The organism is Paenibacillus paludis (genome assembly GCF_042610515.1).
Lineage (GTDB): Bacteria > Bacillota > Bacilli > Paenibacillales > Paenibacillaceae > Paenibacillus_AQ.
Genome location: NZ_JBGJZP010000025.1, coordinates 1 through 57,671 on the forward strand (window position 1 = coordinate 1; position 57,671 = coordinate 57,671).

The following is a 57,671-nucleotide window of genomic DNA, read 5'->3' on the forward strand; positions in this document are numbered from 1 at the left end:
AACGGCGACCGGCACCGCCGGGACGGCCGCCGCTCTGGCCGCGCGGCATCCCGGTGCCGTCGCGGAGGCGATGGAAGGCCACGGGGTTGCCGTGGCCGCCCGGCACTTCGGGATCGCGGCGCTGGAGCTGCGCGCGATCTCGAACCCGGTCGGCCCGCGCGACCGGGCGGCGTGGAAAATCAATGAAGCCATGGATGCCCTCGCGGCCGCGGCTGCGATACTACTGGAGGTGCTGTAATGACAACCGAACTGAATATTGCCTTTTCCCCTTGCCCCAATGACACCTTTGTGTTCCATGCCTGGGCGCACGGGCTAGTAGAGAATGCACCCAAGCTGAATGTTACCTTTGCAGATATTGATATTACGAACGGTCTGGCTGCTGATGGCGCCGGGCCTGAGGTGCTCAAAATTTCCTATGCTGCCCTTCCCTGGGTGCTGGAGCGGTACAAGCTGCTGCCTTGCGGCGGCGCACTTGGCCGGGGCTGCGGCCCGCTGGTGCTGACCCGCAAAGGGCCGGGCGCGATCAAGCATCCCAAGGAGCTGTCGGGCCGCAGAATCGCCGTACCCAGCGAGCGCTCCACCGCCTATCTGCTGTTCCGGCTGTGGGCTGCGCAGCAGGTGCCGAGCGGCCCATCCGAAATCGTCGTCATGCCTTTCGATGAGATTATGCCTGCTGTGCGTGACGGGCAGATTGATGCCGGACTGGTGATTCACGAAGCCCGGTTCACTTATCCTTCCTACGGTCTCCACATGCTGACCGATCTTGGCAACTGGTGGGAAAGTGATACCGGACTGCCTATACCGCTTGGGGCAATTATCGCCCGCCGCGATCTGGACAGCGAAGCCATCTCCGGCTGGATACGCAGTTCACTGCAGTACGCCTGGGATCATCCTACAGCAAGCAGAGATTATGTCCTGGACCACGCCCAGGAGCTGTCTCCGGAAGTCGCCAAATCACATATTGATCTTTACGTGAACGAGTTCTCGATGAATCTCGGGGAGGACGGCTACGCAGCAATCTCTGCTCTGCTGAACCGCGCCGCGGCCGAGGGTCTCGTGCCCGCCGTTGCTCCTGAGCTGCTTCGTTAGAGCATCAAACAGATGACTTCGGAAGCTTTTAAATTTACAATGAAGCTAAAGATCAGTGATGGGAGAGGATTCAATGATTCCTGCAGGCAACAGCAAGCAAAACATCGACCGCTTCTTGGGATTTCAGGACGAATACGACCGTTACCGCCCGGAAGCCCCGCAATTGGTTACTGAATTGTTGACGAATTACTTGGGCAGCCGCCCTGCCCTCGTGGCCGACATAGGCTGCGGAACAGGACTGTCCACCTTTCTGTGGAGAGAGGGTGCCGGCTCTGTAGTCGGCATAGAACCTAACCCCGACATGCTGGCCAAAGCGCTTGACAAGCTTGCCCGGCAAGGACAGCAACAATCCCTGTCCTTTGTCCAAGGATACTCCAACCAGCTGCCCTTTGACTCTGGCAGTGTTGATATCATCACCTGCTCCCAGTCGTTCCACTGGATGGAGCCGGTAAGCACACTGCAGGAAATCTCCCGCTGCCTGCGCCAAGGCGGGGTGTTCGCCGCTTATGACTGCGATTGGCCGCTCGTATTACAGGCGGATATTGAAACCCGCTACAAACAGCTGATATCCGCCGCCGATGAACTACTTGATGTACTCCAGCCAGCCGCCGAACAGGCGCATAAATGGGATAAAGAGGGACATCTGGGCCGGATAGAGGCCAGCGGCTGCTTCTCCTTTGCGCGGGAAATTGTTTTTCATAATACAGAAGAATGTGATGCCGAACGTTATGTCGGGCTGGCACTCAGTCAAGGCGGCATTCAAACCGTTCTGAAGCTCGGTTCTTCCGCACTGGAGCAGCTTATTTCCGATTTCTCCGTAGCGGTAGAGCAGTATTTCCAGAGCCGGACCCTGCCGGTACACATCAGCTACCGGATGAGAGTCGGGATCAAATAATACGTGAAACGGCTATCTTTCACCGCCCCAACAAAAAAAAGCGCCCAAATACGGAAACTCCGCATTTGGGCGCTTTCTACTGGCTATGACTAACTGGCATGTTATGGTTACCACCAGCTTATTTCTTGTTCATCTTGAACTTCAGGAACAGCTCGTTGTAATGGGCGAGCATCCGCTTGCCGAGGTTGTCGTAAACCTCCAGCCGGTCGGTAATTTCAGCCGGCGGATAGAAGCGGGTATCTCCGGAAATATCCTCCGGCAGCAGCGCAAGCCCTGGAACGTTAGGTGTAGAATAACCGACATACTCTGCATTCTTCGCCGCCACATCGGGACGGAGCATGAAGTCGATGAACTTATGCGCCCCTTCCACATTGGCTGCCGTGCGCGGAATGACCATGTTGTCGAACCATTTGTTCGAACCTTCCTCCGGCACCACATAATCGAGCTTGTCGTTCTCATCCATAATTTCTGAGGCGTCGCCGGACCATACGATCCCGACGGCTGCCTCTTCGTTCGCCAGCAGCATTTTGACCTCGTCACCGACAATAGCCTTCACATTGGGAGACAGCTTGTTCAGCTTGGCCAGTGCCTCCTGCAGGTGATCCTCATTCCGGTCATTGACGGAATAATGCAGGCTGTTCAGCGCCATCCCCATGACCTCACGGGCCCCGTCAACCAGGAAGATATTATTGTTCAGCCTGCTGTCCCACAGGGAATCCCAGCTGCTGAAATCAATCCCCTCCGTCATTTCCGGGTTGTAGATAATGCCTACTGTCCCCCAGAAATACGGCACCGAATACAGATTCCCCGGATCGAAGGAAAGATCCATGAACTGCGGATCAATATTGGCCAGATTCGGAATCTTGCTGTGATCCAGCGGAAGCAGCAGCTTCTCTTCCCGCATCTTGGCGATAGCATAGTCTGAAGGCACAACAACATCAAAGGTTGTCCCGCCCTGCTCGACCTTGGTCAGCATCGCCTCATTGGAATCAAAGGTCTGGTAAATGACCGTAATCCCGGTTTCTTCCTCGAACTGCTTCAGCAGTTCAGGTTCGATATAATCGCCCCAGTTATAGATGGTCAGCGTATTGCCGCCCGTATAGCCCTCAGCCGAATTCAGCCTGGAAGCCAGGAACATCAGCCCAAATGCGACGATGAGAATCGCCAGAAAAGCATTCACCAGTTGTTTCATCTAGGCACCCCCACTTCAGCGGCCGGCTCTGCGATATGAACCGCCGGGCGTTGCTTCCGGCGGTTCAGGAAATAATAACCGACGACAAGCAAGATGGTGAAGAGGAAGATCAGCGTGGACAACGCGTTAATCGACAGGGATACACCTTGCCGCGCCCGGGAATAGATTTCCACCGAAAGCGTCGAATACCCGTTGCCTGTCACGAAAAATGTCACCGCGAAATCATCCAGTGAATAGGTAAGGGCCATAAAGAAGCCGCTGAAGATCCCGGGTTTAATAATCGGCAGAATCACCTTGGTCAGCACATCGCGGCGGCTGGCCCCGAGATCACGCGCAGCATCGGTCAGCGTCGGGCTCATGTCCTGCAGATGCGGCAGAATCATCAGCACGGCAATCGGCACGCTGAATGCGACATGCGAGAGCAGGACCGACACGAAGCCGAGCTTGATCCCGGCAATCGTGAACAGGATCAGGAAAGACGCGCCGATAATGACATCGGGACTGACAATCAGCACGTTGTTCAGTGAGAGCAGTGTATTCTTAGCCCTCCGGCTGCGGATGCGCTGGATGGCCAGCGCCCCGATGATCGCAATCAGCGTAGCAATCGCCGAAGACAGCAAGGCGATCACCAACGTGTTAATCATAATAATCATCAGCCGCGTATCCTGCACAACCTCACGATAATAATCCAGCGTGAAGCCTTCGAAGCCATGCATCGTCCCGCCGCTGTTGAAGGAATAGTACATTAGGTAGAAGATCGGTGCGTACAGCACGGCAAAGACCAGCACCAGGTACAGATTTGAAATCCCATTCTTATTACTTCTCATGCCGCACCCCTTTCCGCGAGCTGCCCGACAGAATCATGAACAGCGCCATGATAACAATCAGGAAGACGGCAACAGTAGAGCCCATGCCCCAGTCCTGAGTGACCAGAAAATGCTGCTCAATGGCGGTGCCCAGCGTAATGACCCGGTTGCCGGCGATAAGGCGGGTAATCATAAACAGCGACAGCGCCGGAATGAATACCGCCATGCAGCCGGAGCGCACCCCGGAGATGGTCAGCGGGAAAATGACCCGCCGGAATGTCGTCCACCCGGAGGCACCCAGATCACGGGCCGCATCTACAAGGGACAGGTTCAGCTCATCCAGAGCGCTGAAGATCGGCAGGATCATGAACGGGATAAAGATATATACCGAGACAAAGACAAAGCTGAAACCCGTAAAGAGGATTTGCTGCTCTCCGATGCCCAGCAGGTCAAAGACATTGTTGACCGGCCCGAAGGTCCCAAAGATACCGATAAAGGCATACGTCTTCAGCAGCAGATTAATCCATGTCGGCAGGATAATCAGCAGTAGCCACAGCTGCTTATGCTTCGTCCGGGTCAGCAGATACGCCGCCGGATAAGCCACCAGCAGCGAGAACAGCGTAATCAGGATCGCGTACCAGAAGGAGTTGAGCATCATTTTCATATATACCGGTGTAAAGAAGTTCACGTAGTTGTCCAGTGTAAGATGCCCGTCCAGATCAAACAGGGAGTAGTAGACAACCAGCAGCACCGGCGCTATGACGAACAGGGCGATCCATAAGTAATAAGGGATGAGGAAATACGACCGGCCCTTACTCTTCATGGCTCTCCACCTCGCCGTAAGCTTCCAGACGTCTGTCGAATTCTTCCTCCGTTTCCCCGAAACGCATAACATGAATCGCTTCCGGATCGAAATACAGCCCGATCTCGCTGCCGACCTCCGCCTTGCGCGTGGAATGGACCAGCCATTCGTGGCCGGACCCGTCGTAGCAGCTGATCTCGTAATGCACGCCGCGGAACAGCTGGGAATCCACGCGGACGCGCAGTTTGCCTTGTTCAACGGCAGCAATCTCCAGATCCTCCGGACGGATCACGATCTCCACCGCTTCATTCGGCTTCAGCCCCGCATCCACACATTCAAAGCGGTGGCCGTTAAATTCAACGATATAATCCTCAATCATCACACCGGGCACAATGTTCGACTCGCCGATGAAATCAGCCACGAAGCGGTTGATCGGCTCATCATAAATATCGTTAGGCGTTCCGCTCTGCTCAATACGTCCGCCGTTCATGACAAAAATCCAGTCGGACATGGCCAGCGCTTCCTCCTGGTCATGGGTAACGAAGATAAAGGTAATGCCCAGCCGCTGCTGCATTTCCCGCAGAATGTACTGCATTTCCGTGCGCAGCTTCAGATCAAGTGCCGAAAGAGGCTCATCGAGCAGCAGCACCTGCGGTTCATTGACGATGGCCCGGGCAATCGCTACACGCTGCCTCTGTCCGCCGGACATTTCATTAATGGCCCGCTGATCGTAGCCTACAAGGTTGACGAAGCGCAGCGCTTCCTGCACCTTTTGCGTAATGACCTCTTTCTTAAGCTTCTTGATCCGCAGTCCAAAGGCCACATTCTCAAATACGTTCAGGTGCGGAAACAAGGCATAGTCCTGAAATACCGTATTGACCTGCCGTTCGTTGGCGGGAATGTGGTTGATGATTTTGCCGTTCAAATAAATGGAACCTTCCGTTGGTTCAGCGAACCCGGCGATCAGACGCAGGATTGTCGTCTTTCCGCAGCCCGAGGGTCCCAGCAGTGTATAGAATTTGCCGCGTTCGATCTCGAAGCTGACTCCTTTTAACACGGCTTCTTCATCGTCGTATTGTTTGGTAACCTGGTCAAAAGAAATAATAGTGCCTTCCAGGGTAGTTATGGCTAACGACCTCCCTTACCTTATGTAGTACAACCTATTTTACCCGCTTCTCGCAGGGAACAATCTAAAGTGGCATGCTCAGCGCTGATAAGCGACAATTCCTCCCTTCCTTCGACACACTTCAATATATATAGCATATAGGATTAATGCAATATATGCGATAGCTTACAATGTTAAAATGCAGCGCAGAAACTTAACAAGTTCGTAAAAACTGTACCCGTTATTGTTGTTTTTGAGTGCTATAATGAAAATTGCTGAAAACCTAAAAATGTTCTCTTATTGATGTGAAAGAAGATGACTAACATGAACGAGGGGTTGCAGGACCGCCTTGAAAAATTCGGATTATCTCTATATATGATACGCGTTACGATTGCTGCTTCACTCTCCTGGCTTGCGGTTCACAGCCTGCACGGCGACAGTTATTTATACTTTGCACCGCTTGCCGCAATTCTTATCACCCAAGGAAGCGTCAAGGCTTCGCTGGAAAAAGGGATTTACCGTCTGATGGGCGTTGTGCTCGGTGGAATTGTCAGCCTGCTCGTGGGCCATTTCTTCGACGTGGGGGCACTGTCTATTCTGCTGATGCTGTTGATCGGCATCGGTGTGGCCACCGCATGCCGGATTAACATTCAAGCCGTTTCCCAGGTCGGTGTGACCTCCGTGCTGGCATTGACCTTTTATCAGGACCCTTATATCGTGTGGAGAGTCGCGGAGACCTTAATCGGCGTGCTGATTGCCTTAATAATAAATATGATTATCGTCCCCCCCGGGGGGTTCGTCAAGGTTAAACGCCTGGCACTGGAAGGGACCCTGCTGCTGGCCGATGCCTTGACCGGACTCGCCGCAGAGAGCAGCAGTTCCAAGCAGGCTCCGGAGAGGCTGGTGCGTTCCGGACAACTGCTGGCGAAGAGCGACAAGCAGCAGAAAGAGCTGCACTATACGTTATCCCATTATCAATGCCGCGGCGGATTGCGGTCATTGACACAGGCAACCTCGCATCTGCAGAAGGTTCACCGCTACGTCAAGGAGATCGCCGAGGAGATTTCCCTCCTGCCTGCACATTATGCCGCAGCTGACTGGATGACAGAGGTCGTAACGGCAACCGCAGACTGCATCGCCTTGTATGGAACCAAGACTTTGTCCGATGCCGAATGCACCCGTTCGCTCCCCGAAGCGCTGCGCCGTGCCCGGGATCTGCAGTTCGCCTGGTTCTCCGAGCTGCAGGGTCAATGCTCGCTGACAGCAGTCCGCGATCTCGGAGCCGTCTTCTCCCATCTTAACCGGGTGCTGGAGGAAATTGAACGGGCCGATTATGCAGCCACAGTTATACCGGCACCAGCCTCCGTCCGGTCCGGAAGCGCGCGCGCCGTACATCTTGTTAAAAGAGGGCTCTCCCACAAGCTATAAGCTTGGGAGCGTCCTTTTTTTTGCAGAAACGACCCTGTCCTTTGAGAAAAAGGCAGGGTCGTTTTTGCTTGTAATATCGCTTGGACTCAAAGCCGTCCCTTTTAAAGGGATACCAGAGAGATTTATTATTAATAAGTTGAAAAATTAATACTAAAGTACTAGAATTAAGCTTGTTTGTAGATTTATTTTGGCAACCAATCCAGTATTGAACATTCCCTGTCGATTTGAGTCGATTAAATGACCTCATGCTGAATGTATATCATTGATCTATTTTTTTAAAGGCAAACTTCCCGAAAGGGCAGGACGCAAAGCGATGGGCCTAAGAATGTGAGACTATCCATTCATGGTCGCCAGGCTGCCAATTGAGATGTGACTTGGGTACCGGTAGATTAAGACAATCTATCATAGTCCATGATGCTCTTTTCTGTACAGATGCCATTGATTATACGAAGAAGCGAGGTTAGAGTAATGCCACAGCATATCATCGAGAAATTCAGGCATGTATTTCATACCACAACGCCAATCGGGAACCCCGATCTTCCGGCTCTGCCCTCTGTGCAGGCTAAGCCGCTCCGTGGGGGAGATGAGGATAAGAACGGACGTATTATCGTACAGAACAACCAAATATTCATCACTCCTCCTCTGCCCGGCGGCAAACCCGCTGTCATTTCCTCCGTTCACCCTGTGGTGTTGAATATTAACCGGAAGACGGTGACAGATCCTACGGAAGTAACCCCCACAGACCGTATCACCTGGGAGATTTGCGAGAAGCCGCAGTATCAGATTACCGTATCCGAAGATAAACTGAAGGTCTACTTCACGCTCTACCGTGCAGAAAAGTACGCCTGGAAGCTCGCCAGCTCCCCGGCTGCAGCAGATGTCACGGTCCGGGCGGAACCAAATTGCGGCCTGCTGCTGTCCACCCTTACGGTGGACCAGATTATCGCCGGCTTCAAGAAAAGCTCCATTATGCGCGATCTCAATATCCCGGCTCTTTATGCAGAGCTGAACAACCCTACCTATCTCCCGGTCTGCATCGCAGAGGGTAAAGCCCCTATTCCCGGCAAGAATGCCCGGCTGGAGCTGTTATTTGCTGAGGACAGGGAATATGAATTCATTCGGACTGCCGATCCTGCAGATTTCCCGAACCATCCAAGGGTTCCCTTTGTCCAGGAGGGAGAGGTCATTGCCTGTAAGCTGCCTGCGGAAGAGGGAGTGCCCGGCATCGACGTGTATGGCGGAATTATTCCCTCCCCGCCGCCGCAAGACATTCAGCTGGTCACTAAAGAATGTACAACCCTGCTGGCGGACGGCGGGATCGTCTCCCTCCGCCAGGGAAGGCCCCGCTTAACGGGATGCGGTCTGAACCGCAAGGTTTTTGATTTCCCCCAGACATATCTTGTTCCCGGGGATACGGACCCCGAAGCCGCCAAAATGATGTTCCCGGGTGATGTGGTCGCCACTAATGATATCGGAAACCAAACCATCCTTGAGGCGTTGGGAAATGTATACATATACGGCGATGTTACGCATGCGACAATCACAGCTACAGGCAGCATTTTTGTCCAGGGCAAGGTTGTCAGCAGCCAATTGTACTCCGGTCATTATGGAGCGAGACATAACCGCCTCTGCATGTACTCCGCTCTCTTGATGGAGGAAATGACCAGTCTGAGAAAAGCGTCGCAGCAGTTGGCGAATACCGTCCAATCACGCCAGCAAACCGTAAAATACGGTCTGGTCGTTATGCTGCTGCTGGAAAGCAAATATGACCATCTCCCCGGCCTGATCAGTGATCTCCAGGATGTTATTGCCGGGATGAATCCCGATTATCCTATCGACACCGGGCAATTAAGACATATGCTGGAGGTATTCCTGCACCCGGGGCAGTTCACCGATTTCTTCACGGATGCTGTTCTAAGCACCTTTCTGAGGCTGTTGCAGGATTTGCATGACGCCATATCCGGGATGCAGGAGGAGAATACACAGATCGACATTGCCTCGTCACAGCATAGCATTATTAAATCCGGCGGAGATCTCCATGTTCATAAGGAGGGGATTCTGCACAGCCAGCTGTTCTCTTCCGGCGATGTCCGTTTCGTAATGAACGAAGCGGAGTGCACGGACTCCTCAGTCGAGGCGGCAGGCTCCATCAGCGCACAGACTGTAGGGAAGCAGTCCTCCGAGAAATCGGTGCTTACCGCCGGCAATAATATTACAGTCCGCAAAATCTGCAACAGCGAAGTGACGATTGGAGAATACACCGCCAAGATCGACGGGACAGATGAAGAACTTGTCTTCACTGCCCAAAGCCTGCGGTTAAGAAATCAGGCGCATTAGCCTTCCTCTGCCCCAAAATATCTGATCTATATAGATTGAACTTATAATTCTTCTATTTTGGGATTGGCCGTGACTCCAGAGAATGTTTGGACTTCCGGCCGCTGTTAGGTTTGGATTTCCTGAATTTAACCGCGAATCGCGGTAGAAATCCAAACCTAAAGGCGGACGCTATCGCTCCTCCAGTTCCAAAAATTCCCCTCCGCCACTTTTCCCTAAGTGTATATTCTCAAGTTCAATCTATCTAGCTGCTAATACCTAGCCCAATCAAGGTTCATACTGAGGTCTGTCCAGCTCAAAGGTCCGTCCAATTGCTGCATAAGACGCGCCGGCCAGACGGCTGACCGGCTTCAGCTTGCCGACATCAATTCGGCCGTTATGAATCAGCTCATCCTCTACATGAAAACCTAGCACTTCGCCGATAACCATATCGCAATGCCCGAGCTCCACAAGCTGCACCAGCCGGCATTCCATCGCAATCTTGCATTCCTGTACGCGCGGGACCTTGACGGCTTGTCCGGGTACCGCCGTCAGCCCGGCCAGCTCAAGTTCGCTGATTCCGCCGGGTGCATTGATTGAGGTATGGTTGACTGCAGCGATATTATCCTCATCGACGATATGGACCACAAATTCCTTATTCGCGGCTATATTGCGCGGCGTATGCTTCATTTCTCCGCCTGCTTTGCGGACACAGGAGAACATGACCATAGGCGGATCATCATTTACAATATTAAAAAAGCTGAACGGGGCGGCATTCACGATCCCCGCTTCATCCACCGAGGTTACAAAGGCAATCGGTCTGGGCACAATGCTGCCGATCAGCAGCTTATAATTATCATGCGCTGTTTGTCCATCCGTCTGAATATACATGATTATCCCCCTGTCTTAACTTGTCAGCCGCCGTGCGGCCCGGCCTATCTTAACATTCACCAGAATAATGCTGCATACGATCAGCAGCATACCCACTACCAGATTCAGCGTAATCCGCTCATTTAATAATACTACACTTGACCCGATCGAGATCAGCGGAATCAGGAAGGTGAATGAACCGACCTTGCTGGCCTCTCCTTCATTGATCAGCTTGAAATAAACCATCCACCCCAGCGCAATGACGAACACCGAAATGAACAATGTGTTCACGATAAAGGCGCTGTTCCACGTAATATCGGACCAGCTCTCCACAGCCGAACCGGCAGCCAGCAAAATGACGCCCCCGATTATGATCTGCATTGCCGTCATCCACAGCATATCTACCCGTACCGCATTTCGTTTCGTATACACCGTCGCCAAGGCCCAGCTTAGCGCGCTGGCCAGGGCAAGCCCTACGCCCAAGGCGGAGATACTTCCGGTAAATCCGCCAATGCTGAGCGCAGCTACCCCGAGAAAACCAAGCAGCAAGCCGAACATCTTCATTCCGTACATACGCTCACCCAGCCAGATCCAGGCAAAGATACCGAGCAGCACAGGCTGCAGAAAGACGATGGCCGAGAACAGCCCTGAGGGCATATACTGCAGGCCGATCGTCTGGAACCCGTAATAGAAAACGATGCTGAGAAAGGCCGAAGTCAGATAGACCGGCCATAGCTTGCTGAAATGAAGGGCCTTCCTTTTAGGAAGCGCAGCAACAATGAGGATCACCCCGGCAATAACCGTACGGATTCCGGCAAACAACAAGGGCGGAGCGTAGGCTAGAGCAATCTTGGACAGCGGCCAATTGATCCCCCAGACAATAACCAGAAATATAAGTAAAGCAATGTTTTTCTTCCGCTGCTGCATCTCATCACCCCTTGTTCTATTTTCATTCCAAATGATACAATAAGCACAGTCATAATTGAAATGAAATATATTCATGAGGGGCATACCAGATTCGATATGAACAACAATCAAATTCGTCTATTCGTCAAAATCGCCGAGAGCGGCAGCTTCACCAAAGCCGGGCTGGCACTGAACATGACCCAGCCTGCAGTCAGCCGGGCCATCTCTGCGCTAGAGTCTGAGCTTGCAGTGAAGCTGCTGCTGCGCGACCGGCGCAGCGGGCTGATGCTCACTGATATCGGTAAGCGTGTTCTGATTATTTTTCGGGAAATTCTAAATGGGTTTGACAAGGTTGAGCAGGAAATCTCCGCTGAGAAGGGCCTGGAGAAGGGGCTCATCCGCATCGGGGCCTTTCCGGTGGCGTCTGCTTATTTTGTCCCCAAAATCATCCGTTCCATTACCGAGAAATATCCCGAGATTGAGATTGTTCTCTATGAAGGTTCGGTTGCCGAGGTTAAGGAATGGCTGGAGACCCGCTTTATTGATGTCGGCTTCATTATTCCGCCGCAAGAAGAGTTTGCCACAATTCCGCTCTACCGGGAGAAACTGTACGCAGTGCTTCCTGGCGATCATCCGCTCCGTGAGAAGCATGTCATCTGTGTCAAGGATCTGGAAGACGAGCCGATGCTGATCTGCCGGGCAGGTTATGAGCCTCCGGTCGTTGATTTGTTCCTTCGGGGAGGCAGCAAGCTGAATGTGAAATACGAAGTGAACAGCTACATGACCGCACTCAATATGGTTAAGGAGGGGCTGGCTGTTGGTGTCATGTCCCAGCTGTCCCTGCTGTCTCCGCCGCCGAATGTGATCATAAAGGAGCTGGCCCCCGATGCTTACCGGGATATCCATCTCGCCGTCCATACACTGGAGGAGACCTCGATTGCCGTCCGCTTATTTATGGACACTGCACTGCAGCTGTTCTCCGGGGCAGAACTGTCTGTGCTTTGACGAAATACACCACTATGCTGAACAAGAGGAGTGAACCACTTGAAATATCACCGTTTGGGTAACAGCGGGCTGCAGGTCTCCGCACTGGGTCTGGGGACCAATTCCTTTGGCAAAAGAGCCGATCAGGAGACCTCCATAGATATCGTCCATGCCGCGCTCGATCAAGGCATTAACTTTATCGATACCGCCAATATTTATGCCGGCACCGAATCGGAACGGATCATCGGACTGGCGCTGGAGGGCAGACGTCAAAGTGCTGTTCTCGCTACCAAAGCAGGCCTTCCGAGACACGAAGGCCCTAACGGCAGCGGCTCTTCCCGCCATCACCTGATGCTGGAGCTGGAAGGCAGCCTGCGCCGGCTGAAGACCGATTATGTAGACTTATATCAGATCCATACCTTTGATCCCTATACACCGCTGGAGGAAACGCTGCGGACCCTTGATGATATGGTATCCGCGGGCAAAGTCCGCTATATCGGGGCCTCCAACTATGCGGCCTGGGAGTTAATGAAGGCACTGGGCATCAGCGAGGCGCGGAACCTGGTCAAGTATACCTCGATTCAGTGCAGCTACTCCCTGGCTGACCGGACGCCGGAGGCCGAGCTGGTTCCGCTCTGCCTGGATCAAGGACTCGGGATTATCCCCTACTTCCCGCTTGCCGGAGGTATTCTTACCGGCAAATATGCCGGTGACGGCGCACCGCCGGAAGGTTCCAGAGCCGAAACCGATCCGAACTTCGGCCGCTTCCTTACCCCCGGCCGGATTGCCGAAGAAACCGGCACCTCTATGGCTGCGCTGTCCCTGGCCTGGCTGATGAACAAACCGGCTGTATCCACGGTGATTGTCGGAGCCACCCGCGTGGAGCAGGTGCAGCAGAATCTGCAAAGCGTTGCCCTCCAGCCGGATGCTGAGCTCATGGACAAGCTGGATCAGGCCAGCGGCACCTTCCGCAGCGGCGAGCCGTTCGCGGTGTACCGCCTGCCATAGCAGTTATCCGTAAATAAACAGAATAGGGGTACTTCTCATAGCAATGAGAAGTACCCCTATTTTCATATGGCACAAATGGCCATCCAGTTATACAGCTGCGATAAATTTCTCCATATCTTCTTGTACGGTTGTAATGCCGCTGATACCGAAGGTATCGACCAGCACCTTGGCTACATTCGGCGACAGGAAGGCCGGGAGTGTAGGTCCGAGGTGAATATCCTTCACACCCAGATACAGCAGGGCCAAGAGTACAATTACTGCCTTCTGCTCATACCAGGCAATATTGTAGGAGATAGGCAGATCGTTAATATCCTCAAGTCCGAATACTTCCTTGAGCTTCAGGGCAATCACGACAAGCGAGTAGGAATCATTGCATTGGCCGGCATCCAGTACACGCGGAATCCCGCCGATGTCGCCAAGCGCAAGCTTATTATATTTGTACTTCGCACAGCCTGCCGTAAGAATCACGGTATCTCCCGGCAGTTCGGCAGCGAAATCGGTATAATAATTGCGGCTCTTCATCCGGCCGTCACAGCCGGCCATTACGAAGAACTGCTTGATGGCGCCGGTCTGAACGGCCTCAACCACCTGATCGGCTACGTTCATTACAGCCGCGTGGGCAAATCCGCCGACAATCTCGCCGGTTTCGATCTCTTCCGGAACCGCACAGCCTTTGGCCTGTTCAATGATAGCGGAGAAGTCCTTCGCTCCATTGGCATCCGCCGAAATATGCTGCACTCCCGGGAAACCGGTATTGCCCGTAGTATACAAACGGCCGATATAACTCTCCTTCGGCGGTACAATGCAGTTCGTCGTCATGAGAATCGGTCCGTTGAAGCTTTCAAATTCCTCCGCCTGTTTCCACCAGGCATTGCCGTAGTTGCCCACAAAATGACTGTATTTCTTAAAAGCCGGATAATAATGCGCCGGCAGCATCTCGCTGTGTGTATATACATCCACTCCGGTGCCATCGGTCTGCTTCAGCAGCGCTTCCATATCCTTCAGATCATGCCCGCTGATCAGAATCCCCGGATTCCGGCCTACACCGATATTCACCTTGGTGATTTCCGGGTTACCATAAGTCGTGGTATTGGCCCGGTCAAGCAATGCCATCACATCGACACCCAGCTTGCCGCACTCCATCACAAGTCCAGTCAGTTCATCCGCCGTGAGTGTATCATCCAGAGTCGCCACCAGACCTTTTTCCATAAAAGCATGTGCGCCTTCTTCGTAATAGCCCAGCACTGCGGCATGCTCCATATACGCCGCCATTCCCTTCAGCCCGTAGGTCAGCAGTTCACGCAGGGAACGGATATCCTCATTCTCTGTGGACAGAACTCCTACCGTCTCCGCCTTCGCCTGCAGTTCCTCATCGGTGCCTGCCGTCCAAAGAGCCGCATCATGCCCGGCATAAGGAACCTCTACTCCGGCTGCCTGCAATTTACCGCTCCACTGGCCGCGAAGGATCAACCCTTCTTTGATTCTGGCAATGAAAGCTTCAGGCATGAAATTAGCATTGGTTATTGTAGCGAACATACCCTCTATAATAAATTTCTCCGTGGTAGAGTCGGTCATTCCAAGCTCCCGGCCCCGGAGTGCAAAGATGGAAATACCCTTCAGCGTGTAGATCAGCAGATCCTGAAGATTTGCCACATCGCTAGTTTTCCCGCAGACTCCCTGAATCGTACAGCCCGATCCTTTAGCCGCTTCCTGACATTGAAAACAAAACATATTGCTCATTGCATGTTCACTCCTTTAATAGGTATAGGCTACCAATATAGGACTCCGTTCGCCCCGCCTTTACAGTTAAGGCTAATTGTAGTAGACTTTCGCCATACAATCGGTAACGGATGTTACCAGATGCTATAAATTTGGAGGAAATGCTATGAAACCGGAGCCCGCTGTACTGCAATCCTGCCTGCTGTTCCGCGGGAAAACCGTGAAGGAAATCGAAGCGGTGCTGCAAAAAATAACCTATACCGTAAGCAGCTTTCATAAGAATTCACTGATCTTGGCGGAAGGTGATACTGCGGACAAACTCGGCATTGTGCTGGAAGGACGGATTGAGGTTCAGAAAACCCATCCTACCGGCAGCAGTGTAACCATTGCCCATCTAAATCAGGGACAGACCATTGGCGAAGCGGTGTTGTTCCGCAGAGAAAATATAGTTCCGGCTACTGTTACAGCCACAGGCCCCTGCTCCGTCATGTTTATCGGCAAGCAGGAGCTGCTGCGGTTGTTCACCACAGACACGGACATGCTCACACGTTTCATTGAGAATCTGTCGGAGCGCCTGGTGCTTGTCAACCGGAAGATCGAAATATTGTCAGCCGGCCCTCTGCGGCGGCGGGTGATCAGCTTTTTGCTGGAGCAAGCCGCTCAGCAAGCCTCCGAGGTCATCCGGCTGCCCTTCAGCAGAAAAGAATGGGCGGAGCATTTAAATACGGCCCGCCCGTCACTATCCCGTGAAATGGGCTATCTGCGTGATATCGGCTGGATTCATTTCAAAGGCAGCAGCATTACGCTGCTGAATATGATGGCTATGAACGACTACATCCGCACCGTCCCTTCGGCTCCCGGCCAGGACAAGTAATTCCTGCCGGAAGCTATTCTCGGGGATACACGAACACATCTATATCTACACATCATATATTGGAGGGTTTACTTATGTCGGAGTTAACAGCCCAAAGCGTTGAACAGATGCTGGCCGGGCACAGTGAGTTGTTTCACAGCGGGGCTACGAAGGAGCTCTCCTTCCGGCTTCGCCAGCTGCAGAAGCTGAAAGATGCCATCCGCCGCAATGAGGCGAAAATTATCGCGGCCCTGCATCAGGATCTGCGCAAGAGCGAATTTGAAGCCTATGCGACGGAAATCGGCTTCACGCTGGACAGTATTGGATATATGATGAAGCATCTGAAGCGTTGGATGAAGCCGGTCAAGGTCAAATCCCCGCTGCATATATTTCCGGCCAAAAGCCGGATCCTCAGCGAGCCCTACGGAACCGTGCTCATTATCGGCCCCTTCAATTATCCGTTTCAGCTGCTGATCGAGCCGCTCATCGGGGCCATTGCTGCCGGCAACTGCGCCGTACTGAAGCCCTCCGAGAGCACTCCGGCCATTACCGCCGTGATTGAGGAAATGATCAGGGAAACCTTCGAACCGTCCTATATCCGTGTAATTCAGGGCGAGAAAGAAGCCACCAATCTGCTGATCCATGCCAAATTCGATTATATTTTCTTCACCGGAAGTGTCCCTGTCGGCAAAATAGTCATGGAAGCCGCGGCCAAAAATCTGGTGCCGGTAACACTGGAGCTGGGCGGTAAAAGTCCGGTCATTGTCGATAAGAGCGCCAATCTGGAGATAGCAGCCAAACGGATTGTCTGGGGTAAGCTCATCAATGTGGGCCAGACCTGTATTGCCCCGGATTATCTGCTCGTCCACAGCGATGTGGCATCCCAGCTGATCTCCTTAATGAAACGTTATATTCAGGAGTTCTACGGCCAGGATGCGCAGCAGAACCCGGATTACGGGCGGATTGTGAATGACCGCCAGCTGCGCAGAATTGCCGGAATGATTCAGCGGGACCAATCAAAGGTCATTATGGGCGGCACCGTCGTGCCGGAGGATCTGTACATAGAACCTACACTGCTCTATCCTGCGGATTGGAAGGATGCGGCTATGGAGGACGAGATTTTTGGGCCTGTACTTCCCATTATGGAATATACCCGGCTGGACGAAGCCATCCGCAGCATCAATGAGCGTCCCAAGCCGCTCGCTCTCTATCTGTTCACCGAAGACAAACAGGCTGAACAGGAGGTGCTGGCCAGAGTTTCATTCGGCGGAGGCTGCATCAATGATACGATTACCCATGTAGCCAGCACACATCTGCCATTTGGAGGAGTGGGAGGCTCCGGCATCGGCGGATATCACGGCAAGCATAGCTTTGATCTTTTTTCCCACAGCAAGAGCATTGTAAAAAGAGGGACAAAGCTTGACCTCGGGGTTGTCTATCCGCCATATGGCAATAAGGTCAAGCTGGCGCGGAGATTGCTGAAATAGAGTGCAGCGATTAGCAAAAGACAGCATAAAAGGATACCGCCCTGTTCGGGGCCCGGTATCCTTCGCTCCATTACCCCGCTCTTCTGCCCTCCACCCAACTGGCTACCTCTTTTTCCGGTATGGGTCTGCTGATGAAGTAGCCCTGGATCTTGTCACAGCTTGTACGCTCCAGAAAGGCCAGCTGCTCCCGGGTTTCCACCCCTTCTGCGGTCACCTTCAGTCCCATATCATGACCGATGGTTACGATGGATCGGGCCAGTGACATATTGTTCGGTGTATCAATGCTGTCAATAAACGACTTATCAATCTTCAGCGTAGTGATCGGCAGCTGCTTCAAATAGCTAAGCGAGGAATACCCTGTTCCGAAGTCATCCAGGGCAATGCCGATTCCCCGTTCTTTCAGCGATTCCAGCTTGGAACTGATCGCCTCGAAGGATTCCATGAAGATCGACTCGGTAATCTCCAGCTCCAAATATTCCGGCGGCAATCCGGTCTCCTTCAGAATCCCCAGCACCATATCGGTGAAATCATCCAGCATCAGCTGGATCACCGAAATATTCACCGAGATATGGTAGCCCTCATAACCTTCTGTATGCAGCTCTTTAATGAACCGGCAGGCCGCCCGCAGCACCCATTCACCGATCGGGACAATCAACCGGCAGTCTTCAGCGATTTTGATGAACGAAAGCGGCGATACAAAACCAAGCACCGGACTGTTCCAGCGGATCAGAGCCTCGAAGCCCCAGATTCCGCCTGAGGCGGTGTCCACCAGCGGCTGATAATGCAGCGAAAGCTCATTATTGGAGATAGCATTTCTTAAATGCTTCTCAATGATCATCCGTTCGTCAAAATGCCGCTGCATCGCCTGTCCGTATAATACATATGTCCCTTTACCGGCTTCCTTCGCTTTATACATGGCAATATCGGCATTCTTCAAAAGCTCTTCAGCATTGATCCCATTCTCCGGATACTGGGCAATACCAATACTGGTCGAGATGTGAACGACGCTGGCATTCAGCTGGAAGGGCTCCTTGAAACCCTGCACAAGCGCTTGTGCATAGGAGATCACCTCATCCGATCCCTTGATATTCTCGAACAGAATCACAAACTCGTCACCCCCGAAACGGAAGTGCTTGCTGCGACCGTCCGACAAGCCTAGCAGCCGTTCACCGACCTTGACCAGCAGCTCGTCGCCAAAGGTGTGGCCCATCGTATCATTAATATATTTGAAATTATCAATATCCAGAAAGAACAAGGCTGCATGCCCTCCAGCGTGTTCCTTGATAAACTTCTGCAGCTCCTCGGAAAGGGACAGCCGGTTCGGCAGACCGCTTAAGACATCGTTATAGGCCAGCAGCCGGTATTTCTCTTCGCTGGTCTGCAGCAGTGCCTGATTCTCGACCACTTTGTTATATTGCTCCAGCAGCTCATCCTGCAGTGCCGTAAGCTCCTCGTAGGTCGACTCCAGTTCCTGATAGCTCATTTGGAGCTTGCTCTCATAGCCTTTGCGGTCCGTAACATCAACCATAGAGCCGGAAAAACGGACAAAACCGCCGTCCGCATTGCGCAGCACCTTGCCCCGGGCCTGAAACCATTTATATTCGCCTGATTTGCTCCGCATCCGGTATTCGCAGTAATAGTAGGAACTTTTGCCCTGCAGATGCTCAGTGCGCAGGCGGTTCTCATGTTCTGCATCCTCTGGATGGATAAGAGTTCTCCAACCTCCATGGCTCTCGTCCACTTCATCCCGCTCATAGCCGAGCAGCTCATACCAGCTGTCCGAGAAGTAGTAGATCATCGTGGTCATGTCCACATCCCAGATTACCGCATCCGCACCATAGGCAGCCAAACTGAAGCGTTCATTGCTTTTTTCCAGGTTGCTTCGCATTCGCTTGACCAATTGCACGTAGAATAGGAGGATGAGAATAAAGGCCAGCAGAACGGCGAATGCCGCGACAATGCTCAGTACAAGCTTTTTATAGGATTGATAGAAGGAAAAGGGCTTGTTGATGACTTCGCTGCCTTCCGGCAGCTGCTTCAGGGAAACGTTGAAACGCTGCAATTCCTTATAGTCAAAAACCTTTCGCACGGAGCTGTCCGAGACAATAGGGATTACTCCCGCATTTTCTTCTTCCAGAATCCGCAGAGCCAGGCTGGCTGCAGTTTGTCCCTGGATTTTGCCGCTAATCAGATTTCCGCCGAAGGCCCCGTGATTCAGGCTAAAATCATAAATATGATATACCGGCACACTGCTGCTCTCGCTAAGCTCGCTTGAGAACCGGTCAAATTCAGTAATTCTTCCCGTTGTATCACTGTAGTATGTAGTCATAAGAACCATGCTGTCTGATGAAAGGGTGGATACTTGATCTATGATTTGTTCATTGGAGAGGCTGTTCATCGGGATGACCTGGAGTCCCCGCTCCAGAGACAGAATCTGGTCACTGACCATTTTACCCGTGGAGAGCCCGCTTTCGGAATTGTCGAATACGATGTACACCTTACGGATCGATGGATTGAGCTTCAGCGCCATTCGTATCGTTTCTGTAGGATCGATCTCTTCGATGACTCCGGTGATATTGCGCTTGTCCGCTATGCTGTCCACACCCAGCTGATTAATCCCGCTGAATACGATGGGTGCATCGTTCAGGATTTCCTTGCGGTACTGAATAGCGAAGTTCAAGGCAGCATCATCCGTAACGATAATCGCATCGATATAAATAGCTTGATATTTGAACTTGATCATCTGGTAGACGTGCTCGAGGTTGTCATTGCTGGGGAATCGTTTCCAGTCCATATACTCCGTGTAGATAACCGGCGGATCAGCTGCTCCTTTAAGCTGCTCTTCAATGCCTGCACCCTGGTCATCCGTCCAGGCAAAGCCCTTTTGATAGGAATGCAGGACAAGCACATTCTGAGGGCGCCGTTCTTCGCTGCTGGCGGACACCGGCTGATACAGTGCCGTGCTGAGCATAATAAATAAAAGCAAAAACAAGCCATACCGTAACCTGCGCTGAATTTTCCCCTTGCCCATTAGCACACTCCCATTCATCTATCCCAAACATCCCAAAATCAGAAACGGGGAAATTCGATAATTTCTATTAAAAGCGTATGGATCCATTATGATTGGGCTTTGCTATTTACTTATAAGCTTAATAGAGTAAATATATAGACTGAACTTATAATTCTTCTATTTTGGGATTGGCCGTGACTACAGAGAATGTTTGGACTTCCGGCCGCTGTTAGGTTTGGATTTCCTGAATTTAACCGCGAATCGCGGTAGAAATCCAAACCTAAAGGCGGACGCTATCGCTCCTCCAGTTCCAAAATTCCCCTCCGCCACTTTTCCCTAAATGTACATTCTCAAGTTCAATCTATATAGTAAATAAAATTAATTACAATTTATGACGTTTTTCTTCTTATTATATGGGGAAAGTCTAATTTTTGAAACATAAATAGAAGGTTCATCCCTTCATGGACAGTCCCTTGCATCCAAGTTAGAATGAGTGTGCAAAGACCCGCCAAGACAGGAGGTTCCACATGCCTACAATTAAAGACGTTGCGCTGAGGGCAGGCGTTTCGGTGACAACCGTCTCCCGGGTGCTGAACAACAGGGGGTACTTAAGCGAGGATCTGAAGAAAAAGGTCTACAGCGCGATGGATGACCTCAATTACCGGCCAAACGAACTCGCCCGCTCGCTCAGCCGCTCCAAATCAAATATTATCGGGCTGATCATCCCCCATGTCTCTCATCCTTTCTTCGGGGAATTGACCAGTCATATCGAGGAGCATGCCTACCGGAACGGCTATAAGCTGCTGCTCTGCAACTCGCAACAGGACAAACATAAAGAACTCGAATATATCGATATGCTTCGTGCAAGCCGGGTCGACGGCATTATTATGGGCAGTCACACCCTGGAAGTTGAGGCCTACCGGCAAATGAATCTGCCGCTCGTTACCTTTGACCGCAGAATATCGCCGGAAATCCCTTATGTCTGCTCCGATAACTATCGGGGCGGGGTGCTGGCTACTGCCTTATTAATTAATAAAGGCTGCCGCAGGCTCGCCCATATCGGTGGGCATCCCGAGCTGAACATCCTGTCTGTGCTAAGATCCGAGGCCTTTGCGGATACCGCCCGGCAGCATAACCTCCCGCACACCTTGCTGCATACGGATAACAACAGCTTTGATGTCGGAGCTTATGAGCGGCTGCTTGCGCAGCTGTTCAACGAACAGCCAGATGTGGACGGCATCTTTGCAGGCAGCGATTTGATTGCAGCTTATGCGCTTAAGGCTTGCCGTGAGCGGGGATTGCGTGTGCCTGAGGATGTGCGGATTGTAGGATATGACGGCATTGCCCTGCGCAGCCTGCTGGCTCTGCCGCTCAGCACCATCCGCCAGCCCATTGAAGATATGGGCAAACTTGCCGTTGATTTGATCATTCAGCAGGTCCACGGCGGTGCCGTCCACGCAGAATACATATTGCCGGTTGAGCTGGAGGAAGGCGCTACAACTTGAGTATGCGTAAATCCAAAGCATGAATTTTTAGTTGTACAAATTGCAACTACCCCGGGGAAAATCTTCCCCGATCAGGATGCAATGTAATTTACGGCACCTGCCAAACGCTAACCCCCGCTCTGCTGTAAGCAAGCAGAACGGGGGTTTTCTGCGTTTGACAATTTAGATCTACAAGTGTAATATCAACCAGGAGATTAAAACTACACTTGTAGATTGAATGTTCATGAAACTGCGAGGAGTCGATTATATGAAGAGCATCCCCAAAATTTCAGAGGCTGAATGGGAGATCATGAAAGTCATCTGGGGCAACCATCCGATTACAGCTGAACAAATTGTCCAGCACCTGCCGGGGTCTATTGAATGGAGCGATCAGACGGTACGCACCTTTATCACACGGCTGCTTAAGAAGAAAGCCATTGGCTTCGAGAAATCCGGGCGAAGTTATCTTTATTATCCGCTGCTCTCCGAGCGGGAATGTGTACAAGCAGAAAGCCAGTCTTTTCTGAAGCGGGTCTTCGGGGGAGCCGCCAACCTGATGGTCACCAACTTCTTGGAAGAGGTTACGTTATCCGCCCAGGAAATTGAGCAGTTGGAACGGTTGCTCCAGGAGAAGAAAGCACAAGGAGCACACAAAGATCCAGGTACACAGGAATGAATGTGATCTACAGCCTGTTTGCCGATTTCCTGGATGATACACTAGCCGCGAGCCTGGTGATTCTGGTTGTAATCGCAATTCATGCCATCCTGCAAAAGGTCATCAGCGCCAGGGTCCGTTACCTGCTGTGGCTGCTGGTCATTATCCGAATGCTGCTTCCGGTGATCCCGGACAGTCCGCTCAGCATGTTCCATGTGCTTCAGTATGGAGAAGGAATAAAGAGCGCGCTCACGGGACAGGCCGCTGATACAGCCCCATTGCCGAATCTGCAAGCTGCTGCTCCAAGCAATCAGGGGCTGGACTCTGATTCTGATCCGCAATCAGGCACTCCCGGAACCGGAGACAGCATTAATGCGGGACACCTACAACAAGCGGACGGGCAGGCGCCGGGTGGCCGACATTCCAGTGCTGCTGGTATCTACTCTCCCTGGCTGAAGGCCGCTGCTATAATCTGGTTCGGCGGCGCAGTCTTTCTTTTCCTGAACGGACTTGGCATCATGAGCAGGCAGCTCCGCGGGCGGAAGCGGCTGAGACGGGTTACTGATCCCCGGACAATTACGGTGCTAGAGGATGCCCTGAACCGATTCGGAGTGAAAAGGAAGATCCCGCTCTACACCGGCTCCCGGGCCAAAAGCCCTTTCCTGAGCGGCGTGTTCCGTCCTTGGATATACGTCCCAGAACTGGCGCTTCAGGAGTTAACCTCACCGCAGCTGCTGCACATTCTGGCCCATGAGCTTGCTCACTATAAACGCCGGGATACCCTGTGGAATCTGCTGGGCAGTGCGGCCGCGGCTATTCATTGGCCCAATCCTTTATCTTGGCTCGGACTGCACAAAATGAAAACCGACCGGGAGCTGGCCTGTGACGCATACGTATTGGATGTGCTGGGAGAAGAAGAAGCTGCGGCGTACGGATTAACGCTCGTTGAATTTCTCAAGCAGTTTTCTAAAGGACGGACCGACCGCGAAGTGCTTTATTTCTTCGGATCGCAGCACCGTCAGCAGATTACAAGGAGGGTCTCTATGATTCACTCATTTAAAAAAGGCTCGTACCGGATATCAGCGGCAGCCGTGCTGCTCCTGATTCTGCTGAGCTTGGTGACACTAACGAATGCCTCAGGCGATTCAAAAACTGACAACACAGCTGTTAACGATGATTTAATCAATCTGTACAAGAATAGAAATTATAATCGCCTGGACAGAGCCGCGGAGGAAGCGGGTTTTGCCTTCCAGGCCCCGTCTGTGCTGCCCCCGGATTTCATTCTGGAGAGGGCTTACCTTGCAGTCACTCTGCCCGAAGCTGCAGCTGCTACTGCGTCGTCAGAGGATAACGAGATTGATCAAGTTACTCTCTATTATGAACGGTACGACGGGGATACCCACACCGGGCAATTTTCGTTGGAGGCTTACAAGGACAGCAGCGTTGAGCAGATTTATACGGCTGTTGAACTTGAAGAATCCTCGAGTGGCGACGGCGGGCCCCCTCTTCCGGTTGACCGGAAACCCACTACCATTGGCGGTATAAACGCAATCCATGTCAATGTGCATGTCAATCAGTATGTACAGAAATTATTCTATATTTGGGAGCGGGATGGGATTGTATATAAACTATATATAGGCAGTGGTACCCTATCACAGCAAGAAATCGCTTCACTCATGGCCTCCATCAAATATCCGGATGAACAAATGAAACGCAGCTTCGTGAATGAAAAGTTTTTTAATGTAGATGTCATCGATGTGAAGGATTTACGGATGGTGGCTGATATTATCGGTTTTATGCCTAAGTTCCCTATGGAAGTGTCCGGCTTTCACATGCATACGGCCATGCTTACCACAAGCAGCGTATTCAGTGATCCTCCAGACGAACAGGGAAGATCCGGAATAGTTTTTCAAACTGGATACTTCAATCTGGGTGCTGAAAAAACGAGAGGCTTCAGGTCGTTCAGCTTTTTGCAAATGCAGAATCAAGGCTTATATGAAACCTTCAAATCGAAAGGACAGATCATTCTTTACCGGATTGACGGAGAAAAGTTTGCCGTTCCCCTTACCATCGCTCATGTAAATGGACAAGAGGTGCTGGTTACGGAACCTTACAAAATCGACGGAGAGCTAAGCAAGCCTACCGAGCCGGATTTCCTCAGTTATTTCTGGCAGGATCAAGGCATAATCTATGAAGTGGGGTTCACCGGCGTACCAACGCTTGAGGATCAGCGGACCATTGTCTCTTCATTCATGGAAGCCCCTGCTGCAGACATTGATAAATTGGCGGCTGCAGCGGCGCAGGCTCATTAAGATAAATCCGAATCAATGCAACACTGCAGAAACGGCTGTGCCCATAGGCTACAGCCGTTTTTGCAGTTCCATCAGAGCCCAGAACATCCATTATCGCTGCGGTTTGCTTGCGTCAACACTTACTTAAAGTGTGTAAATAATATTATTTCATGTTATAATTATCGGGTAGTTCATTTCATAGCTGTAAATACTGCTATAAGATGCTTAAAGCATCATAACTGGAGGGATTAAAGTGAAGCAACTGCGGGACATTCCCATCTCCGTGCTGGATCTCGCTCCGATTAAAGAGGGCAGTACAGCAGCGGATTCATTTCATAACACACTGGATTTGGCCCGTCATGCCGAAGAGTGGGGCTATAAGCGCTACTGGCTGGCGGAACATCATAATATGACTGGCATCGCCAGCTCCGCCACTTCGCTTGTCATCAGTCATGTGGCCGCTGGTACACGCAGTATCCGCGTAGGCTCCGGAGGCATCATGCTCTCCAACCATGCGCCGCTCATGATTGCGGAGCAATTCGGCACACTGGAGTCCCTGTATCCTGGACGCATAGATCTGGGGCTGGGAAGAGCTCCGGGCTCTGACCAGGCAGCCTCCAGAGCGCTGCGGCGCGGCCTGGGCAGCGACGGCAGCGAATTCCCCGAGCAGCTGAGCGAGCTCCGGGCTTACTTTGATCCAAACGGCGCAGGCTCGCGGCCGCTCGGAGTGCGCGCTGTTCCCGGCGAAGGCCTGAACATTCCGATCTGGCTGCTGGGTTCGAGCGGCTTCAGCGCCCAACTGGCGGGGCAGCTAGGCTTGCCGTTCGCTTTTGCCAGCCACTTTGCACCGGATTATCTGCTGCCTGCCCTGCAACTGTACCGCAGCAGCTTCAAGCCATCGGCTGCCCTGTCCAAGCCTCATGTCATGGTCGGGCTTGGAGCTACCGCCGCTGACACCCTAGTGGAAGCCCGAAGACTTGCCACCTCTCAGCAGCAGCAATTTCTGAACATTATCCGTGGACGCACCGGCATGCTCCAGCCTCCGGTAGACAGCATGGACGGACTCTGGTCCATGCAGGAAAAAGCCATTCTGCAGAACAAGCAGAATTACTCTATAGCGGGTGATCCCTCCGCTCTGCAAGAACGGCTTCTGCAGATTGTTGAAGAGACCGATGCTGATGAGTTCATCATCGCATCGCAAATTTTCGACCATTCGGCCCAGTTACATTCCTATGAGCTCATAGCCCAGCTTTTTAAGGAGAACTAGATCCCGCCATCCGGCACATAATTAAGCAAGGCGATTATTAGGTTGGAAAGCATCGGCTTCCCTTCCTTGTAACCGCCTTGTTTTTTTGTATACTCATCCCGAATCGTTCTTTATAAAACGCTATCATTAACAATGATATGGATAAATAATGAGTAAATCGAAGTAATTAAACGATAACCGGTTATTACATCTTCAAATTGATTGATTTCAACCAATGAATATGTTTTATTCCGTTTTTCTTTATTTACAATTTTGATTATACTGTAGATATTCGTTATAACGAACATACATATGGCTATAAAACTCTGACCACTGTTATCAGGACACTATCGCCTTATTATGTAGTAGTTCTCCATAAAACTACTCTTTATGACAAAAATTGAAGAAACATCAGGGTTAAAGTAAGGATTTGTCGAGAGTACGCTGAGGGCAGGATTACTTTCCGGTAGAAAGGAGCGTGGAAAGTGAAGAAGAGAGTTCAGGCCGGCTTTATAGGCGCCTACATTCTGATCATTCTGGCAGGTGTCATCTGGCATGCCGGGGGTGTAAGCGCAGAAGAGACGATTAAGCTCCGGGTCAATTCCCATACGACGAGCACCGAGATTATGAGCAATATGCAGCCGGGCGACGCAACGACCTCAGATTATACGGTGATCAATGAGGGTCATGAACGGTTTAATTATTTTGTTGATTTCAAATTCACCTCCGGAGACGAGGAATTGTACAATATACTGCAAATGACCCTGCAAAAAGAGGGAGTAATCCTCTATTCAGGAGTGATGAGCGAGGCAGAAGGCAGGGTAGCCATAGGTACACTTACCGGAGGCTCACAGGAAGTGCTCCAGATGGATGTGTCCTTTCCGCTGGAAGCAGGAAATGAATATCAGGGGAAGACAACAAGCGTCGACTTCATCTTCTCCGCTTCAGCCTCACCAGAACCAACAGCTGAACCTAGCGCAACACCGGTCGCTACCGCGACACCAGGTCCAACCAGTGAACCTAGTCCGACAGCAAGTGCTACCGCAACACCGGGTCCAACCACTGATCCTGGCGCGACACCGGCCGCCTCCGCTTCAACGGAGCCGTCGGGTAATCCAACAAGCACACCTAGCAGTGGGCCGACAGCATCCCCTGGCATTACTGCCACACCGGGAACATCGGCGGCTCCAACCGGATCACCAGCCGTGACAGCTTCACCGGGAACCGCTGTAGTGACTGTAACGGATGAACCTGTGCCAATGGGCGGCACAAACAATGGAACACCGGAAGGTTCGGCCACGCCGACACCGTCTCCGGCACCAAGTGACGACTTCATTATAGATGATGATGAGATTCCGCTCTCCGGACCGGAAGAGGGCGACAAATTGCCGGATACAGCAGAACCTTGGTATAACCTGATTCTGATCAGTTTGGCTGTTGCCATACTCAGTATTATCGTCCTTCGCAGACTGAATTCGAAAAAATAAGCTGAATTAGCCAAAGGTTGGAGGTGAGAGTATGAAGAAGCGTTCCGGGCTATCCATTGCCGTGAAGCTGATCTTCATACTCTCTTTGTGTGTACTGATCTATTCTGTAGTGCAAATCTTAAAAGCACCCGCTGAAGCCCGCCATGCCCTACACGATTGGGACAAAAAGAGGGAGGAAGCCGTCAGTCTCCAGGTGCCGGAAGAAGAAACTCCGCTGCCCGCAGGGATGGTCAATCTCTCTGGAGAGAAAAGCATTTCCAGAACCGATTATACCGGGGGCGAAGTTATTGGAGAGATTTATTTTCCAAGGCTGGATAAACGGGTGGCGATTCTGGAAGGAACGGAGCGCCCCCAATTGAAAAAAGGCGCAGGGCATTATGAAGGGAGCGCAGCGATTGGCGCCATCGGCAACAGCGTGCTGGCCGGCCATCGCGATACAGTGTTTCGCGGCCTTGGCAATCTGGAAGTCCATGATCTGATCGAGCTGGAGACCGCCGAAGGAAAATTCATTTATGAAGTTACCGGCAGTCTCATTGTAGACGGCGATGAACGGGGGGCGATTAAGCAGAGTGATACACCGGTGCTTACCTTGATCACCTGCTATCCTTTCTCCTACGTCGGCTCTGCGCCTGACCGTTACCTGCTCTCGGCGTCATTGCTCCGGCAGGAGCCGCTGTCCCGCGAAGCGGAATAACATATGCACGCCACAACGCTAAGGATGAGACCTGCTATAGAAAGTGATAATATAGACATACGACCGGAAGAAAAAGAGGAGCTGAACCATTTTGAAAGATGAGCTGATCAAACGTTTTGTGTCTTATGCCGAGATGGATACCCAATCGGATGAAGACAGTGATACCTGTCCTTCCACTCCGGGGCAGATGGTGCTGGCCCGTAAGCTCGTTGATGAGCTCGGCGAACTAGGACTTGCGGAAGTTACGGTGGACGAGCATGGTTATGTCATGGCTACCCTTCCCGCCAACAGCGACAAGGAAGTTCCGACGATTGGCTTCCTGGCGCATTTGGATACCGCGACAGATTTCACCGGCGCCGGTGTGAAACCGCAAATTGTCGAGAATTATGACGGGAACGACATTGTGCTGAACAAGGCGCTGAATGTGGTCCTCTCCACGGAGAGTTTCCCTGAGCTGCCCGGGTATAAGGGACATACCCTGATTACGACAGATGGGACTACGCTGCTGGGAGCAGACAACAAGGCCGGAATCGCCGAGATTATGACCGCGATGGCGTATCTTCTGGAGCATCCGGAAATTAAGCATGGCAAGATTAGAGTCGCCTTCACCCCCGATGAGGAAATCGGACGCGGACCGCATAAATTCGATGTCGCCGCCTTCGGCGCTTCCTACGCCTACACCGTTGATGGAGGGCCTCTGGGAGAACTGGAATATGAGAGCTTTAATGCTGCTGCCGCCAAAATCAGCTTCAAAGGCGTCAACGTGCATCCCGGCACCGCCAAAGGAAAAATGATCCATTCATCCAAAATCGCCATGGCCTTCCACCTCCGGCTGCCATCCGGCGAGGCTCCTGAATTTACGGACGGCTATGAAGGCTTCTACCATTTGATCTCCATGCAGGGATCGGCGGAGCACAGCAAGCTGCATTACATTATCCGCGACTTTGACCGCACCCAGTTCGAGAACCGCAAAGCGAATATTTCTGCAATTGTAGATGAATTCAAATCCACTTATGGCGATGAGAACATTGTGCTGGAATTGAATGACCAATATTATAATATGCGTGAAAAAATCGAGCCGGTCCGCCATATCGTCGATATTGCCCACGAAGCGATGGAGAACCTCGGCATAACACCGGTCATTCGCCCGATCCGCGGCGGGACAGACGGTTCACAGCTCTCCTACATGGGACTCCCGACTCCGAACATTTTTACCGGGGGCGAAAATTTCCACGGCAAATTCGAGTACGCTTCTGTAGATGTTATGCTGAAATCCGTCCAGGTTATCGTTGAGATTGCCAAGCTGTTTGAGCAAAAGGCATAGCCGAAGGTTTCCCCTTGCGGCTGCACAACCCGCTGCAACAATTCGGCCTGCCCGGTCAAGAGCAATTGCTCTGACCGGGCAGGCCTCTTTGCGCAGGTAGTGAAGCTCCTGCGGCTTATCCGCTTTTATTACCTGCGCAAACTGTGCAAAAATAAAACCCTCTGACCAGCCGCAATGCGGGAGTCAGAGGGTTTTTGCTTGGTGAGAGCTTCCGGCGGCAGCCAGACAGCAATCAGTATGGGACGCGGATTTTCTGGAAATCGTTCCTCCGCTGCCAGAATAGACCCCGGGCNCTGACCAGCCGCAATGCGGGAGTCAGAGGGTTTTTGCTTGGTGAGAGCTTCCGGCGGCAGCCAGACAGCAATCAGTATGGGACGCGGATTTTCTGGAAATCGTTCCTCCGCTGCCAGAATAGACCCCGGGCTCGCAACGGACCCAGCAGCTCTTATTTTCAACTGGAGCATCATTCCGGCAAGCTATTGGACTCCAATGCACTTATGCACGGATATTGGCCTGAAATCCGGCTGCCGAAACGGTAATAAGTGCGCTACGGTCCGTTAGTTCCGTAAAATGCACTCTATAGAGAAAACAAGGTCTCCCCGGTCCGCGGCCGTGGCAACACCTCAAACTTAGCTGTAACGGCTCCGTCTGAGTCGAACCAAACGGAGCGGCTGCTGGCTGCTGCCCCAATTAATCTGCAGGCGGCAGTTTCACCGCGCCAACGCTCCGCTGGATCAGATTTAGGCTTTGATCGGCATCCAGCCCGGCGTATGGATTAATGCGCCCCATAGCGGGTCCGGTATTACAAGCTCCGCCTGAGCTGAAGGATCAAGCTCTGTCTTAATGTCAGCAGCTCGCCCTTCGGCAACCTTCTGTACCCAGTCCGGATCAATCAGCAGCGGGCGGCCCAGAGCTACCAGGCTGATTCCGGTCTCCAGGCTCTTCAGCGCATCATCGGCCTTATACAGGGAGCCGACACCAATAACCGGAACACCATCTCCTGCACGGTCCACAATCTGCTCAATCCGTGGACGGCTGTCGTCCGTGCCGCGGTGAGGCTTGGACCACAGATCCTGCTGCGAAACATGCAGATAGTCCAGCCCCTCCTCCTTCAGCGCATCAATCAGCGCAAAGGTCTCGGCCATCGTAATCCCCGGCGTTTCCGGCTCCTCGGGTGAGAAGCGGTAGCCGACCAGAAACGGCGACGAAGTATGCTCCTTCACCGCATGTTTGACCTCACGCAGCACGGCGAGCGGGAAAGTCAGCCGGTTCTCCAGGCTGCCGCCCCAGCGGTCTTCGCGTGTGTTGGAATGCGGGGAGAAGAATTGCTGCAGCAAATAGCCGTTCGCCCCATGAATCTCCACGCCGTCGAAGCCGGCCTCGATGGCCCGGCGTGTAGCCGCGCCGAAGTCGGCAATAATGCCGGTAATTTCTTCTTCGCTCAGCGCACGAGGAACAGGACCGTGACCTCCGCGCGGCAGCTCAGCCGGAACATTGCTCGCGCTGACCGTCTGGCCATCCGGAAGCAGCTCAGGAGGACACTGGCGGCCGCCGTGGAAAATCTGCAGAACTGCCTTCGCGCCTGCACCCTTGATTGCTTCAGCCAACTCGCGCAGGCTTGGAATCAGTTCACCACGGTCTGCACCGAATTCGCCGGCAAAACCTTTACCGCCCCGCGTCACATATACACAGGCCGTAATCACCAGTCCCGCACCTTTGGAGCGGCGGGCATAATATTGCAATTCGGGACCGGATACCGTACCGTCCTCATTGGAAGAAAAGTTGGTCATCGGTGCCATAACGACACGATTTTTTAATGAAATCCCGTTTTCGAACCGGTAGGATTCCAGCAGTGGACTATAATCTGTAGACATCTTTGATTTCCCTCCATTATATACTTAGTGCTACTGGCTCCACGCTTGCAGCTTGGACCGGCAGTCTGTAATCTATTGCTAACGAACGTTATCTATCTCCCTCAGGTATATCCTTCCAGATGACATTATTCCCGTAGTTTTTGCCCCAATCGTACATCATACGCAGTACAGGCAGCAGGCTCTGCCCGTATTCCGTCAAAGAGTATTCTACTCTCGGCGGGACCTCAGCATACACCTTTCTCAGCACAAGCTGGTCTTCCTCCAGCTCACGAAGCTGATTGGTCAGCATTTTTTGCGTAATATGAGGAATAAGCTTCTTCAACTCACTGAAACGTTTGGTTCCTTCAAGGCCCAAGTGCCATAAGATGATCAGCTTCCATTTACCGCCGATAACGGCAAGCGTAAGCTCCTTCTCGCAGTTGATTTCCTTCAGATTGATACGGTCTTTAATATCCGTCGCCAAGGTATGCGGCCCCCTTTCGTTCTTTAATATCATACTACAAAACACCCGGGGGCCGCACATCCCCGGCAGGCGCATAGGGACTATATTCCCTATGTACGCATACAGACCGCAGGCTCGGCCTGCGGTCTGTATGCTGCGTATGCGTTTTATTTGCTGGACAGGCTTCCCTGCAGGCTGGCTGCGCTGAAGTCCGGCTGCGCTTCAACCGTGGTGTCACCCGCTGCCTTGGCTTTTTCCAGTGCTGCATTATAGCGGGTATTCAGATCCTGAAGCTCCTTGTCCAAATCTCCGCCGTCAAAAATATATTTGTTGAAGACATCGACTTTCTTCGTTCCTTCCAGGCGTCCTTCGGTAGTTACCAGCGGAGTTGCCGGATAGATGGCATCAAATTTCGTTGGCAGGAAGTTCTCGATTCCCGGAATATCCGGAGCTTTCGCTGCAGCAGCAACGGAAGGAATAACCGAAACCCCGTATCCGCCTTCCTGATAGGCAATCTGCACCTCATCGCTGTACATCCACTCGATGAATTTCCAAGCCGCTTCCTTCTGCTCCGAATCCTTGCTCATCGCCAGGTAGCTGCCGGAGATAACCTGACTGGCACCGTTTTGCTGGCCGTCCACTGTCGGAGGAAGCGCTGCGGCCCAGCGGATATCGGTCGGGAATTGAGTTTTGTAGACGCTAGGCTCGACAGAATGGTTGAAGTACATCCCGATTTTACCCTGGGCGAACTGCGCGCGCAGCGGGTCAATATCCAGCGATTCCGAGCCCGGCATCATGCTTCCGTCCATCGTGATCTGCCGCAGTGCTTCAAGGGCCTCCTTATACATACTGAAGTCGAACTGGCCGGTCTGGAAGTTGAAGCCCTCTGTACCTGCCGTTTTGCTGAGGGTCGTGATCGGATAAGCGATACGTTCAAAGCCGCTTGCACTTTTGAAATTTCCGGCAAAGCCATAAGCACCGCTGGCTTTACCCGCCTCGGTAATCTTCTTGGCATCCTCCACCATTTCCGCCAGCGTGGTCGGCGGCTCGGTAATACCGGCCTTCTCGAACAGATCGACGTTATAGATCAGGCGCCAGAACTGGCCGATATTCGGCAGGGTGTAGATTTTGCCGTCCACGGTGTTCTTCTCATTAATGAGTACCTTCTCGAACCGGCTTTTCATTTCCGGTGTAATATAACTGTCGAAGGACTCCAGGTAGCCTTTTTTCACCCAGGTTGGCACGTTCCCCGTATCCACACGCAGAATATCCGGTGCTTGTTTACTGGAGAAGGCAATATCCACCGACTGGGCGTAGTTCTCGGCCATCACCTTCATTTCAATATCGACATCGGGATTGAGGCCCTCATACTCACTGATTTTCTGCTCTATAAAGTCAGAATCATGTCGGTCGATGGTCCAGTAGACCAGCTTTGTTTTCTCAGCGGCTGTATTGTTGCCCTCCGCCTCCGTATTTGTATTGGACGAGGAGCACGCAGCCAGCGAACCGGCCAGCAGCAGCGAAACTCCAGTCAGCATCCACTTATTTCTTTTCATCTAAATTGCCTCCCTTTTCTTTTTGTAATCGCATTCATTTCATATAAAAATTATAGAATGTCCGCCCGATTCTAAGTGAAGGAGAAAACAACTATTCATGGGAGACGAAATCACTGTTTCCGCGCTGCGTGACCGAAGCGTATTTGGAGCGGAAGTCGGTAGGGGTCATGCCGGTATATTTTTTGAAGAGTTCAGTAAAATAGGGGCGGTCCTCATAGCCCAGCGAGACGGCGATATCCTGAACCTGCATGCCTTCCAGCACCAGTTCCTTGGCCTTCTCCATTCTGCGGCTGATAATGTATTGGGCGAGCGTCATCCCCATCTCCTTTTTGAACAGATTGGAGAAATAGCTCGGGCTGAGATGAACCTCTCTGGCACAATCTGCTACGGAAAGGTTGCGGTGCAGATTTCCATTGATATGGGCGATGGCCCGCTCCACCAGCACACGCGCATCGCTGGACTGGCGGATTTGCACGTACGCACAGCCCTGGCGGCAAAACTCCCGGATCTGCCTGCGCAGCTCCTCAAAGGAGGCGGCTCCATTCATGTCGGCCAGCTTCTTCTCCAGCGTCTTGACCTCCGAGTCCGAAGCCTTGTCTGAAAAGACACGGTGGATCGAATGGGCCAGTTCAAGACACATTGTCTTGACGATTGCCGGGCCCGGCAGGGTGGGAGCGCTCAGCCATTCATTCCAGATGTCGCCTAGTTGCTCCTCCGCTTTGGCCAGATTGGCCGAACGCAGGCAGTAGAGCAGTTCCTTCTCTTTGTCGTAAGAGTACCTGGGCAGGGCGGCATCCCCCTCCAGCGATTCCACATAACGGTATACGCTGTTCCCGCCGGTCAAAAAAGTATTCGCCAGCGCAGACAACGCCTGGGCATAGGACACGGACAACTGGCCTGCCTCCTCGATTTCCCCGCCGAGTCCGATCGACACCGTCTGGTACGTATGACGGCATACGTTTTCCCGGCATTTCTCCGCGAGCTGCTCCGCATCCAGCTCCGCCGGGGGATTCATGACGATGACGAATTGATTGACGTGCTCGCGGAAGACAAGACCTTGCGTATAGGCAGCAACCGTCTCTTCCAGAATATTCTGCACCGCAAAACGGATCAGCTCGACCTCGGATACTGGCAGGGCGGCCGTGCGCTCTGCAAAAAAGTCTATTTCCGCCACCAGCACACAAAAGTCGCGGCTGTTCATTGTAATGGCATAGAAATCCCACTGCTGGCTGAGGTGCTGCTGCCTGCTGCCATAGCGGATGAGCAGACGCATATACTCCTGGCGCAAATAAGGCATGCTCTCCCGCAGCTTCTGCTCCATCCCCCGCATCTGTTCGGCCTGGGAGCGTTCCCGCTCCAGCATCTCTTTGGCTTTCAGAACCGATTCAAGCACCTGAGGCTTGGTAAAAGGCTTGACGATCAGGTCAAAGGCCCCAAGCTTCACCGCTTCCTGGGCATATGTGAAATCGGAGTAGCCCGTCAGGAAAATCAGCTTGATGTCCGGCTGCTCCGCCTGAATGATCCGCATCATCTCAAGTCCGTCGGTGAACGGCATGCGGATGTCGGTCAACACAATATCAGGCCGGTGCTTGCGGATCTGCATTAGCCCTTCTTCTCCGTCGGCCGCTGTTGCTGCAACTATAATGCCGTGCTCCTCCCAGGGAATTCGCTGTGACAGGCCCCGGACAACGGCCGGGATATCGTCAACAATACATATTTTAATAGGTTCAGTGTGGTTCAGGATAAACTCCACCTTCCATTGGAAATGAGAGAACTGCTTCGGTTTCGATAAGTGGACGGCTGCAGAAGGATAATCCGGCCTCCTTGCCGTAATACAGCTGCAACCGGCTGCAAATATTGGATAGGGCATACCCTCCGCTGCCGACAGGCTCCTTCAGCCGGGCATTCAGCTTCTCCGCATCCATGCCCGCCCCGTTGTCGGTTACCCGGATTACAAGATTGTGCGCCTCCACTGCCACGGAGATCCGAATCATCCCCCCGTTCCGCAGCTCCTTCAGCCCATGCAGAATGGAATTCTCCACGAGAGGCTGAATGATAATCTTCAGCACGGGAAGCTCCAGCAGCTCCGGCCCGGCGGTTATCGTATACTCGAACAGTCCCTCGTAGCATTGCTGCTGGAGGTTCAGGTACTGGCGGACATGCTCCAGCTCCCTGCCCAGAGTCGTAATTTCCTGCCCGTTGTTCAGGCCCAGCCGGAACAGGGCGGACAGAGAAATCACCATCTGCTTCACATCTTCATATTCATCCATTTCGCATTTCCAGAAGATTGTATTCAGTGTGTTATATAAAAAATGGGGCTCAATCTGCGCCTGCAGCGCTTTGATCTCCGCTTTCCGCTTTTCTTTTTCCGTATCCTTGACTTCAAGAATCAGCTCACCGATCCGGTCCAGCATCTGGTTGAATTTACGGCCCGCTTCCCCGATCTCATCCTGAAACGGACTCTGGAAACGGGCGCCCAGATCCTCCTGCTCCACCCGCGACATCGTTTTCTGCAGCTTCAGCAGCGGCCCAAGCAGCAGTGCGGACAAATATCTCGCCAGCAGCAGCGCGATCACAATACAGACAGCCATGATCATCAGCACCAGCCACTGAATGCTGCGCACAGGCTGGAGCAGCTCCTTCTTCGACTGGTAGCTGACCAGCAGCCAGTCGTCCGCATACCGTGATTCGGCATAGCTGACCAGCATCGGCCCGCCGCCGGCGGAATACTCGAAATTACCGCTTTTTGCTTCAAGCAGCTTGTCCATAAATGCCGCCGAGCGTGACCATTCCGGCCGCTCTTTGTCTCCGAAGACACTTGCCCCCGTCTTATTGATCAGCAGAAACTTTGCGCTGCCGAGGCTGGCACCTCCGCTGACCGTATCTTCCAGGATGTCCTCCTTTACATTGACGGTCAAAAAGACATCCGGCACATAATTCTCCGTAAGCGGCTGCAGCAGCAGGGAAATGACCTGATGCTTTCCGGCGAACAACTCATCCTGGTGGCTCTCCACCCAGTTCGATTCCGGATTGTCCTTGATCCGCTTATACAGCAAAGACTCCATAAATGGAGTCGCTGTTCTGCGCAGATTGCCGGCGGAATAGAAATCCCCGTCCGGCGTACTGATCAGTATAGATTCAATGGAGTTCTCCGTCAGTTCTGCCTGTGTAAAGGGGCCTTGCAGCAAGGAGAAATTGGCGAAAAACCGGTCTGTGTTATGCGCTTGTATGTCCCTTATGGTCTGCTTGTACGCTTCACTCAGCATCATCGTGGAGGAAGCCACAATAATCTGCTTCAGCTTCTGGTCCAGCACGTTGACCGACTGGTTCAGCACATTGCGGTTCAGGTCGATGGAGTTGCGCTCCATAGCCCGCGAAGCAATCGAGTAGGCCCACAGGCCGGTAATAGAGATGCAAAAGACTGTCAGTGCGGTAAACGACAGCCATATTCTTTTCTTCAGCGAGGTCCGGTAAAGCCAGGCCTTCAGCATGGTTCCACATCCTTTGTTGACCGGCCGCCCGGAGAATCGCTGCGTTAGCCTCAGCCCTTTACAGAGCCAGCCGTCATCTGCATGAATGATTTGTTAGCAAAAATATAGACAATAATCATCGGCAGCATGGACAAACATGCGCCGGCAAGCATTAACTGGGGCTGCGCCGCATCCCCGATACCGTATTTCAGCCCGGCCAAACCTACGGTCAGTGTCTGCAAGGCAGGCTGCGTCATAGTAAATACCAGCGGCAGAATATATTCATTCCATGCGCCGCGGAAGGTCCAGAGCGCAGTCACCCCCAGCGCGGGCGTCAGGAGCGGCAAGATAACACGAAAGTATACGCTATAGAAGTTGCAGCCGTCAATAAACGCCGCCTCGTCAAGTTCCTTCGGGATCGCCCGCACAAAACCGATCAACATAAAGAATGCGGTCGCATGGGCACTGATCAGAATGATGATGACGCCCCAGAGCGATTTTTGCAGATGAAGCGATACCATAAGATCAAACTGGGGACGCAGCACGACAGCACCGATAGAGATAAACAGAGTGCAGGACTGAATGATCACATACAGCCGTTTCCCGTAGAAATCAACCCTCGCTACCGCATAAGCGGCCATTGTTCCTATCAATAGAGTGCCTATAGTAGTAAATGTGCTGATAAATACGCTGTTCCAGGTGAAGCGTGCGAAATTCGCTGAAGTCCAGGCCTGCGAATAGTTATCGAATTTCCATTCCTTCGGCAGCAGGGTTGTTCCTGTAGTCAGCTCCAGATTGGACTTAAGCGACCCGAAAAAGGCCAGAACAATCGGGAACACCGCAAAAGCCGCCACCAGAAGCAGGAAAATCCACAGCAGTACCTTGGACAGCAGCGCTTTGGTCTTAACCGAACGCTCAGCTTGTGCCGGAGTCATTTTCGTTTCCGCATGCAATGTGCTCACTGTACATTCTCCTCTCTTTTAATAGATATCATTCAGCTTCTTGGATACATAAAAGTAAACCAGAGTGATCAGACCGACGATAACCGCAGTGGTGAACCCGACCGCGCTCCCGTAACCAAACTGCTGGATGCTCGATCCTCCGCTCGATACAGGGAAAAACAGTTTATAGAGGTACAGATACATAACTTCCGTCTTGCCGTACGGCCCGCCCTCGGTCAGCACCATAATGCTCTCGTAGCCTTTCAGAGAGACGGTAATCGCCAGCATGATGATCATTTGCAGCACAGGTCCCAGCATCGGAACGGTAATGCTCCACATCTTCCGCAGCGGCCCCGCGCCGTCCAGGGAAGCGGCTTCATAAAGATCCTCCGGAATATTCTGCAGCCCGGCAATAAAGAGCAGCATATAGTTGCCGACCGCACCCCAGATTGCGATAATAATCGCCGTGATTAAGGCGTGCTTGGCGCCCAGCCAGTCTATGGGAGCGGATACAATTCCGGCGCCCATGAGCAGCTGATTCACCATTCCGTTGTAAGAGTTGAAAATAACGTAGAACACAATCGCCATCACCGAAGCACTGATCACGGTAGGCATGAAATAAATCGCCCGCAGCAGCTGGCGCCCCTTCAAGGCGCGGTTGAGAATTACCGCCAGTACAAATGACAGCGGGATGGTAATCACAAGTTTGCCGCCTGCATAGATGAAGGTGTTGACCACGGACTGCCAGAAATCCTTATCACGGAACAGCCGCTCGAAATTATCCAGGCCGATGAAAAGCGGTGTGCCGAAGCCCTGATAATCGTAGAACATGTACTTTAAAGCCCAAAAGATAGGGTACACCCCAAAAATCAGCGTCAGAATCAAGCTGGGCGCTACAAAGGTCCAGGCGTTTATTTGACGTTTCGTTTCATTCATTGATTGTTCCTCCTGTCATTGGACTTGCGCTTCTGTCCTAATCATACGTCCCTCTGTGCATACACAGTTAGGGAGAAACCGACTGCGCTAAGGGGGAGAATTTCACTTTTTCATTTAAAATAAGCCCCGAGGTCAAGACGTCACTTTGCCAGGCAGTTTTCAGTCGCTTTGTCCCCTCTGCTTCCTGTTTTTATCCATCCCTGATTCGCTCCCGGGACAGCTATAATTAAAGAAGAAAGTAAATAACAGAACAGGATTACAACTTCACAGGGAGGTTTGATTCTACCAATGAATTCAGCATATAACGGCGCAGCCGAAGCCCGCCCCTTCGGCTGCTATGACCGGGAACAACTGGGGGAAATCCGCAGCAGAATTGAACAGATTCCCGCAATTGCGCAGGAATACGCAAGACATCAGCAACTGTCCGGACAATTTGCCGCCCGCGAGGCGGCCGTTCCGCTTAGCGGCCTCGGTGTATTCCGGGTAGAACCCTTCGTCTTCAAAGTTCCCGCCGGGACCGCCTTCCTGAAGCTGGCTGTTCATGTCCGGGGACAGGGCGTTGCCCGTACCTGCGGCGTGCGCCTGACACATTCCCAGCTTGGACTGCCGGTGGCACTGATAAACGGCAGCTTCGGGGAGGCGCTGAACGGCTGGACCCAAATGCCGGGAAGCGGCAGTACCATTGTGCTGGAGCAACTGTCCGGCAGCGGAAGCGGCCTGCAGCCTTCCGGGGTGACTCCGGCTGGCGGCGTGCCGGAGGACCATGTGCGGAGCGTACGAATCAACAATACAGCGGAGGCAGAGTGGACGGTTCTACGTTATGAGGAGCTCCTGCCTGTATGCGCAGGGGATTATTACGGTATCCAGACAGAGCTTAGTCTGGAAGCCCCTCTTGTTAACGGCGGCATATACACCGGGGTTACTTTTCTCGATTCCGCAGGACAACCGCTTGGACTGGAGCGGCTGTCCCCGCTTTTCAACCGGCCCACGCTGACCAACTGGGCGTATCTGCTGGAGGCTGCCGGTGCGGATGCCAACCTTTATATGGTCTCGGGTGAAGAGCAGTATGCCGGGTTGGCCAAGCGCAAGCTGCAATACATGCTTGCCGATATGCGGCTTGGCATGGATATTTTCCGCCGGGACGGCTGGCATGACGACGATACCTACGGCGCTGTGCATATCGGCCGGGGGCTGGCCGCCGCCTCGGTCATCTATGACCAGATTGCAGGCAGCGGAGCGCTCGCTGCCGGGGAAACGGCGGCACTGCTCGCCGATTTCCGCTATATCGCGGCGATGATGATGGATACCGCCTACTACCGGTTCGACCTTACGACCTTCCCGGACGAGAAGGGCGGCAAGCGCAGCAACTGGAATGCCGACCGGGCAACCGGGCTCGGGGTCTATGCGCTCCTCTTCCCGCAGGAGGCCGAAAGCGGAGCATACCTGGAGCAAGCCCGCTCCGTGATCGACTGGCAGCTCGCGGAAGTGGTTGATGCGGAGGGCGCATGGCCGGAAAATGTACGCTATCACGGCGCCGTACTGCACCGTTATTTCCTTTTCTTTGCCCTGCTGAGGCGCCTGAGGGGAATTGATTATTTCCGGCATCCCAAGGTAAAGGCGATGTACCGCTTCCTGATAGGCATCGTGACAGCAGAGGATATTATTCAAGGCGGCCCTTCCGGTGCGCCCGTTCTGCTTACTCCGGCTGTCGGCGATGCCAATGTGCAGGAACAATGGTTCCGCCTGCTCGGCTACGCAGCCCGATTCTATGCAGAGGAAGATCCGCAGCTGGCAGCGGAAATGATCTGGACCTGGAAGCACGGCGGCGCGCCCGTCCAGGATACCGGAGCCTTCCCGCTGCCGCTGGTCGCGCTGCTGTATCCGCAGCCGGATCTTCCAGAGCAGAAACCTACTCTCCGCTCCGTACATTATCCAGGCATCGGCTATGTCATCTTCCGCGGCGGAGAGCAGAACCTGCAGCATTATGCCATTTACGAGGCTTCACCGCTGACCTATCACGCCCATCATGATGAAGGCCATTTCTCCATCTGGGCAGATGGGGTTCCCCTGACGCTGGATGCCGGAACCGGCGGCTATTACAACGGGGACCGCCACTGGTATGTGTCCGGAGCCGCGCATAACGTCGTCCAGTTCACCGGTGAAACGGGAGACATTCTGGACGGTCCGCTGCAAAGCGTCTGCCGGGAGGTCTGCTTCTCAGAGGAGCTGGATTATGCAAAAAGTCTCATTCCCGATGCGCGGGCCGGAGAATATGAGCGGCATTTCTTGTTCATCAAAGCGGGTTTTGACGCTTATCTGGTCTGGGACCGGATTGAGGGTGGGGCAGACAGTGTCTGGAATCTGCATACGCTGAGTACGGAGGCCGAAGTCACGGAGCAGGCCATTGACGCTGTAGGCTTAGGCGGCATGCGGCTGAGCACGCATATCGCCGAGCCTGCCCTTCCGGTCATTACGACCGGAGAGGGTGCCGTAGGCGGAGCGTACCCGCTGGCCGCGCAGCAGCATTTCCGTGTGCACGGCAACGCTGGTGAGGACTATGTGGTGCTGCTGCATCCCCGGGCAGCAGCGGCTCCCGCACTCCGGCTGGAGCCGTTGGAGTGCGAAGAAGCCGGAGAAGGCGTCCGCTTGTATAAGATCGCCCGCGCAGACGGCGTTTGGTGTGTCGCCGCCATCAACGGCTCCACAATGACCCGCCGCATCCGCGTTCCCGGCGGAGTACCGCTCAGGCTGCTCGGCACAGCAGAAACGGCTTTGGCTGGAGGGGCAGTGGCTGGTTACACAGCGGCCCAAGCTGCGGAAGCCGGAATTTCGCAGGCTGGGCTGACATTTCTCGAGGACTCGGAAGGAGACATCCTTTACCTTGAGCCTGGAACAATTCAGATTGCCGCCGCGAGGCCCATCAATTGCACTTGATACAGCAGAAAGACCATAACTTGGCCTAAAAACTGAATCTCCTGCACTTCGTGCAACAGATTCTTAAAAAAAAGGACTATTTCATCCAATACATCCGAAATCAGCTGCATGAAATACAACAGATTGAGTTTTACCGCAGTCTAATACTTATTCTGTTGCATGAAATACAATCATCCTAAGCATCCGGCATTGCTGCCTCAATTACTGCCCTTGTCAGGCAGCAATTGTATTGCAAATCCAACTATCCTAAGGAGGAAATAGACATGAGCAATCTTGGAGTATGGGAACCGGCGGAGCCGGGCGTCAAACGCTGCATCCTGAATGCGGCAGCCAGTCTGATGATAATGGAGGTTCATTTCGAAGAGGGAGCCGAGGGCTATGAGCACAGCCATCCGCATGAGCAGATGAGTTACTGTCTGCGTGGAAGCTTTGTGTTCCGCATTGATGGCAAGGAGTACTGCATAGGAGCAGGCCAGAGCATTGCCATACCGGGAAATGCCAAACATGGCGTGACTGCACTGGAGGCAGATTCAGCGCTGCTCGATGTCTTCACTCCTATCCGTGAGGATCTGCTTAAGCGCTAGGTTGCAACCATTGGATCTGCGGCAAATTACACCTAAATAAACCACGCCTGTCCGGCTGCCCGGACAGGCGTGGTTTGTTTTATTCCAAGTTGGCATGCTTGCCGAACATCTGCGTAGTGGTCTGGCCGGTCTGCTCCATCATCCGCAAAATCACAGCATCATAGAAGACGAGCAGGGTCTGTTCAAACAAGGAGGCCATAGGCTGGATGGTGGCGCGCTCTCCGCCGTTCTGTTCCTTCGGAGAGCCCGGCAGCTTCACTGTATAATCAGCCAGCTTACCGATCGTCGACTCCGGCGCAATGGTCACAGCGGCAACCGCCGCGCCAAGCGCCTTGGCTTTCTCCGCCATCGCGAGCAGACTCTTCGTTTCACCCGATCCCGAACCAAGCACCAGAACATCGCCCGCTTCGATTCCCGGCGTCACAGTCTCGCCGACTACATAGGCCTCTTTGCCGGCATGCATCAGCCGCATAGCAAAGGCCCGGCCCATCAGCCCCGACCGGCCCGCCCCGGCGACGAATACCTTGCCGGAGCGCAGCAGCAGCGCTGCAAATTCCTCAGCTTCTGCTGCATCAAGCTGCGCTGCCGAGCGCTGCAGCTCCTTCACTATTTCCTGTGCGTAGCTAACGGTATCCATACGAGCCTTAGGCCTGGCTCACAAGGCGTTTCATTTCTGCCGCCGCTGCCTTCTGGTCACTTTCACCGGTGATGCCGCCGCCAACGATAACGAGGTCAGGTCCAGCTGCAATGACTTCCGGCAGTGTGCTCAGCTTAATCCCCCCGGCAATCGCAGTTTTAGCCCGCTTCACTACGCTCTTGATCGCATGGAGATCGGCGAAGGAATTTTTGCCTTCGGCCTGATGATCATAACCGGAGTGTACACACACATAATCCACACCCAGTGCGTCCACTTCAGCGGCTCTTGCCTTGATATCCTTGACGTTGATCAGGTCAACCAGAATCTCTTTATTCGTCTTCTTGGCTTCCTCAACGGCACCTCTAATCGTCGAATCATCGGAAACACCCAGCACGGTAACGATATCCGCACCCGCCTCCACGGCCTTCATCACTTCATAACCGCCTGCATCCATAATTTTCAGATCAGCCAGTACGGTCAGCGCCGGGAAAGCTTCTTTAATGGCCTTCACCGCGTGCAATCCTTCATTAATAACAATCGGTGTGCCGATTTCCACAACATCAATAAATTCGGCCACCTCCGAGACGATTTCCTTGGCTCCGGCGATATCCACAAGATCTAATGCTAATTGTAGCTTCATATGATAAATCTCCTCTTTAGTGTATTTTTGTAAGTGTTGCACTAAGTGTAAGTTCATACAGCCCAAAAGGGAAGTAGGCACTTTATTGTGATGTAGTTACCTGGAGGATACTATTGTGCTGCGCAGAGGCTTAAATGATGCCAATCTTGAAAGAAGTTCATCCAATTTTTCATTATTTTCGTAAAAATACTGCATTTTCATAAAAGCTGTGCTAACATACATTTTGTTTGGGACTAAAGCATTTACATTAGTACGGGCAATAAAAATAAGAAGGTGTATTATGGAGCAAGAAAAACATCAAGAGTTCAACCTGATTAAGCTGACCTGGCCGATTTTCCTGGAGCTGTTCCTGTTCATGCTTATGGGCAGCGTCGATACATTTATGATCAGTTCAGTATCGGACGATGCCGTATCCGGCGTGGGTGCAGCGAATCAGATTATAGCTATAGCTATTCTAGTACTCAGTGTAATCGGAAACGGCGCAGCCATCGTCGTCTCCCAATATCTCGGTTCGAAGAAACCGCAGGAAGCGGCTAATGTAACCGGAAATGCAATTACGCTCAATCTGGCCGTAGGCCTCATTCTAAGCGCAGTTCTGCTGCTGTTCGGCGGAAGCCTGCTGACTGCGTTGAATGTGCAGGGCGATATCCTCGTCTATGCCAGAATGTATATGAACATTGTCGGAGGCGGTATTTTTCTGCAGGCGCTCCTTAACGCGCTGGCGACCACAATCCGCACGCACGGCTTCACGAAGCAGACGATGATGGTCTCCCTGCTCATGAATATCATTCATGTGGCCGGCAACTACATTCTGATCTTCGGGCATTTCGGCTTGCCTGCAATGGGAGTACAGGGTGCGGCCATTTCCACAGTGCTGAGCCGGCTGATCACGCTGGTACTGTTCTTCCTGCTGCTGTACCGGATCGTGGAGGTAAGGGTCAAATGGACCTATTACATCCACCTCTCCAAAAAGTACGTGCTGCAGATTCTCAAAATCGGCATTCCGTCTGCTTTTGAATCCATTACCTATCAATCCTGCCAGCTGGTATTTACGCTGTATATTACGTATTTGGGCGCTGAAGCGATGGCCACGCGCCAATACGCGCTGAATATCTCGAGTTATATTTTCTTGTTCAGCGTCGCAGTATCCATGGGCACCTCGATCATTGTTGGACATTTGGTCGGTGCAAAACGTCCCGAGGAAGCCTATTCGCGGGTATTCTCCAGTGTGAAGTGGGCTCTGCTTGTCACCGTAATTATGGATGTCATTGTTATCGCCTTCCGTGTGCCGCTGTTCGGACTTTTCACCGACAATGAGAGCATTGTCCGGATGGGTGCCCAGGTCATCCTGCTCAGCTTCTTCCTGGAGACGGGACGCACCTGCAACCTGGTGATCATTAACTCTCTGCGGGCCTCGGGCGACGCTAAGTTCCCTGTTTATATGGGGCTGATCTCCATGGTCTGCATGAGTCTGCCGCTTGGCTATTTTCTGGTGTTCACGCTTGATCTCGGCCTGGCCGGGGTATGGCTGGCCACCGCTTTTGACGAATGGGTAAGAGCCGTGATTATGTATTTCCGCTGGAAGAGCAGAGCCTGGGAGAAACACGGGCTGATCCAGCATGATGCAGAGACACCGGTTACCCCCTCCCCTGCTGCAGCACATTAAGTATTCCGCAAGATGAAACAGCTTATATCTTGAAGAAGGCGGTTCGCCAAGGTCTTTTCGACCTGACGAACCGCCTTTTTTCATTTATAATGATTCCATAAAAATACATAACAGGAGACGAGGCCGCATATGACCACACATTCACCGAAAGAAAGTGAAATTGAACATTTCAATGCCCTGGCCGCCGGGTGGAACAACAGCGAAGAAGCCGTTGCACTGGCACAGAAGGTTGTCCAAGCTCTGGGCATAAAAGCAGGGCAGAGCCTGCTGGACGTAGCTTCCGGCACCGGTGTCATACCCGCTGCGCTGCACAAGCTCGGTATCCGCCCAGGCCGCTATCTGGCCCTCGACATCTCAAGTGCGATGCTGGAAGCGCTGCGGGAAGGCTATCCTGAAGCAGAGACGCAGTGTGTTGACTTCGAAGATCCCTTCACTTGCGAATCCGGCTTTGATTATGTGCTGATCTATAACAGCATTCCCCATTTCGTAAATCTGGAGATGCTGTTCGTCAACGCGGAGCGCAGTCTGAATCCCGGCGGTACATTTATGATTGCCCATTCCAGGACCAGGCAGGGACTTAAAGAGCATCATGCGCGGATTGGCTACAGCAGCATACGTGAACCGATTCCTCCGGATCAGGAACTGATAGAGCTGGCTGGCCAGCATGGTTTTGACGGGATTACGATTGAGGATGAAGAATTATACCGCTTCTCCTGCACACGCGTCAGCCTTTAACAGAACCGGCGGCAATGCCCTCGACTATCCGTTCACTCATAATCAGGAACACCAGCAGAATCGGCAGAATGCTGATCATCAGCGTGGCACCGATCGCCCCCCAGTCTGTAGTATACTGGCCGATAAAATTCTGGACCCCTACGGTTAGCGTCTTGTATTTATCAGAGCTGATGAATGTGTTGACGAAGATGAACTCGTTCCAGTTGTAGATCATATTGATAATGGCTGTTGTCGCCAGCACGGACGAAGTCATCGGCAGCACAATCTTAAAGAACATTCTGTTCACCGAGCAACCGTCAATAATTGCCGCCTCCTCCACTTCCTTCGGCAGCGCATAGTAGAAGCCAAGCAGAATCATAATCGTTGTGGGCAGGTTGAACGCCACATACGACAGAATGATCGACAGCGGATTATCCGTTAAATGCAGCTTCAGAAACATACTGAACAGCGGAATCAATGTGGAATGGACAGGGATCATCAGCCCGACCATAAACAGGCCCAGTACCAGTGATCTGCCCTTCCAGATCATGCGGGTCACGGCAAAGGTGACGAAGCTGGCCAGCAACACCGTAAGCACCAGTGCAACCGCCGTGATCCAGACGCTGTTCAGAAAATACTGTCCTATATTTCCGTTGACCCATACATTTTCATAATTGCTCCAGTGCGGATGCGCCGGAATGGCGAATGGAGCCATGTTGAATACTTCCTGATTGTTCTTCAGTGAGAAAATGAGCAGCCAGACTAGCGGCAGCACCTGGATCACAGCTACGGCGATAAGGGCGAGGTACATAACGCCATAACCGGTTCTGTGCAAGAGCGGTACCCCGCTGCGCTGCCGAATCGGCGGGTAGCCCGCAGCGGCTTGAGTTCTCATGATAGGCTCCTCCTTTCAAGGCGGGCAATATTTAAGAATACTGGATCGTATCTTTCGAAGCAGTCGCCTTACGGATCAGATAAGTGGCCACCAGACAGATCAGCAGCAGGAAGAACCCGACCGCGCTGCCATATCCGAAGTCAAAGCTGCGGAAGGCCTTGTGATACATATAAGATGCCATAACTTCACTAGCCCCGTTCGGTCCCCCGTCAGTCATGACATAAATGAGATCAAAATATTTCAGCGACCCCACCACCGACAGCACCACCGTCACCTTAATCACCTCACTGATCAGCGGCAGCTTGATCCGGGTGGCGATCTGCCAAGGATTGGCCCCGTCTATCCGCGCGGCTTCCATCAGCGATTCGGGAATGTTCTTTAAGGCAGCATAATAAATCAGAATATAAAAACCGGCATATTGCCAAATAATCGGGATAAACAATGCAATCAGCACGATCGAGGGCTCAGCCAGCCAGGACGGCGGATTGTCGACCCCGAGAGAAGTCAGCAGGCTGTTCAGCACACCATTGGTGGGATGATAGATCTTCATCCACAACTGCGCGATGGCTACGGAAGACAGCAGCATGGGGATCAGGTAAATTTTGCGCAGCAGATTTGCGCCCTTGATTTTGCCGGATAAGACCAGAGCAATCCCTAGATAACCGATGAGGCTGATGCCCGAGAACAAAGCAAGCAGCAGGGAATGCAGTGCACTTTGCCAGAAGGCATTGTCCCGCACCAGCTCCTTATAATTGTCCAGTCCGATGAATACCATCTTGCCGATGCCGTCCCACTGGTTCAGTCCATAATAACCGGTCAGGACAATCGGAATATAAATAATGCCCATGATGAGCAGCAGGGAAGGCAGCACATACAGTGCGATCACCAGCTTGTTGGACATCACTTTCGCCATGGCGCAATCCCTCCTTTCCTTCCTGAAATACTTGTATTAAAGGGGGCGGAAGTCCCCGCAGCCAACCTGAGGCTTCCGCTTCACACTCTATTCTTAATTGCCTTTCTCTACAGCTTCTTTATGTTTGGCGGCGAATTGTTCGGGGGTTACCGCCTTGCCGAACAGCGCCTGAATCATATCCAGGTGGACTTGTGCAGCGCCCGGTTTCATTTGCACATCGGCAAACAGCGTGATGCTGCTGGCATTGTTCAGCTCATTCAGCAGATCTACATACAGCTGAGGCAAATTGCTGTTCGCTGTATCGACCTTGGTAGCCGGGATTACGCCGGCAGTGGTAACGGATTCTTCACCCCACTTGGAGACAAAGTACTCCACAAACGCTTTAGCCTCTTCCTTCACCTTGGAGGACTCGGCTACGAACAGGCCGACACCGGGACCGCCCACCCAGCTGTTGATGTTGCCCTTGCCGCCATCAACGGTCGGGAATTTGAAGAAGCCTACCTTGTCCTTGAATTCCTGCGGAATATCAGGGTTTGTCGTAAAGTTCGGAAGCTCCCAGGTACCCATCAGGTACATAGCCGCTTTTTCATTCATGAATTCGGACTTGCCTTCATCGTTGGACAAGCCGTTGAAGCCCTTGTTGAAGGCGTTCATGTCAACCAGAGTCTGCACTTCGGCTGCCGCCTTGATGAGGCCCGGATCATCGAAGGAGCCTGTACCGTTCGTAGCTTTCTTCAGCGTGTCACTGCCGGCAATCCGGTCGGCCAGATACATATACCACAGTGAACCGGTCCAGCGGTCTTTGTTGCCGAGGGCAATCGGCGCCACTCCATTATCGGACAGCGTTTTCACAACTTGCTTGAATTCCTCATAGGTGGCCGGTACTTGCAGATTATGTTTGGCGAAGATGTCTTTGTTGTAGTAAATCGGTGAAATGTTCAGCTCAATCGGTAACGCGTAGGTTTTGCCGTCCACCGCATAGGCTTCCGTAGTCCCTGCGACGAATTTATCTTTCAGCTGTGCCCCGCCCAAGATATCATCCAGCGGAGCGAACAAGCCGCCTTTTACATAAGGCTCCATGAAGCCTGCCGCCCATGTAATTCCGACATCGGGAAGCTCGTTGGAAGCGGACAGCACCTTGAGCTTATTCTTATACTGCTCGTTCTCAAGCACCTCCTGCTTGATAGTAACGTTCGGATGCTCCTTCTGGTATTCGTCTATAATCTGTCCGACCAGTTTATTCTGCTGGGCTGAGCTGCCCGCTGGCCATAAATGCATCATGTTAATCGTGACTTTCTGCGCAGGAGCATCGGTAGCCGCTTCTGTGTTCCCCGCTCCCGCCTCGCTGCCACCCGCGGCGTTATTATTCTTCGTCCCGCCGCAGCCTGAGAGAATCAGTGCCAGCGTAAAAGTCAAAAGCAGGCCTCTAGTCAACTTGTTCCTTGGCATTGCTATAACCTCCATTTTTTCAGTTGTGCGGATTCTGTAACCGCTCTCAAACAAATTTTAACATTTCAACCAGAGGTTTATAAGATCACACTCATTGGCAAAACTTCCACTTTTATTGGATTTCCGTCTGCTTATCCCCCATCTGCTGGCGGTAGCGGCTTGGGCTCATGCCTTCAAGGGATTTGAATACCTTGATAAAATATTTGTCCGTGCGGTAGCCTACACGCTCGCCGATCTCCCCGATGGACATTCGCGTCTGCAGCAGCATTTCCTTGGCCCGCTGAACCCTCAGCCGCGACACATATTCGCTGAAGGGAACCCCCGTCTGTTCCTTGAACAGCACACTGAAGTAACTCGCGTTCAGGTGGATCAGCCCGGCCACCTCAGCCATGCTCAGCTGCTCTTGCAGATGCTGCTCCACGTACACAAGCGCTTCTTTCACCGGCTCTCCCATGCCGCTGCGCTCCGGATCCATCTCCAGCAGTTTGTGGTCAACCAGCTTCTCCAGCTTCTCACGCCGCTGCTCCTCTTCCCCGCGCTTCAGGGCAGCTTCAACCACCTGCAGCAGTTCACCCTTGTCCAGCGGCTTGAGCAGATAATTGACTGCCCCCAGCTGCAGTGCCTGCTGCACATATTCAAATTCAGCATAGCCGGAAATGACGATCACCACCGGCTTACGCGTCTGCCCCTCCAGCGAGCGGATCAGATCCAGACCGCTGACCTCCGGCATCCGGACATCGGTTATCAGCAGATGGACCCGCCCGCGTAGCAGCCGTTCACGGGCTTCAATCCCATTATCTGCGGTTTCCACGGTGTATCTCCCTGCTGCCCATACTTCCAGTGTCTGCTTAATGCCCTGCCGGGTCCGCGGCTCATCGTCCACGACCAGAATCATTTTGTTGCCCAGGCTCATAGGTATATCCCCCATTGTTCGGTATTTCAAAGGTAATGGCCGTCCCTTGGGACGGTTTGCTGTCGATCATCATTCCTTGAAGATCCGCGCTTTCCCGGCCATAGTAGAGCTTAAGCCGCCGCTGAACATTTACAAGGCCCACACCGTTTCCCTTGGAAGAGATAGAAGGTCCGCCCTCCAGCGAATTGTAGAGCGCCTGCAACGTGTCCGCATCCATTCCCGGACCATTATCACTTACAGTTATTGTCGTCCAGCCCTGCCGGAGTGACGGCTGGACAACAACGCTGACCAATCCGCTGCCGACACGGCTCTCGACTCCGTGCAGAATCGCATTTTCGGCAATCGGCTGGATCAGCAGCTTCGGCACCGGAACAGCCGCAGCCTGCGGAGCCAGCTCGACATTCCAGGTCAGACGTTCGCCCATCCGCATCTCCATAATCTGCAAATACCGCCGGACCTGCTCCACCTCTTCTCCAAGTGTTACCCATTCATCCATGTTCGGATTGCCGATGATATAACGGAACAGCCGCGACATCACTACGACCAGACCGGCCAGCTCCTCTTCCCCTTTCTCCTCCAGCGACCAATTGAACGCCTCCAAGGTGTTGAATAGAAAATGGGGATTGATTTGCGCCTGCAGCGCTTTGAGCTCCGTGCGGCTTTGCAGCACTTCTTTTTCATAAACTACCCGGATTAAGTCGTTCATATTGGTGATCATACCATTGTATGTGTTGTTCAGCTCCCGAAGCTCCATCGTAGATACAGACTGCAAATTGGGGGTCAGTACCCCTAGCCGCGATTTGCGCATCGCCCGGATCAGATGCATGATCGGCCGCGTAATCATGGTAGACAGCACAAACGACATGATCAAAAATAACATCGTTCCAAGCGCCCCTGAAACCAGCAGCACCGTCCGCAGCACAGAGATCCCCTTCGTCACATAGCTGACAGGCGTAAGCACCAGCAGTGTCCAGTTGGTCTTGTCCGAGCGCAGCTTGACCTGCACATATTCTTTGTCCTGGAAGCTGACGGTCTGGTCCTTGCTGTGGAGCAGCGGCAGCAGATTAGCCACCGGCGCTTCGCTGCTGCCCAGCAGCTGGCCGTCATCACTGACAAGCAGAATCGACTCGCCGCTGTCGCTGCCCGAAAGCGGATCATTCAGCTGAAAGTAGCTCCGCTGGATCCGCGCCATGAGATAGCCGCCCCGTGAGAACCAGCGGTCCATCAGGCTAACCTGGCGGATCGCCAGCAGACTCTGGTCATCATTCGGATCGACGCCGATCCAGACCAGTCTGCCCTTTTGCACATTGGCTTCGCTAATATAGCTGCCGTTAATCCTTGTACTCAGGCTGCCGTCTTTAATCGGGAACAACAGCCGGTAATCGGCCGTATACAGCTCAAGGGAGCCGACGCTCGGCATGTAAGCCTGATAGCTGGATACAATCTTTAGCAGCGACTGCCGCTGGTTAAAGGATACTTTCCGGCCGTTCAGCTCTTCAAGCAGCAGCTGCTGGACCGTCGGATGATTGGCCACCTGCTCTGTGAGACTGTCTATCTGGCCGATCAGTGCGTCCAGTCTTCCATTGGCCTGAACCGCAGTCTGCTGGATATGCCGCTCGGAATTATTTTTCAGCAGCGAAGAGACCCGGTCATACACAAATGCTCCTGAAACGACAATAATGACCAGCATCACAAGCAGAAATCCGATAAAGATTTGATTGCGCAGCGTATTCAGCTCTTTGAATCTTCCGTACACTTTGGCCCCTCCTTCACTGATAGCGCTTCCAGCTCTATTCTCCAGAAGTGCTGCCGCTTGGTCAAGACCTATTGTCATTGGGGGCACTCCAGGACAACAAAAAACCCCTAAGCCAGTCCCCGATTCAAGGGAGCTTAAGGGTATCGACGTTAGAAGAAAACCGGTCAAATCAACCGGGAAGAGAAAACTACGTAATTGTAATTCCCTTCTTTATTTCCTTCATCTCATGATTCGTGTTGACAAGCATAGGCAGGATCTTCATGCTTCGGGTCATTGGTGAATTGCATTGCCAGCAGGTAGGCACATATTGAAAGGCGAAATTATCGCGCATCCAACCGGTGCAGCCTTCTTTGGTGCAGGACCAAATGGCTGTGTCTTCCTGCGGAAGATCCTCCAGCGCTTTTTTACGAAAATACATAAGTACCCCTCCTTAGTTCGTATCCATACGATTCATTACCTTTTCAGGAACGTTAGGACAGGTATGCGTAATAAAAAAAGCTGCCCTCAACTTGTGTTAAGGACAGCTTTGATTTAAGAAATTACAGTTTTACAACGTTTTCGGCTTGTGGTCCACGAGCGCCTTGAGTTACGTTGAACTCTACGCGTTGGCCTTCATCCAAAGATTTGAAACCTTCACCAGTGATTGCGGAGAAGTGTACGAATACGTCGCTTCCACCTTCAACCTCGATAAAACCGAAACCTTTGTCTGCGTTAAACCATTTCACTGTACCTGTTTGCATAATATTACCTCCAATATTTTATTTAACACATGTCCTTTTATTCCTACGTATTGTACGAACAAATAAAAATTCACACATTGGAAAAGGATTCATACGCACAAATGATAACCTTTTACAATATGTGAATTAAGGGTTAAATTTATGATTGACTTCATTGTAGCACATTAATTTACCGAAAGCAAAGAAAACAGCAAACTATTTTTGGAGCAGCTGCCCATGATTCGACGGAGTGAACCATGAGCCGCTCCCAGCCGCAAGGTTTCTAATCAATATACCCTGCAAGCCCCTTGTCCATCAGATAGTCCATTTCTGCATCGAGAATATTCTCGACTGTCAGTTCGTCCAGCTTCACATCACGCTGGGCAGTAACATAATCAACCAGGTCATCGTTGTCTATATCAACTTCGCCTTTGCTGTTGGCTTTGGCATTGTTGATAAAGTTCTGCTCATGCTGCAGCACCAGCTTGATCAGCTTCGGATCAACCTTCGTTTGGGCGGACAGCACATCCAACAATTCCTGCTCATTTACTTTATCGCTCATAATCGTTAGTCAGCTCCTCAGGCATTTATGCTCCATTATTGTAGCACAAGTCAACCTGCCGGCGCTTCGTTTCGGCTACAGGCTCCATCCGGGGATTTTGCGCAAATCTCCATCCCAGATCTGCACAGTGCTCTTCACCGGAACATCCCGGGGAGAAGATGCCGTCTGAATATAACAGGAGTCAATCCCTACTTCTGCAGCCCCGGCGATATCCGTACGCGGATCATTGCCAATCATAATCGCCGAGCTTAAGTCCGCACCGTAGGTGTCCGTCAAATAGCGGTAAAACAACGGGTCCGGCTTACTCACCCCCGCCTCCGAGGAGATAGCCACCCCATCAAACAAATGCAGGATGCCAAGCATAGTCAGTTCAGCCTCGACGAAGGTTTTCTGTCCGTTGGACAGCAGGAACACTTTTTTGCCGCCGGCTCTTAAGCTCTGGAGAATTTCTGCCACTCCGTCGTACAGGGAGATATGAATCATGGATAACGTCCGTACCCATCTCACCGTTTCATGCAGCCAATCCTCGTTCGGACTTCCGCCCAAATCCCGTGCCACCACCCGGAAGACTTCCTCCATAACGAAATCGGGAAACTCACAGCTCTGTGCAGCAGCGGCAAGCTGGATGTCCCGCTCCGCCAGGAACCTTTCCTGCAGCTCTGTTCCCGTGATGTTCATACCGTGGTAGCTAAAGTGGAGCGCCAGCCGTTCCCATACCTCGGGGCGTTCTTCATCGGTTTCAATATCAATCAGCGTACCGTACAGATCAAAAATATAGGTTTGATACATAAAAATGCCCCCTTATTTCGTTTGTGTCCGGCCCACCGCAGTTAGAATGCCGGATAGAATTCATATTTTCAGTTTACTATAACTATATAAATTGAACCAAGAATTCTTCTATTCTTCTATTCTTCTATTTGGGATTGGCCGTGACTACAGAGAATATTTGGACTTCCGGCCGCTGTTAGGTTTAGATTTCCTGATTTTAACCGCGAATAGCGGTAGAAATCCAAACCTAAAGGCAGACGCTATCGCTCCTCCAGTTCCAAAATTCCCCTCCGCCACTTTTCCCTAAATGTAATTCTCAGAATTCAATCTATATAGAGTACTTATAGATTCAATTCATAATAATTGCAACAAAATCAAAATGATCAACGTTAAGAAGATGACGCACACCTGACACTCTACTCAACTAAAGGAGACTACACACATGAACAAGTCACTGAAAACAAGCGTTGCCCTCTTAACATTGTCATTGGCTCTTACTGCAGGAGTCGTATCGGCCGCACCAGCCACAACCTCCATCAAAAACAACAAAACGCCACAGGCATCCGCCAGCACGGCGGCTAAAACTTTCACTATTGAAATCAACGGCTCGACCCTTTCTGATACCGGATTACAGTCTTCCAGTACCAAAGAACCCTTGATTCCCCTTCGCACCGTTGCTGCGGCGCTTGGGTTTACCGTCACATGGAATACAGATACCAAAGCTGTTGATCTGAATAAGGGCAACATCTTTACAACCGTGAAGAACGGTGAAGACCGCTATGCCATCAATAAAATGTATACAACACTCGGAACAGCACCGCAGATGAAAGGGAACCAGCTGTATGTTCCGGCTTCCTTTGTAAGCCAGGTGCTGCACCAAACCATCTCCGTGGAGGGAAAACAAATCGTGATTACTCCAGCCGTAGAACATCAGAATGAGAGTGGCGTCATTACTGCCCTTCGCAATGACGGTAAGTTCCAGTCTGTACAAATCAAAGGTACGGGCACCGCAGGTATTGTGCTGAATGTGGGCAAGGATACCGTTATCCAAATGGCTGACGGCACAAAGCTTGCATTTACCGATCTTCAGCTCGGCATGACCGTGGAAGCAGAGCATGCCATGTTCGCCACCCTGAGTCTGCCGCCGCAAACCCCTGCTTACAAAATCACTGTACAGGACTCGAAAAAGCAAGGCACTACGCTGGCGACGCAAGGCACTGTGGAAGAAGTGATCAAAGCTGAAGACGGCTCGCTCAGCATCCGGATTAAAGGCACTGCCCTTAGCGAGCAATCGCCAAGCGAGGTTGTGCTTCGTCTGGCTGAAGATACCGCACTTGTTAATGAAAGCGGCGAGGCTGTAGAGGCAAGCACACTGGTTCAAGGTGCCAAGGTTATCGGATTCTATAGCCCCTTAATGACCAAAAGCCTGCCGCCGATCGGCACAGCCCTGAAGGTCGTTGTAGAGACAGTCCAGGAATAATTGGGCAGAGCGACACAAAGATGATTTATACAGAAGACCACGTTGACTGCCTTTGCAGAAAGTGTGGTCTTCTGTATATTCCTTAAGAGATCTTATCCCTTAATTGCCTCTCTGATTACAGGCTTGCGGCCCAGCGTCACTCTATTCTTGCCGGCAGCCTTCGATAGATACAACGCCTCGTCAGCCTCACGGTATAAATCCTCAAAGGTAATATCACTGTGCTCTGTAAACGCAATCCCGATGCTTACGGTGAGCTGGATGCTGTGTCCGCCGTCCAGTTGAACAATATGCTCGCTCATTATGGCGCGGAAGTTCTCAGCTTCCGTCAGCGCTGCCCTCTCACTGCCGGTAAAAAAGCATACGGCAAACTCCTCACCGCCCACTCTGCCGGCAATGCCGTTATCCTTGTACACCGCAAGTATTTTACCGGAGAGATCGACCAGAGCCTGATCACCCGCTATGTGCCCGTATGTATCATTGATCAATTTGAAATCATCTATGTCGAACAGCAGCAGGGCCATCCCTGCCCCCTCGCGAATCGTGTACTTCTGCACCAGCCGCATGAAATGCTTGCGGTTGTACAGCCCGGTCAGATCATCAACCGTTGCCTGATAGAGCAGCTCCCGCTCGTACCGTTTCTTCTCACTGAGATCGCTGACCACAATAAGCATGCCGGAAGGCCCCGTCTCTCTGCGCCCTGAAGCAATTAGCGACACCCCGTAACAGACGTCCATGGTGCCGGGGGCCTCGACTTCGAACTGCCCTTCAACCCGTTGTCTGTAATAACTGGCGATGTCACCGTAATGCTCCAGCAAATGATGGATGCTCCGGCCTTCCCAGCTTCTTGTCTGCTCTCCAATCAAAGCCGATAACATGGTCTCCGCGACTTTATTGACGTCGATAATGCTGTCATAACGGTCCGTCAGCACGATGCCGTCCTTCATATTCTCAAAGATCTTATTCTTGGCCAGCGGATATAGGGAAAGCCGAGGATCGCGGAACAAGGACAGGTACGCCGCCAGTACCGGAGGCAGATATGTAAATGCCGTAAAGCCTGTAACCGAAATTTTGAGGAGCGGGAGGAAGAAAACAGAAATTACCGGAATTATAAGTCCGGCCAGCAAGAGCAGATTTCTCTTGAAAAAATACTTGGGTGCATTCAGCAGAGATAGGGCCAGCAGATAGACGGCATATATACCAAAGAGCTGGTCGTAGGCTATGAGGATCATACTCAGAACCGTCGGCTCAACCATTATTCCGCTTATCCCCGCTACAGTGGTTATGCCAACTTCACTGCGCATCAGGTGATGAGCGGAGTCCGTGAAAATCAGCACAACATCCAGCACAACCGGAACGCAAAAGAAGGCAAGCCGCCGGTCTAGCCCTTCCGAAGAACGGGACACATACTCTTTAATCGCCGCGTAAGTAAATATCGTGCTCAAAAACAGCGGAGCCTGCTGAACATTTTTCCAAAACAGCTTGGCCTGAAAAGAAAGGGAGAGGATTTCTCCGGCCGTAGCCGCGAAGATTGCGCTGACAAGCAACATTAAAATCCATAAATAGCGTCTTCCAGGTGTGTTGCGGTGCTTGTATGAACTGACGCCCATGTAGAGACTTAGAACACTGCCCATTAGTAAATAATACGGATAACCCTGCATCCATGGCATGTCATATTTCTCCTAATTTTGAGATAGCTTTGCCTTATTATATCCTACTATTTCGCACAAATGAATCACTCCTTGAAAAAATTACTTTCTTTTCGGGATTGTGGAAACTGAATGTCCAATCGGCAAATGCGCCGGTTACTGCAGAGGGCAGGCCAAACATACAGGAAGACCCTACGGGCAGCCCGTAGAGTCTTCAAAAGGTGAGAAGCGAATTTTTAATTATGCCAGTTTCCAATTGCTAGGGTGCTGTTCCAGAAAACAATCGACGCAATCTCGATTTGGTCTTCCCTTTCAGATAGTACATGGGTTAATCAACTACCTTTCGGAATACACATTCACATGCCGTTCCATCCGTTAATTGATACCTTCCACTTCCCACCTGCTTATTATTACCCGCTCCCAGCGGCGGCCAAACAATAAACGACAAAAAAAAGAGATCCCGGTCCGCCATCTGCATGACTTCCGTAATCTCCCTGTTTGTCTGAAAAATGTTATTTCTTCTGTGCC

At 52.2% G+C, this 57,671-nt stretch carries 49 protein-coding genes and 1 riboswitch (1 of these 50 running past the window's edge); of the genes, 21 read left to right on the forward strand and 28 right to left on the reverse strand.

Annotation, left to right across the window (positions count from 1 at the left end; genetic code table 11):
• The 3 genes from ACAN56_RS30470 to ACAN56_RS30480 form a co-directional block, all read left to right on the forward strand.
• A partial coding sequence (locus ACAN56_RS30470) for a phosphorylase family protein (RefSeq protein ID WP_489685712.1) occupies positions 1-238 on the forward strand: 238 nt, incomplete at its 5' end.
• A gap of 11 nt (positions 239-249) precedes the next feature.
• The gene (locus tag ACAN56_RS30475; RefSeq protein WP_038601075.1) at positions 250-1,089 is read left to right on the forward strand and encodes a 1,4-dihydroxy-6-naphtoate synthase; all 840 of its coding nucleotides are present in this window, start codon (positions 250-252) and stop codon (positions 1,087-1,089) included.
• 73 nt (positions 1,090-1,162) lie between these two features.
• Entirely contained in the window at positions 1,163-1,984 is an 822-nt protein-coding gene (locus ACAN56_RS30480) for a class I SAM-dependent methyltransferase (RefSeq protein ID WP_379147569.1), read from the forward strand.
• Positions 1,985-2,102: 118 nt separating this feature from the next.
• Here ACAN56_RS30480 and ACAN56_RS30485 read toward each other — a convergent pair whose 3' ends face one another.
• The 4 genes from ACAN56_RS30485 to ACAN56_RS30500 are packed head-to-tail and all read right to left on the reverse strand — an operon-like array spanning position 2,103 to position 5,901.
• A complete protein-coding gene (locus tag ACAN56_RS30485; RefSeq protein ID WP_038597723.1) occupies positions 2,103-3,176 on the reverse strand; it encodes an ABC transporter substrate-binding protein in 1,074 nt (357 codons plus the stop codon).
• Positions 3,173-4,003, reverse strand: coding sequence for an ABC transporter permease (locus tag ACAN56_RS30490; RefSeq protein WP_038597726.1), 831 nt, complete (start codon positions 4,001-4,003; stop codon positions 3,173-3,175). The genes ACAN56_RS30485 and ACAN56_RS30490 overlap by 4 nt, the downstream gene beginning before the upstream one ends.
• Positions 3,993-4,805: an ABC transporter permease gene (locus tag ACAN56_RS30495; RefSeq protein ID WP_038597729.1), complete on the reverse strand. Its 813-nt coding sequence runs from the start codon at positions 4,803-4,805 to the stop codon at positions 3,993-3,995. Before ACAN56_RS30495 ends, ACAN56_RS30490 begins: the two co-directional genes overlap by 11 nt.
• Positions 4,795-5,901 carry an ABC transporter ATP-binding protein gene (locus ACAN56_RS30500; RefSeq protein ID WP_038597732.1) on the reverse strand — a complete coding sequence of 369 codons (1,107 nt, stop codon included), beginning with the start codon at positions 5,899-5,901 and terminating at the stop codon, positions 4,795-4,797. The genes ACAN56_RS30495 and ACAN56_RS30500 overlap by 11 nt, the downstream gene beginning before the upstream one ends.
• 312 nt (positions 5,902-6,213) lie before the next feature.
• On the opposite strand from ACAN56_RS30500, the gene ACAN56_RS30505 reads away from it, so the two are divergent.
• Positions 6,214-7,317 (forward strand): FUSC family protein, encoded by a 1,104-nt coding sequence (locus tag ACAN56_RS30505; RefSeq protein WP_052092374.1) that lies wholly within the window; start codon positions 6,214-6,216, stop codon positions 7,315-7,317.
• Between the two features lie 270 nt (positions 7,318-7,587).
• A riboswitch (cyclic di-GMP riboswitch) is annotated at positions 7,588-7,680 on the forward strand.
• Between the two features lie 105 nt (positions 7,681-7,785).
• Positions 7,786-9,654, forward strand: a complete 1,869-nt coding sequence (locus ACAN56_RS30510) for a flagellar assembly protein A (protein ID WP_038597735.1) — start codon at positions 7,786-7,788, stop codon at positions 9,652-9,654.
• 264 nt (positions 9,655-9,918) lie between these two features.
• Here ACAN56_RS30510 and ACAN56_RS30515 read toward each other — a convergent pair whose 3' ends face one another.
• Together ACAN56_RS30515 and ACAN56_RS30520 are read right to left on the reverse strand one after the other, a co-directional pair.
• Entirely contained in the window at positions 9,919-10,521 is a 603-nt protein-coding gene (locus tag ACAN56_RS30515) for a flavin reductase family protein (RefSeq protein ID WP_038597738.1), read from the reverse strand.
• A 15-nt stretch (positions 10,522-10,536) separates the two neighbouring features.
• Positions 10,537-11,427: a DMT family transporter gene (locus ACAN56_RS30520; protein WP_038597741.1), complete on the reverse strand. Its 891-nt coding sequence runs from the start codon at positions 11,425-11,427 to the stop codon at positions 10,537-10,539.
• A 96-nt stretch (positions 11,428-11,523) separates the two neighbouring features.
• Between ACAN56_RS30520 and ACAN56_RS30525 the strand changes: the two genes are divergently transcribed.
• The gene (locus ACAN56_RS30525) at positions 11,524-12,411 is read left to right on the forward strand and encodes a LysR family transcriptional regulator (RefSeq protein ID WP_038597744.1); all 888 of its coding nucleotides are present in this window, start codon (positions 11,524-11,526) and stop codon (positions 12,409-12,411) included.
• A gap of 39 nt (positions 12,412-12,450) precedes the next feature.
• Complete coding sequence (locus ACAN56_RS30530; protein ID WP_379147574.1) at positions 12,451-13,398, forward strand: aldo/keto reductase; 948 nt, start codon at positions 12,451-12,453, stop codon at positions 13,396-13,398.
• A gap of 87 nt (positions 13,399-13,485) precedes the next feature.
• Here the strand turns inward: ACAN56_RS30530 and hcp are convergent, their stop codons facing one another.
• On the reverse strand, positions 13,486-15,138 hold the full coding sequence (hcp, locus tag ACAN56_RS30535) for a hydroxylamine reductase (protein ID WP_379147576.1): 1,653 nt from the start codon (positions 15,136-15,138) through the stop codon (positions 13,486-13,488).
• Positions 15,139-15,283: 145 nt separating this feature from the next.
• On the opposite strand from hcp, the gene ACAN56_RS30540 reads away from it, so the two are divergent.
• Together ACAN56_RS30540 and ACAN56_RS30545 are read left to right on the forward strand one after the other, a co-directional pair.
• Positions 15,284-15,991: a Crp/Fnr family transcriptional regulator gene (locus ACAN56_RS30540; protein ID WP_038597753.1), complete on the forward strand. Its 708-nt coding sequence runs from the start codon at positions 15,284-15,286 to the stop codon at positions 15,989-15,991.
• Positions 15,992-16,065: 74 nt separating this feature from the next.
• Positions 16,066-17,457, forward strand: a complete 1,392-nt coding sequence (locus ACAN56_RS30545; protein ID WP_038597756.1) for an aldehyde dehydrogenase — start codon at positions 16,066-16,068, stop codon at positions 17,455-17,457.
• Positions 17,458-17,527: 70 nt separating this feature from the next.
• Here ACAN56_RS30545 and ACAN56_RS30550 read toward each other — a convergent pair whose 3' ends face one another.
• On the reverse strand, positions 17,528-20,488 hold the full coding sequence (locus tag ACAN56_RS30550) for an ABC transporter substrate binding protein (RefSeq protein WP_379147578.1): 2,961 nt from the start codon (positions 20,486-20,488) through the stop codon (positions 17,528-17,530).
• Between the two features lie 506 nt (positions 20,489-20,994).
• On the opposite strand from ACAN56_RS30550, the gene ACAN56_RS30555 reads away from it, so the two are divergent.
• The 7 genes from ACAN56_RS30555 (at position 20,995) to pepT (ending at position 29,648) form a co-directional block, all read left to right on the forward strand.
• Positions 20,995-21,972: a LacI family DNA-binding transcriptional regulator gene (locus ACAN56_RS30555; RefSeq protein WP_379147580.1), complete on the forward strand. Its 978-nt coding sequence runs from the start codon at positions 20,995-20,997 to the stop codon at positions 21,970-21,972.
• A gap of 247 nt (positions 21,973-22,219) precedes the next feature.
• Positions 22,220-22,627 (forward strand): BlaI/MecI/CopY family transcriptional regulator, encoded by a 408-nt coding sequence (locus ACAN56_RS30560; protein ID WP_038597762.1) that lies wholly within the window; start codon positions 22,220-22,222, stop codon positions 22,625-22,627.
• Entirely contained in the window at positions 22,624-24,918 is a 2,295-nt protein-coding gene (locus ACAN56_RS30565) for a M56 family metallopeptidase (RefSeq protein ID WP_379147583.1), read from the forward strand. The genes ACAN56_RS30560 and ACAN56_RS30565 overlap by 4 nt, the downstream gene beginning before the upstream one ends.
• Before the next feature lie 232 nt (positions 24,919-25,150).
• On the forward strand, positions 25,151-26,164 hold the full coding sequence (locus ACAN56_RS30570) for an LLM class flavin-dependent oxidoreductase (protein WP_081966042.1): 1,014 nt from the start codon (positions 25,151-25,153) through the stop codon (positions 26,162-26,164).
• Between the two features lie 464 nt (positions 26,165-26,628).
• A complete protein-coding gene (locus ACAN56_RS30575) occupies positions 26,629-27,630 on the forward strand; it encodes a hypothetical protein (protein ID WP_379147585.1) in 1,002 nt (333 codons plus the stop codon).
• A gap of 31 nt (positions 27,631-27,661) precedes the next feature.
• Entirely contained in the window at positions 27,662-28,324 is a 663-nt protein-coding gene (locus tag ACAN56_RS30580) for a class D sortase (RefSeq protein WP_379147587.1), read from the forward strand.
• Positions 28,325-28,415: 91 nt separating this feature from the next.
• On the forward strand, positions 28,416-29,648 hold the full coding sequence (gene pepT / locus ACAN56_RS30585; protein WP_379147589.1) for a peptidase T: 1,233 nt from the start codon (positions 28,416-28,418) through the stop codon (positions 29,646-29,648).
• Between the two features lie 740 nt (positions 29,649-30,388).
• Here pepT and ACAN56_RS30590 read toward each other — a convergent pair.
• The 7 genes from ACAN56_RS30590 to ACAN56_RS30620 form a co-directional block, all read right to left on the reverse strand.
• Positions 30,389-31,522 (reverse strand): NADH-dependent flavin oxidoreductase, encoded by a 1,134-nt coding sequence (locus ACAN56_RS30590; protein ID WP_379147591.1) that lies wholly within the window; start codon positions 31,520-31,522, stop codon positions 30,389-30,391.
• Between the two features lie 88 nt (positions 31,523-31,610).
• Entirely contained in the window at positions 31,611-31,985 is a 375-nt protein-coding gene (locus tag ACAN56_RS30595) for a winged helix-turn-helix transcriptional regulator (protein ID WP_038597780.1), read from the reverse strand.
• A gap of 146 nt (positions 31,986-32,131) precedes the next feature.
• Positions 32,132-33,520, reverse strand: a complete 1,389-nt coding sequence (locus ACAN56_RS30600; RefSeq protein ID WP_340896081.1) for an extracellular solute-binding protein — start codon at positions 33,518-33,520, stop codon at positions 32,132-32,134.
• 91 nt (positions 33,521-33,611) lie between these two features.
• Positions 33,612-35,273 carry a response regulator gene (locus tag ACAN56_RS30605; RefSeq protein WP_052092377.1) on the reverse strand — a complete coding sequence of 554 codons (1,662 nt, stop codon included), beginning with the start codon at positions 35,271-35,273 and terminating at the stop codon, positions 33,612-33,614.
• A complete protein-coding gene (locus ACAN56_RS30610; protein WP_379147594.1) occupies positions 35,248-37,011 on the reverse strand; it encodes a cache domain-containing sensor histidine kinase in 1,764 nt (587 codons plus the stop codon). The genes ACAN56_RS30605 and ACAN56_RS30610 overlap by 26 nt, the downstream gene beginning before the upstream one ends.
• Positions 37,012-37,061: 50 nt before the next feature.
• Positions 37,062-37,925, reverse strand: coding sequence for a carbohydrate ABC transporter permease (locus ACAN56_RS30615; RefSeq protein ID WP_052092751.1), 864 nt, complete (start codon positions 37,923-37,925; stop codon positions 37,062-37,064).
• Between the two features lie 45 nt (positions 37,926-37,970).
• Positions 37,971-38,867 carry a carbohydrate ABC transporter permease gene (locus tag ACAN56_RS30620; RefSeq protein WP_038597786.1) on the reverse strand — a complete coding sequence of 299 codons (897 nt, stop codon included), beginning with the start codon at positions 38,865-38,867 and terminating at the stop codon, positions 37,971-37,973.
• Between the two features lie 288 nt (positions 38,868-39,155).
• Between ACAN56_RS30620 and ACAN56_RS30625 the strand changes: the two genes are divergently transcribed.
• Both ACAN56_RS30625 and ACAN56_RS30630 read left to right on the forward strand, forming a co-directional pair.
• Positions 39,156-41,801, forward strand: coding sequence for a heparinase II/III domain-containing protein (locus tag ACAN56_RS30625; protein ID WP_379147596.1), 2,646 nt, complete (start codon positions 39,156-39,158; stop codon positions 41,799-41,801).
• A 263-nt stretch (positions 41,802-42,064) separates the two neighbouring features.
• Positions 42,065-42,385, forward strand: a complete 321-nt coding sequence (locus ACAN56_RS30630; RefSeq protein ID WP_379147598.1) for a cupin domain-containing protein — start codon at positions 42,065-42,067, stop codon at positions 42,383-42,385.
• Between the two features lie 79 nt (positions 42,386-42,464).
• On the opposite strand, the gene hxlB is transcribed toward ACAN56_RS30630, so the two are convergent.
• Entirely contained in the window at positions 42,465-43,022 is a 558-nt protein-coding gene (hxlB, locus tag ACAN56_RS30635; protein ID WP_038597791.1) for a 6-phospho-3-hexuloisomerase, read from the reverse strand.
• A gap of 7 nt (positions 43,023-43,029) precedes the next feature.
• Positions 43,030-43,662, reverse strand: coding sequence for a 3-hexulose-6-phosphate synthase (hxlA, locus tag ACAN56_RS30640; protein ID WP_038597793.1), 633 nt, complete (start codon positions 43,660-43,662; stop codon positions 43,030-43,032).
• Between the two features lie 280 nt (positions 43,663-43,942).
• Here hxlA and ACAN56_RS30645 point away from each other — a divergent pair, with 280 nt between their 5' ends.
• Together ACAN56_RS30645 and ACAN56_RS30650 are read left to right on the forward strand one after the other, a co-directional pair.
• Positions 43,943-45,328 carry an MATE family efflux transporter gene (locus tag ACAN56_RS30645; RefSeq protein WP_052092378.1) on the forward strand — a complete coding sequence of 462 codons (1,386 nt, stop codon included), beginning with the start codon at positions 43,943-43,945 and terminating at the stop codon, positions 45,326-45,328.
• A gap of 129 nt (positions 45,329-45,457) precedes the next feature.
• Entirely contained in the window at positions 45,458-46,063 is a 606-nt protein-coding gene (locus ACAN56_RS30650; protein ID WP_038597795.1) for a class I SAM-dependent methyltransferase, read from the forward strand.
• Here the strand turns inward: ACAN56_RS30650 and ACAN56_RS30655 are convergent.
• The 9 genes from ACAN56_RS30655 to ACAN56_RS30695 form a co-directional block, all read right to left on the reverse strand.
• Positions 46,053-46,937 carry a carbohydrate ABC transporter permease gene (locus ACAN56_RS30655; RefSeq protein ID WP_038597797.1) on the reverse strand — a complete coding sequence of 295 codons (885 nt, stop codon included), beginning with the start codon at positions 46,935-46,937 and terminating at the stop codon, positions 46,053-46,055. The genes ACAN56_RS30650 and ACAN56_RS30655 overlap by 11 nt on opposite strands.
• Positions 46,938-46,968: 31 nt before the next feature.
• Positions 46,969-47,850, reverse strand: a complete 882-nt coding sequence (locus tag ACAN56_RS30660; protein ID WP_038597799.1) for a carbohydrate ABC transporter permease — start codon at positions 47,848-47,850, stop codon at positions 46,969-46,971.
• 93 nt (positions 47,851-47,943) lie between these two features.
• Positions 47,944-49,299, reverse strand: coding sequence for an extracellular solute-binding protein (locus tag ACAN56_RS30665; protein WP_379147602.1), 1,356 nt, complete (start codon positions 49,297-49,299; stop codon positions 47,944-47,946).
• Between the two features lie 112 nt (positions 49,300-49,411).
• Complete coding sequence (locus tag ACAN56_RS30670) at positions 49,412-50,212, reverse strand: response regulator transcription factor (protein ID WP_038597803.1); 801 nt, start codon at positions 50,210-50,212, stop codon at positions 49,412-49,414.
• Positions 50,172-51,902, reverse strand: a complete 1,731-nt coding sequence (locus ACAN56_RS30675) for a sensor histidine kinase (protein ID WP_379147651.1) — start codon at positions 51,900-51,902, stop codon at positions 50,172-50,174. The genes ACAN56_RS30670 and ACAN56_RS30675 overlap by 41 nt, the downstream gene beginning before the upstream one ends.
• Positions 51,903-52,155: 253 nt before the next feature.
• Positions 52,156-52,386, reverse strand: a complete 231-nt coding sequence (locus tag ACAN56_RS30680; RefSeq protein WP_038597805.1) for a cold-shock protein — start codon at positions 52,384-52,386, stop codon at positions 52,156-52,158.
• Positions 52,387-52,507: 121 nt separating this feature from the next.
• Complete coding sequence (locus tag ACAN56_RS30685) at positions 52,508-52,708, reverse strand: cold-shock protein (protein ID WP_036722718.1); 201 nt, start codon at positions 52,706-52,708, stop codon at positions 52,508-52,510.
• Positions 52,709-52,970: 262 nt separating this feature from the next.
• Positions 52,971-53,249, reverse strand: coding sequence for a hypothetical protein (locus ACAN56_RS30690; protein ID WP_341097078.1), 279 nt, complete (start codon positions 53,247-53,249; stop codon positions 52,971-52,973).
• Between the two features lie 75 nt (positions 53,250-53,324).
• Positions 53,325-54,038 (reverse strand): HAD family hydrolase, encoded by a 714-nt coding sequence (locus tag ACAN56_RS30695; protein WP_341119229.1) that lies wholly within the window; start codon positions 54,036-54,038, stop codon positions 53,325-53,327.
• A gap of 421 nt (positions 54,039-54,459) precedes the next feature.
• Between ACAN56_RS30695 and ACAN56_RS30700 the strand changes: the two genes are divergently transcribed.
• Complete coding sequence (locus ACAN56_RS30700; protein WP_379147606.1) at positions 54,460-55,497, forward strand: copper amine oxidase N-terminal domain-containing protein; 1,038 nt, start codon at positions 54,460-54,462, stop codon at positions 55,495-55,497.
• Between the two features lie 92 nt (positions 55,498-55,589).
• On the opposite strand, the gene ACAN56_RS30705 is transcribed toward ACAN56_RS30700, so the two are convergent.
• Positions 55,590-57,164 carry a sensor domain-containing diguanylate cyclase gene (locus tag ACAN56_RS30705; protein WP_379147608.1) on the reverse strand — a complete coding sequence of 525 codons (1,575 nt, stop codon included), beginning with the start codon at positions 57,162-57,164 and terminating at the stop codon, positions 55,590-55,592.
• A 491-nt stretch (positions 57,165-57,655) separates the two neighbouring features.
• Positions 57,656-57,671, reverse strand: the final stretch of a protein-coding gene (locus ACAN56_RS30710) for a type B 50S ribosomal protein L31 (RefSeq protein WP_038597814.1). The gene runs 233 nt beyond the window's last position; 16 of the gene's 249 nt are visible here — the last part of the coding sequence; the start codon falls outside the window, past its right edge; the stop codon is at positions 57,656-57,658.

Bases quoted from the DNA above. Each gene is read 5' to 3' on its own strand.
- ACAN56_RS30480 (WP_379147569.1), top strand. From the start codon at position 1,163: ATGATTCCTGCAGGCAACAGCAAGCAAAACATCGACCGCTTCTTGGGA.
- ACAN56_RS30485 (WP_038597723.1), bottom strand. From the start codon at position 3,176: ATGAAACAACTGGTGAATGCTTTTCTGGCGATTCTCATCGTCGCATTT.
- ACAN56_RS30490 (WP_038597726.1), bottom strand. From the start codon at position 4,003: ATGAGAAGTAATAAGAATGGGATTTCAAATCTGTACCTGGTGCTGGTC.
- ACAN56_RS30495 (WP_038597729.1), bottom strand. From the start codon at position 4,805: ATGAAGAGTAAGGGCCGGTCGTATTTCCTCATCCCTTATTACTTATGG.
- ACAN56_RS30505 (WP_052092374.1), top strand. From the start codon at position 6,214: ATGAACGAGGGGTTGCAGGACCGCCTTGAAAAATTCGGATTATCTCTA.
- ACAN56_RS30510 (WP_038597735.1), top strand. From the start codon at position 7,786: ATGCCACAGCATATCATCGAGAAATTCAGGCATGTATTTCATACCACA.
- ACAN56_RS30515 (WP_038597738.1), bottom strand. From the start codon at position 10,521: ATGTATATTCAGACGGATGGACAAACAGCGCATGATAATTATAAGCTG.
- ACAN56_RS30520 (WP_038597741.1), bottom strand. From the start codon at position 11,427: ATGCAGCAGCGGAAGAAAAACATTGCTTTACTTATATTTCTGGTTATT.
- ACAN56_RS30525 (WP_038597744.1), top strand. From the start codon at position 11,524: ATGAACAACAATCAAATTCGTCTATTCGTCAAAATCGCCGAGAGCGGC.
- hcp (WP_379147576.1), bottom strand. From the start codon at position 15,138: ATGAGCAATATGTTTTGTTTTCAATGTCAGGAAGCGGCTAAAGGATCG.
- ACAN56_RS30540 (WP_038597753.1), top strand. From the start codon at position 15,284: ATGAAACCGGAGCCCGCTGTACTGCAATCCTGCCTGCTGTTCCGCGGG.
- ACAN56_RS30545 (WP_038597756.1), top strand. From the start codon at position 16,066: ATGTCGGAGTTAACAGCCCAAAGCGTTGAACAGATGCTGGCCGGGCAC.
- ACAN56_RS30550 (WP_379147578.1), bottom strand. From the start codon at position 20,488: ATGGGCAAGGGGAAAATTCAGCGCAGGTTACGGTATGGCTTGTTTTTG.
- ACAN56_RS30555 (WP_379147580.1), top strand. From the start codon at position 20,995: ATGCCTACAATTAAAGACGTTGCGCTGAGGGCAGGCGTTTCGGTGACA.
- ACAN56_RS30560 (WP_038597762.1), top strand. From the start codon at position 22,220: ATGAAGAGCATCCCCAAAATTTCAGAGGCTGAATGGGAGATCATGAAA.
- ACAN56_RS30565 (WP_379147583.1), top strand. From the start codon at position 22,624: ATGAATGTGATCTACAGCCTGTTTGCCGATTTCCTGGATGATACACTA.
- ACAN56_RS30580 (WP_379147587.1), top strand. From the start codon at position 27,662: ATGAAGAAGCGTTCCGGGCTATCCATTGCCGTGAAGCTGATCTTCATA.
- ACAN56_RS30590 (WP_379147591.1), bottom strand. From the start codon at position 31,522: ATGTCTACAGATTATAGTCCACTGCTGGAATCCTACCGGTTCGAAAAC.
- ACAN56_RS30600 (WP_340896081.1), bottom strand. From the start codon at position 33,520: ATGAAAAGAAATAAGTGGATGCTGACTGGAGTTTCGCTGCTGCTGGCC.
- ACAN56_RS30610 (WP_379147594.1), bottom strand. From the start codon at position 37,011: ATGCTGAAGGCCTGGCTTTACCGGACCTCGCTGAAGAAAAGAATATGG.
- ACAN56_RS30615 (WP_052092751.1), bottom strand. From the start codon at position 37,925: ATGACTCCGGCACAAGCTGAGCGTTCGGTTAAGACCAAAGCGCTGCTG.
- ACAN56_RS30620 (WP_038597786.1), bottom strand. From the start codon at position 38,867: ATGAATGAAACGAAACGTCAAATAAACGCCTGGACCTTTGTAGCGCCC.
- ACAN56_RS30625 (WP_379147596.1), top strand. From the start codon at position 39,156: ATGAATTCAGCATATAACGGCGCAGCCGAAGCCCGCCCCTTCGGCTGC.
- ACAN56_RS30630 (WP_379147598.1), top strand. From the start codon at position 42,065: ATGAGCAATCTTGGAGTATGGGAACCGGCGGAGCCGGGCGTCAAACGC.
- hxlB (WP_038597791.1), bottom strand. From the start codon at position 43,022: ATGGATACCGTTAGCTACGCACAGGAAATAGTGAAGGAGCTGCAGCGC.
- hxlA (WP_038597793.1), bottom strand. From the start codon at position 43,662: ATGAAGCTACAATTAGCATTAGATCTTGTGGATATCGCCGGAGCCAAG.
- ACAN56_RS30645 (WP_052092378.1), top strand. From the start codon at position 43,943: ATGGAGCAAGAAAAACATCAAGAGTTCAACCTGATTAAGCTGACCTGG.
- ACAN56_RS30650 (WP_038597795.1), top strand. From the start codon at position 45,458: ATGACCACACATTCACCGAAAGAAAGTGAAATTGAACATTTCAATGCC.
- ACAN56_RS30655 (WP_038597797.1), bottom strand. From the start codon at position 46,937: ATGAGAACTCAAGCCGCTGCGGGCTACCCGCCGATTCGGCAGCGCAGC.
- ACAN56_RS30660 (WP_038597799.1), bottom strand. From the start codon at position 47,850: ATGGCGAAAGTGATGTCCAACAAGCTGGTGATCGCACTGTATGTGCTG.
- ACAN56_RS30665 (WP_379147602.1), bottom strand. From the start codon at position 49,299: ATGCCAAGGAACAAGTTGACTAGAGGCCTGCTTTTGACTTTTACGCTG.
- ACAN56_RS30670 (WP_038597803.1), bottom strand. From the start codon at position 50,212: ATGAGCCTGGGCAACAAAATGATTCTGGTCGTGGACGATGAGCCGCGG.
- ACAN56_RS30675 (WP_379147651.1), bottom strand. From the start codon at position 51,902: ATGCTGGTCATTATTGTCGTTTCAGGAGCATTTGTGTATGACCGGGTC.
- ACAN56_RS30680 (WP_038597805.1), bottom strand. From the start codon at position 52,386: ATGTATTTTCGTAAAAAAGCGCTGGAGGATCTTCCGCAGGAAGACACA.
- ACAN56_RS30685 (WP_036722718.1), bottom strand. From the start codon at position 52,708: ATGCAAACAGGTACAGTGAAATGGTTTAACGCAGACAAAGGTTTCGGT.
- ACAN56_RS30690 (WP_341097078.1), bottom strand. From the start codon at position 53,249: ATGAGCGATAAAGTAAATGAGCAGGAATTGTTGGATGTGCTGTCCGCC.
- ACAN56_RS30695 (WP_341119229.1), bottom strand. From the start codon at position 54,038: ATGTATCAAACCTATATTTTTGATCTGTACGGTACGCTGATTGATATT.
- ACAN56_RS30700 (WP_379147606.1), top strand. From the start codon at position 54,460: ATGAACAAGTCACTGAAAACAAGCGTTGCCCTCTTAACATTGTCATTG.
- ACAN56_RS30705 (WP_379147608.1), bottom strand. From the start codon at position 57,164: ATGCCATGGATGCAGGGTTATCCGTATTATTTACTAATGGGCAGTGTT.